Source organism: Escherichia sp. WS3063 (assembly GCF_046486595.1).
Lineage (GTDB): Bacteria > Pseudomonadota > Gammaproteobacteria > Enterobacterales > Enterobacteriaceae > Escherichia > Escherichia coli.
Genome location: NZ_JBJQKY010000018.1, coordinates 1 through 57,671 on the forward strand (window position 1 = coordinate 1; position 57,671 = coordinate 57,671).

The 57,671-nt window shown below is 51.2% G+C and carries 52 protein-coding genes (1 of these 52 running past the window's edge); 23 read left to right on the forward strand and 29 right to left on the reverse strand.

Translation table 11 applies throughout. From position 1 onward, the window contains the following. Positions 1-192: 192 nt before the first annotated feature. Complete coding sequence (locus tag ACJHYW_RS16785; protein ID WP_410233369.1) at positions 193-2,046, reverse strand: DUF3300 domain-containing protein; 1,854 nt, start codon at positions 2,044-2,046, stop codon at positions 193-195. Positions 2,047-2,400: 354 nt separating this feature from the next. Here ACJHYW_RS16785 and acnB point away from each other — a divergent pair, with 354 nt between their 5' ends. Continuing rightward, positions 2,401-4,998 (forward strand): bifunctional aconitate hydratase 2/2-methylisocitrate dehydratase, encoded by a 2,598-nt coding sequence (acnB, locus tag ACJHYW_RS16790; RefSeq protein ID WP_001355211.1) that lies wholly within the window; start codon positions 2,401-2,403, stop codon positions 4,996-4,998. A 175-nt stretch (positions 4,999-5,173) separates the two neighbouring features. Next, entirely contained in the window at positions 5,174-5,536 is a 363-nt protein-coding gene (gene yacL / locus ACJHYW_RS16795) for a protein YacL (RefSeq protein WP_000384306.1), read from the forward strand. Between the two features lie 37 nt (positions 5,537-5,573). Here the strand turns inward: yacL and speD are convergent, their stop codons facing one another. The 3 genes from speD to ACJHYW_RS16810 all read right to left on the reverse strand — a co-directional run bounded on the left by speD (position 5,574) and on the right by ACJHYW_RS16810 (position 7,703). Continuing rightward, positions 5,574-6,368 (reverse strand): adenosylmethionine decarboxylase, encoded by a 795-nt coding sequence (speD, locus tag ACJHYW_RS16800; protein WP_000734287.1) that lies wholly within the window; start codon positions 6,366-6,368, stop codon positions 5,574-5,576. A 15-nt stretch (positions 6,369-6,383) separates the two neighbouring features. Beyond that, on the reverse strand, positions 6,384-7,250 hold the full coding sequence (speE, locus tag ACJHYW_RS16805; protein ID WP_000818410.1) for a polyamine aminopropyltransferase: 867 nt from the start codon (positions 7,248-7,250) through the stop codon (positions 6,384-6,386). A 105-nt stretch (positions 7,251-7,355) separates the two neighbouring features. Further along, complete coding sequence (locus tag ACJHYW_RS16810) at positions 7,356-7,703, reverse strand: YacC family pilotin-like protein (RefSeq protein ID WP_001295568.1); 348 nt, start codon at positions 7,701-7,703, stop codon at positions 7,356-7,358. A gap of 165 nt (positions 7,704-7,868) precedes the next feature. Here ACJHYW_RS16810 and cueO point away from each other — a divergent pair, with 165 nt between their 5' ends. Continuing rightward, positions 7,869-9,419, forward strand: coding sequence for a multicopper oxidase CueO (cueO, locus tag ACJHYW_RS16815; RefSeq protein WP_001189634.1), 1,551 nt, complete (start codon positions 7,869-7,871; stop codon positions 9,417-9,419). 46 nt (positions 9,420-9,465) lie between these two features. On the opposite strand, the gene gcd is transcribed toward cueO, so the two are convergent. Beyond that, the gene (gene gcd, locus ACJHYW_RS16820; RefSeq protein WP_001306211.1) at positions 9,466-11,856 is read right to left on the reverse strand and encodes a quinoprotein glucose dehydrogenase; all 2,391 of its coding nucleotides are present in this window, start codon (positions 11,854-11,856) and stop codon (positions 9,466-9,468) included. 205 nt (positions 11,857-12,061) lie between these two features. Here gcd and hpt point away from each other — a divergent pair, with 205 nt between their 5' ends. Beyond that, the gene (gene hpt / locus ACJHYW_RS16825) at positions 12,062-12,598 is read left to right on the forward strand and encodes a hypoxanthine phosphoribosyltransferase (RefSeq protein ID WP_000683335.1); all 537 of its coding nucleotides are present in this window, start codon (positions 12,062-12,064) and stop codon (positions 12,596-12,598) included. A 40-nt stretch (positions 12,599-12,638) separates the two neighbouring features. Here hpt and can read toward each other — a convergent pair whose 3' ends face one another. Continuing rightward, positions 12,639-13,301 (reverse strand): carbonate dehydratase, encoded by a 663-nt coding sequence (gene can, locus ACJHYW_RS16830; protein WP_000651599.1) that lies wholly within the window; start codon positions 13,299-13,301, stop codon positions 12,639-12,641. A 108-nt stretch (positions 13,302-13,409) separates the two neighbouring features. Between can and ACJHYW_RS16835 the strand changes: the two genes are divergently transcribed. The 4 genes from ACJHYW_RS16835 (at position 13,410) to ACJHYW_RS16850 (ending at position 16,941) form a co-directional block, all read left to right on the forward strand. Next, positions 13,410-14,336: an ABC transporter ATP-binding protein gene (locus ACJHYW_RS16835; RefSeq protein WP_000150637.1), complete on the forward strand. Its 927-nt coding sequence runs from the start codon at positions 13,410-13,412 to the stop codon at positions 14,334-14,336. Then, positions 14,333-15,103 (forward strand): ABC transporter permease, encoded by a 771-nt coding sequence (locus ACJHYW_RS16840; protein WP_000972208.1) that lies wholly within the window; start codon positions 14,333-14,335, stop codon positions 15,101-15,103. The genes ACJHYW_RS16835 and ACJHYW_RS16840 overlap by 4 nt, the downstream gene beginning before the upstream one ends. A gap of 104 nt (positions 15,104-15,207) precedes the next feature. Next, positions 15,208-15,648, forward strand: a complete 441-nt coding sequence (locus ACJHYW_RS16845) for a PTS sugar transporter subunit IIA (protein ID WP_000901977.1) — start codon at positions 15,208-15,210, stop codon at positions 15,646-15,648. A gap of 63 nt (positions 15,649-15,711) precedes the next feature. Then, the gene (locus ACJHYW_RS16850) at positions 15,712-16,941 is read left to right on the forward strand and encodes a polysaccharide deacetylase family protein (RefSeq protein ID WP_000277897.1); all 1,230 of its coding nucleotides are present in this window, start codon (positions 15,712-15,714) and stop codon (positions 16,939-16,941) included. A gap of 3 nt (positions 16,942-16,944) precedes the next feature. On the opposite strand, the gene panD is transcribed toward ACJHYW_RS16850, so the two are convergent. After that, on the reverse strand, positions 16,945-17,325 hold the full coding sequence (gene panD / locus ACJHYW_RS16855; protein WP_000621517.1) for an aspartate 1-decarboxylase: 381 nt from the start codon (positions 17,323-17,325) through the stop codon (positions 16,945-16,947). A gap of 273 nt (positions 17,326-17,598) precedes the next feature. On the opposite strand from panD, the gene ACJHYW_RS16860 reads away from it, so the two are divergent. Next, complete coding sequence (locus tag ACJHYW_RS16860) at positions 17,599-18,531, forward strand: Rpn family recombination-promoting nuclease/putative transposase (protein WP_000339919.1); 933 nt, start codon at positions 17,599-17,601, stop codon at positions 18,529-18,531. A 68-nt stretch (positions 18,532-18,599) separates the two neighbouring features. Next, positions 18,600-18,815: a hypothetical protein gene (locus ACJHYW_RS16865; protein ID WP_000404120.1), complete on the forward strand. Its 216-nt coding sequence runs from the start codon at positions 18,600-18,602 to the stop codon at positions 18,813-18,815. An 81-nt stretch (positions 18,816-18,896) separates the two neighbouring features. Here ACJHYW_RS16865 and panC read toward each other — a convergent pair whose 3' ends face one another. From panC to thpR, 15 genes are all read right to left on the reverse strand, one after another. Then, the gene (gene panC / locus ACJHYW_RS16870) at positions 18,897-19,748 is read right to left on the reverse strand and encodes a pantoate--beta-alanine ligase (RefSeq protein WP_000905381.1); all 852 of its coding nucleotides are present in this window, start codon (positions 19,746-19,748) and stop codon (positions 18,897-18,899) included. 11 nt (positions 19,749-19,759) lie between these two features. Beyond that, on the reverse strand, positions 19,760-20,554 hold the full coding sequence (gene panB / locus ACJHYW_RS16875; RefSeq protein WP_000805461.1) for a 3-methyl-2-oxobutanoate hydroxymethyltransferase: 795 nt from the start codon (positions 20,552-20,554) through the stop codon (positions 19,760-19,762). 112 nt (positions 20,555-20,666) lie between these two features. Further along, complete coding sequence (locus ACJHYW_RS16880) at positions 20,667-21,956, reverse strand: fimbrial-like adhesin (RefSeq protein ID WP_223718407.1); 1,290 nt, start codon at positions 21,954-21,956, stop codon at positions 20,667-20,669. Positions 21,957-21,991: 35 nt separating this feature from the next. Further along, a complete protein-coding gene (locus ACJHYW_RS16885; RefSeq protein WP_000953150.1) occupies positions 21,992-22,588 on the reverse strand; it encodes a fimbrial-like protein in 597 nt (198 codons plus the stop codon). A gap of 26 nt (positions 22,589-22,614) precedes the next feature. Then, positions 22,615-23,220, reverse strand: coding sequence for a fimbrial-like protein YadL (yadL, locus tag ACJHYW_RS16890; protein WP_000837846.1), 606 nt, complete (start codon positions 23,218-23,220; stop codon positions 22,615-22,617). 14 nt (positions 23,221-23,234) lie between these two features. After that, the gene (locus tag ACJHYW_RS16895) at positions 23,235-23,804 is read right to left on the reverse strand and encodes a fimbrial protein (RefSeq protein ID WP_024175789.1); all 570 of its coding nucleotides are present in this window, start codon (positions 23,802-23,804) and stop codon (positions 23,235-23,237) included. 16 nt (positions 23,805-23,820) lie between these two features. Next, a complete protein-coding gene (locus tag ACJHYW_RS16900) occupies positions 23,821-26,409 on the reverse strand; it encodes an outer membrane usher protein (protein WP_369762127.1) in 2,589 nt (862 codons plus the stop codon). A gap of 46 nt (positions 26,410-26,455) precedes the next feature. Further along, positions 26,456-27,196, reverse strand: coding sequence for a fimbrial chaperone (locus tag ACJHYW_RS16905; protein WP_000479540.1), 741 nt, complete (start codon positions 27,194-27,196; stop codon positions 26,456-26,458). 97 nt (positions 27,197-27,293) lie between these two features. Next, complete coding sequence (locus ACJHYW_RS16910) at positions 27,294-27,878, reverse strand: fimbrial protein (protein WP_000038446.1); 585 nt, start codon at positions 27,876-27,878, stop codon at positions 27,294-27,296. A 370-nt stretch (positions 27,879-28,248) separates the two neighbouring features. Then, entirely contained in the window at positions 28,249-28,728 is a 480-nt protein-coding gene (folK, locus tag ACJHYW_RS16915; protein WP_000215148.1) for a 2-amino-4-hydroxy-6-hydroxymethyldihydropteridine diphosphokinase, read from the reverse strand. Then, complete coding sequence (gene pcnB, locus ACJHYW_RS16920; protein ID WP_010723084.1) at positions 28,725-30,122, reverse strand: polynucleotide adenylyltransferase PcnB; 1,398 nt, start codon at positions 30,120-30,122, stop codon at positions 28,725-28,727. The genes folK and pcnB overlap by 4 nt, the downstream gene beginning before the upstream one ends. A 59-nt stretch (positions 30,123-30,181) precedes the next feature. After that, the gene (gene gluQRS, locus ACJHYW_RS16925; RefSeq protein WP_032245983.1) at positions 30,182-31,078 is read right to left on the reverse strand and encodes a tRNA glutamyl-Q(34) synthetase GluQRS; all 897 of its coding nucleotides are present in this window, start codon (positions 31,076-31,078) and stop codon (positions 30,182-30,184) included. 66 nt (positions 31,079-31,144) lie between these two features. Next, the gene (gene dksA / locus ACJHYW_RS16930) at positions 31,145-31,600 is read right to left on the reverse strand and encodes an RNA polymerase-binding protein DksA (RefSeq protein WP_001155227.1); all 456 of its coding nucleotides are present in this window, start codon (positions 31,598-31,600) and stop codon (positions 31,145-31,147) included. A 177-nt stretch (positions 31,601-31,777) separates the two neighbouring features. Then, positions 31,778-32,482, reverse strand: a complete 705-nt coding sequence (gene sfsA, locus ACJHYW_RS16935) for a DNA/RNA nuclease SfsA (protein WP_000396038.1) — start codon at positions 32,480-32,482, stop codon at positions 31,778-31,780. 14 nt (positions 32,483-32,496) lie between these two features. Next, positions 32,497-33,027: an RNA 2',3'-cyclic phosphodiesterase gene (thpR, locus tag ACJHYW_RS16940; RefSeq protein WP_001294687.1), complete on the reverse strand. Its 531-nt coding sequence runs from the start codon at positions 33,025-33,027 to the stop codon at positions 32,497-32,499. Positions 33,028-33,100: 73 nt separating this feature from the next. Here thpR and hrpB point away from each other — a divergent pair, with 73 nt between their 5' ends. The 6 genes from hrpB (at position 33,101) to fhuB (ending at position 44,338) form a co-directional block, all read left to right on the forward strand. Further along, positions 33,101-35,530 carry an ATP-dependent helicase HrpB gene (gene hrpB / locus ACJHYW_RS16945; protein ID WP_001361646.1) on the forward strand — a complete coding sequence of 810 codons (2,430 nt, stop codon included), beginning with the start codon at positions 33,101-33,103 and terminating at the stop codon, positions 35,528-35,530. A gap of 93 nt (positions 35,531-35,623) precedes the next feature. Continuing rightward, positions 35,624-38,158 (forward strand): bifunctional glycosyl transferase/transpeptidase, encoded by a 2,535-nt coding sequence (gene mrcB / locus ACJHYW_RS16950; RefSeq protein WP_000918166.1) that lies wholly within the window; start codon positions 35,624-35,626, stop codon positions 38,156-38,158. Between the two features lie 219 nt (positions 38,159-38,377). Further along, positions 38,378-40,621 (forward strand): ferrichrome porin FhuA, encoded by a 2,244-nt coding sequence (fhuA, locus tag ACJHYW_RS16955; protein ID WP_000124394.1) that lies wholly within the window; start codon positions 38,378-38,380, stop codon positions 40,619-40,621. A 50-nt stretch (positions 40,622-40,671) separates the two neighbouring features. Next, complete coding sequence (gene fhuC / locus ACJHYW_RS16960; RefSeq protein WP_001158929.1) at positions 40,672-41,469, forward strand: Fe3+-hydroxamate ABC transporter ATP-binding protein FhuC; 798 nt, start codon at positions 40,672-40,674, stop codon at positions 41,467-41,469. Continuing rightward, positions 41,469-42,359: a Fe(3+)-hydroxamate ABC transporter substrate-binding protein FhuD gene (gene fhuD, locus ACJHYW_RS16965; RefSeq protein WP_001361647.1), complete on the forward strand. Its 891-nt coding sequence runs from the start codon at positions 41,469-41,471 to the stop codon at positions 42,357-42,359. Before fhuC ends, fhuD begins: the two co-directional genes overlap by 1 nt. Then, positions 42,356-44,338 carry a Fe(3+)-hydroxamate ABC transporter permease FhuB gene (gene fhuB, locus ACJHYW_RS16970; RefSeq protein WP_000044055.1) on the forward strand — a complete coding sequence of 661 codons (1,983 nt, stop codon included), beginning with the start codon at positions 42,356-42,358 and terminating at the stop codon, positions 44,336-44,338. Before fhuD ends, fhuB begins: the two co-directional genes overlap by 4 nt. A 34-nt stretch (positions 44,339-44,372) precedes the next feature. Here the strand turns inward: fhuB and hemL are convergent, their stop codons facing one another. Next, on the reverse strand, positions 44,373-45,653 hold the full coding sequence (gene hemL / locus ACJHYW_RS16975) for a glutamate-1-semialdehyde 2,1-aminomutase (protein ID WP_000045309.1): 1,281 nt from the start codon (positions 45,651-45,653) through the stop codon (positions 44,373-44,375). A 165-nt stretch (positions 45,654-45,818) separates the two neighbouring features. On the opposite strand from hemL, the gene yadX reads away from it, so the two are divergent. Genes yadX through erpA form a run of 4 tightly spaced genes read left to right on the forward strand, consistent with a single transcriptional unit; the run spans position 45,819 to position 47,725 of the window. Next, entirely contained in the window at positions 45,819-45,866 is a 48-nt protein-coding gene (gene yadX, locus ACJHYW_RS16980) for a protein YadX (RefSeq protein WP_211180485.1), read from the forward strand. Between the two features lie 11 nt (positions 45,867-45,877). Then, positions 45,878-47,299 carry a H(+)/Cl(-) exchange transporter ClcA gene (gene clcA / locus ACJHYW_RS16985; RefSeq protein WP_000845408.1) on the forward strand — a complete coding sequence of 474 codons (1,422 nt, stop codon included), beginning with the start codon at positions 45,878-45,880 and terminating at the stop codon, positions 47,297-47,299. A 23-nt stretch (positions 47,300-47,322) separates the two neighbouring features. Then, a complete protein-coding gene (yadW, locus tag ACJHYW_RS16990) occupies positions 47,323-47,388 on the forward strand; it encodes a small protein YadW (protein ID WP_120795373.1) in 66 nt (21 codons plus the stop codon). Continuing rightward, complete coding sequence (gene erpA, locus ACJHYW_RS16995) at positions 47,381-47,725, forward strand: iron-sulfur cluster insertion protein ErpA (protein ID WP_001295564.1); 345 nt, start codon at positions 47,381-47,383, stop codon at positions 47,723-47,725. Before yadW ends, erpA begins: the two co-directional genes overlap by 8 nt. A gap of 46 nt (positions 47,726-47,771) precedes the next feature. Here the strand turns inward: erpA and ACJHYW_RS17000 are convergent, their stop codons facing one another. From ACJHYW_RS17000 to mtnN, 3 genes are read right to left on the reverse strand one after another with little or no spacing between them, the layout of a single operon-like run. Then, complete coding sequence (locus ACJHYW_RS17000) at positions 47,772-48,395, reverse strand: TRIC cation channel family protein (protein WP_000964221.1); 624 nt, start codon at positions 48,393-48,395, stop codon at positions 47,772-47,774. 37 nt (positions 48,396-48,432) lie between these two features. Beyond that, on the reverse strand, positions 48,433-49,233 hold the full coding sequence (gene btuF / locus ACJHYW_RS17005) for a vitamin B12 ABC transporter substrate-binding protein BtuF (protein ID WP_001306218.1): 801 nt from the start codon (positions 49,231-49,233) through the stop codon (positions 48,433-48,435). Then, positions 49,226-49,924, reverse strand: coding sequence for a 5'-methylthioadenosine/S-adenosylhomocysteine nucleosidase (mtnN, locus tag ACJHYW_RS17010; RefSeq protein ID WP_000689844.1), 699 nt, complete (start codon positions 49,922-49,924; stop codon positions 49,226-49,228). Before mtnN ends, btuF begins: the two co-directional genes overlap by 8 nt. 83 nt (positions 49,925-50,007) lie before the next feature. Here mtnN and dgt point away from each other — a divergent pair, with 83 nt between their 5' ends. The 3 genes from dgt (at position 50,008) to cdaR (ending at position 54,391) form a co-directional block, all read left to right on the forward strand. Next, complete coding sequence (dgt, locus tag ACJHYW_RS17015) at positions 50,008-51,525, forward strand: dGTPase (RefSeq protein WP_000057070.1); 1,518 nt, start codon at positions 50,008-50,010, stop codon at positions 51,523-51,525. A 129-nt stretch (positions 51,526-51,654) separates the two neighbouring features. Continuing rightward, positions 51,655-53,079 (forward strand): serine endoprotease DegP, encoded by a 1,425-nt coding sequence (degP, locus tag ACJHYW_RS17020; protein ID WP_000753942.1) that lies wholly within the window; start codon positions 51,655-51,657, stop codon positions 53,077-53,079. 154 nt (positions 53,080-53,233) lie between these two features. Then, on the forward strand, positions 53,234-54,391 hold the full coding sequence (gene cdaR, locus ACJHYW_RS17025; RefSeq protein WP_000929439.1) for a DNA-binding transcriptional regulator CdaR: 1,158 nt from the start codon (positions 53,234-53,236) through the stop codon (positions 54,389-54,391). Between the two features lie 53 nt (positions 54,392-54,444). Here the strand turns inward: cdaR and ACJHYW_RS17030 are convergent, their stop codons facing one another. The 3 genes from ACJHYW_RS17030 to glnD form a co-directional block, all read right to left on the reverse strand. After that, a complete protein-coding gene (locus tag ACJHYW_RS17030) occupies positions 54,445-54,831 on the reverse strand; it encodes a DUF3461 family protein (protein WP_000272188.1) in 387 nt (128 codons plus the stop codon). 309 nt (positions 54,832-55,140) lie between these two features. Beyond that, positions 55,141-55,965: a 2,3,4,5-tetrahydropyridine-2,6-dicarboxylate N-succinyltransferase gene (dapD, locus tag ACJHYW_RS17035; protein WP_001186656.1), complete on the reverse strand. Its 825-nt coding sequence runs from the start codon at positions 55,963-55,965 to the stop codon at positions 55,141-55,143. Between the two features lie 30 nt (positions 55,966-55,995). Next, positions 55,996-57,671, reverse strand: partial view of a bifunctional uridylyltransferase/uridylyl-removing protein GlnD gene (glnD, locus tag ACJHYW_RS17040; protein WP_001094561.1) — the 3' portion only. It continues 997 nt past the right edge of the window; the window shows 1,676 of its 2,673 coding nt (coding positions 998-2,673); its start codon lies off the right edge, out of view — the gene reads right to left on this strand; the stop codon is at positions 55,996-55,998.

Below are 57,671 nucleotides of genomic sequence, written 5' to 3' on the forward strand. Positions count from 1 at the left end.
GCTGCATGAATCTACGCAACAGGTTGAAAACCTAAGGCCCGATACGGCATGCGGACTGCAGGCAGAGAAAACTGGCCGATTTTCTCTGCACAGGAGGGATAATACAAGGCCCGATAAGCTTGCGCATCGGGCGATTCGATGTTTGTCATCAGTCTTAAGCGGCTAACAACGCCGCTTTTTTACGTCTGCAATTTACCTTTCCAGTCTCCTTGCTCCACGCTCAGACAACCGTTCGCGTACCGCTGACCGTTGTTCATTATTCAATCGGGCAGTATGGTTACTGTCGTTTAGACGCTGCGGGCGGCTCTCCTGAACTTTCTCTCGAAAAACCTGACGCTGCTCAGGCGAGGCAGACTGGATACGCTGACGTGCTGCATCTCTTTGCTGTTGATTCTGCGGGTTTGTCTGCATTTTCTCGCGGGCCGCCTGGCGCTGCTCAGGTGATGCAGACTGAATACGCTCACGCGCTGCCTCTCTTCGCTGCTGGTTCTGCGGGTTAGTCTGCATTTTCTCGCGGACTGCCTGGCGCTGCTCAGGCGAGGCGGGCTGAATGCGCTCACGCGCTGCGTCTCTTCGCTGCTGGTTCTGCGGGTTAGTCTGCATTTTCTCGCGGACTGCCTGGCGCTGCTCAGGAGAGGCCGACTGATAACGCTGACGAGCAGCGTCCTTTTGTTGCTGGGTCAGTGGGTGGCGACGGCTGAACTCGCGGAAGTCGTCATAGCTCCCATTGTGTTCAGCTTCATTAAACCGCTGTGCCGCTGCCTGACGTTGGGTATCTCGTGTAATGACGGGGGCGGCGTGTGTTCGTTGCTGAAACTGACTTGCTGCCGCCTGACGCTGGCTGTCGCGTGTTGGAGCAGGTAACTGCGTGGCGCTCATGCCGCCGTTGACATCGGTTTGGTGAAACCGCTTTGCCATATCCTGATCATGATAGGGCACACCATTACGGTAGTTTGGATTGTGCCGCCATGCCATGTTCTTATCAGTAAGATGCTCACCGGTGATACGGTTGAAATTGTTTACGTCGATATTGATGTTGTCGCCGTTGTGTTGCCAGCCATTACCGTCACGATGACCGCCATCGTGGTGATGATAATCATCATCGTCATGATGATGATGGTCATGATCGTCGTCGTCCCAGTCGATGCTGCTGAATAGTGCGTATGTGGTAGCAACGCCCATGCTATAGCCGAATCCGCGCACAAAGCTGTCAACAAACGGTTCTCCGGCTGGTGGTGGCAGGTAAACCGGCGGATAAGCGGTATTGGCCCAACTACCGTAAACCACGTTTGGGTTGTAGTTCGGAATATAAACCACATCCGGATTGGCTGGCTCAATGGTTATTACGGTCGGTGCAGGTTCTGCGACGACGGGGCTGGACGTAGAAACGGTATTTGATTGTGTGGCAGGGGCGTTGGCGGGCTGATTTACCGGTACGACTTTTTTCGTTGTCGTGATGATCTTTTGTTCAGTTGATGACTTTAGCGAACCGGTTTGTTGCGCCAGTTGCCGCAATCGTTGTACCGAGTCCAACACGTCCTGCGGCTGCGCCAGAAAAGCATCGCCCAGGTTTTGCACCCATTGCGGGTTTTCGCCCATCAATGCCATCAATTGTGGAAAGGCCACCAGTGATTTGACGCTGGCGTCCCACGGCTGGCCAGATACCGCCTGAATAGCAGCATCGCCTTGTTTAAGTGGATTATCGTGCGACCATTGCACTGCTTGAGCAACGTTTGCCGGATAGGTTGATGCCATTAACACTTGTGAAAGCAGAGAGTCGGGGTACAGCGCGACGGGCGCGACCCATTGATCGATTTGTGCAGTGCTGAATGTAGATTTGACGACGGCAGGCGTTACGGGAGGCGCGGAAACCGTTGCAGGAAGCGTAACTGCGGAGATGTCAGGCGCAGTCTGTTGTGTCGATTGCGATTCCACAGGCGCTTCCACTGTGCGGCTTTTTATATATAGCCCGGCAGAGGCGGCACAAAGCCCGGCACTGCAAATTAGCGCCAGCACATGGGGTTTAAACGGCAAAGTCATTTTCATAATTCGGATCTCAAGGAAATCGCAATGGTCGGCGAACTGCCACCCGCAGGTGCTGTGATTCCGAGTATAAAGAGGCGGTAGTTTAAATTTTGACTAATCTTGGGATTCGTTGAGAAAGGTGATTATCACCATGCGAATTAACGAAGTTTTTACGGAGGGAAACAATCTCTAGACCATCCTTAACGATTCAGCCACTTTTTTATGTTGCTTTTTTGTAAACAGATTAACACATCGTCAAAATCCTGCTATTCTGCCCGTTGCGGTACTGGGCATTTACCCTACAAACTGCTGTCTCACAGGAGCGTGAAGAGAATCGCCTGCCGCACTATGACAATGAGAGCGAGGAGAACCGTCGTGCTAGAAGAATACCGTAAGCACGTAGCTGAGCGTGCCGCTGAGGGGATTGCGCCCAAACCCCTGGATGCAAACCAAATGGCCGCACTTGTAGAGCTGCTGAAAAACCCGCCCGCGGGCGAAGAAGAATTCCTGTTAGATCTGTTAACCAACCGTGTTCCCCCTGGCGTCGATGAAGCCGCCTATGTCAAAGCAGGCTTCCTGGCTGCTGTCGCGAAAGGCGAAGCCAAATCCCCACTGCTGACTCCGGAAAAAGCCATCGAACTGCTGGGCACCATGCAGGGTGGTTACAACATTCATCCGCTGATCGACGCGCTGGATGATGCCAAACTGGCACCGATCGCTGCCAAAGCACTTTCTCACACACTGCTGATGTTCGATAACTTCTATGACGTAGAAGAGAAAGCCAAAGCAGGCAACGAATATGCGAAGCAGGTAATGCAGTCCTGGGCGGATGCCGAATGGTTCCTGAATCGCCCGGCGCTGGCTGAAAAACTGACCGTTACCGTCTTCAAAGTCACTGGCGAAACCAACACCGATGACCTCTCTCCGGCACCAGATGCGTGGTCGCGCCCGGATATCCCACTGCACGCGCTGGCGATGCTGAAAAACGCCCGTGAAGGTATTGAGCCAGATCAGCCTGGTGTTGTTGGCCCGATCAAACAGATTGAAGCTCTGCAGCAGAAAGGTTTCCCGCTGGCGTACGTCGGTGACGTTGTGGGCACGGGGTCATCGCGTAAATCCGCCACTAACTCCGTTCTGTGGTTTATGGGTGAAGATATTCCTCATGTACCGAACAAACGCGGCGGTGGTTTGTGTCTCGGCGGTAAAATTGCACCCATCTTCTTTAACACGATGGAAGACGCGGGTGCACTGCCAATCGAAGTGGACGTCTCTAACCTGAACATGGGTGACGTAATTGACGTTTACCCGTACAAAGGTGAAGTGCGTAACCACGAAACCGGCGAACTGCTGGCGACCTTCGAACTGAAAACCGACGTGCTGATTGATGAAGTGCGTGCCGGTGGTCGTATTCCGCTGATTATCGGGCGTGGCCTGACCACCAAAGCGCGTGAAGCACTTGGTCTGCCGCACAGCGATGTGTTCCGTCAGGCGAAAGATGTCGCTGAGAGCGATCGCGGCTTCTCGCTGGCGCAGAAAATGGTCGGTCGTGCCTGCGGTGTGAAAGGCATTCGTCCGGGCGCGTACTGCGAACCGAAAATGACTTCTGTTGGTTCTCAGGACACCACTGGCCCGATGACCCGTGATGAACTGAAAGACCTGGCGTGCCTGGGCTTCTCGGCTGACCTGGTGATGCAGTCTTTCTGCCACACCGCGGCGTATCCGAAGCCAGTTGACGTGAACACGCACCACACGCTGCCGGACTTCATTATGAACCGTGGCGGTGTGTCGCTGCGTCCGGGTGACGGCGTAATCCACTCCTGGCTGAACCGTATGCTGCTGCCGGATACCGTCGGTACTGGCGGTGACTCCCATACCCGTTTCCCGATCGGTATCTCTTTCCCGGCGGGTTCTGGTCTGGTGGCATTTGCAGCCGCAACAGGCGTAATGCCGCTGGATATGCCGGAATCCGTTCTGGTGCGCTTCAAAGGCAAAATGCAGCCGGGCATCACCCTGCGCGACCTGGTTCACGCCATTCCGCTGTATGCAATCAAACAAGGTCTGCTGACCGTTGAGAAGAAAGGCAAGAAAAACATCTTCTCTGGTCGCATTCTGGAAATTGAAGGTCTGCCGGATCTGAAAGTTGAGCAGGCCTTTGAGCTGACCGATGCGTCCGCCGAGCGTTCTGCTGCCGGTTGTACCATCAAGCTGAACAAAGAACCGATCATCGAATACCTGAACTCTAACATCGTCCTGCTGAAGTGGATGATCGCGGAAGGTTACGGCGATCGTCGTACCCTGGAACGTCGTATTCAGGGCATGGAAAAATGGCTGGCGAATCCTGAGCTGCTGGAAGCCGATGCAGATGCGGAATACGCGGCAGTGATCGACATCGATCTGGCGGATATTAAAGAGCCAATCCTGTGTGCACCGAACGACCCGGACGACGCTCGTCCGCTGTCTGCGGTACAGGGCGAGAAGATCGACGAAGTGTTTATCGGTTCTTGCATGACTAACATCGGTCACTTCCGTGCTGCGGGTAAACTGCTGGATGCGCACAAAGGTCAACTGCCGACCCGCCTGTGGGTGGCACCGCCAACGCGTATGGACGCTGCGCAACTGACCGAAGAAGGCTACTACAGCGTCTTCGGTAAGAGTGGTGCGCGTATCGAGATCCCTGGCTGTTCCCTGTGTATGGGTAACCAGGCGCGTGTAGCAGACGGTGCGACGGTGGTTTCCACCTCTACCCGTAACTTCCCGAACCGTCTGGGGACTGGCGCGAATGTCTTCCTGGCTTCTGCTGAACTGGCTGCTGTTGCGGCGCTGATTGGCAAACTGCCGACGCCGGAAGAGTACCAGACCTACGTGGCGCAGGTGGATAAAACTGCCGTTGATACTTACCGTTATCTGAACTTCAACCAGCTTTCTCAGTACACCGAAAAAGCGGACGGGGTGATTTTCCAGACTGCGGTTTAATAAGTAAGCGCATGCGCTGCGCATAAACGACACAATGCCCGGTGAATGAGATTCCCGGGCATTTTTTTATTTCTAAACCATCGCCGTTCCGCTGTTTTTCTCCGGTAAGGCTGCGATAATTACATCAATGGCGCAATGCGATTTCGGCGCATTGCCGGGAGCAGAGGAACACACTATGGATTACGAATTTCTGCGCGATATTACCGGAGTGGTAAAGGTGCGTATGTCCATGGGGCATGAAGTGGTCGGGCACTGGTTTAATGAAGAGGTGAAAGAAAACCTGGCCTTGCTTGATGAAGTGGAACAAGCGGCGCACGCATTGAAAGGTAGCGAACGATCCTGGCAACGGGCAGGGCATGAATACACTCTGTGGATGGACGGTGAAGAGGTGATGGTTCGCGCCAATCAACTGGAATTCGCTGGCGATGAAATGGAAGAGGGGATGAACTACTACGATGAAGAGAGCTTGTCGCTGTGCGGCGTTGAGGATTTTCTTCAGGTGGTGGCGGCTTACCGTAATTTCGTGCAGCAGAAGTAAGTAAATCAGGCGGAGCCTCCGTGCTCCGCCTGAGACGTTAAACAGCGGGCATATTGCGCCCGTAATAAATCTCGCGCATTTCTTTCCACAGCGCAGCGGTAATTTCCTGGCGCTCGCTGTCGGTTAAGTCTTCCGGTTTTGTGTGGAACATGTAGTGCTTAAGGTCGAACTCTTTAAGCAACATCTTGGTATGGAAGATATTTTCCTGATAGACGTTCACATCCACCATGTCATACAGCGCCTTCATATCGTCAGACATAAAGTTCTGAATCGAATTAATCTCATGGTCGATAAAGTGCTTCATACCGTTAATGTCGCGGGTAAAACCGCGCACGCGATAATCAATGGTTACGATATCGGACTCAAGCTGGTGGATCAGGTAATTCAGCGCCTTCAGCGGGGAAATCACGCCGCAGGTGGAGACTTCAATATCGGCGCGGAAGGTACATAAACCGCCTTCAGGATGACTTTCCGGGTAGGTATGTACGCAAATATGACTTTTATCGAGATGGGCAACGACCGTTTCTGGCAGTGGGCCGGGGTGTTCTGTTTTGTCGATAAGTTTTGGGTCGACCGGTTCTTCACTCACCAGAATAGTGACGCTGGCACCTTGTGGTTCGTAATCCTGGCGGGCGATGTTAAGAATATTGGCCCCGATAATAGAACAGGTTTCTGACAGGATTTCGGTCAGACGGTTGGCATTATAGAGTTCATCGATATAAGCAATATAACCGTCGCGTTCTTCGGCTGTTTTGGCGTAGCAGATGTCGTAAATACAAAAACTCAGACTTTTGGTCAGGTTATTAAAGCCATGCAGTTTCAGTTTTTTCAATTTCTTATCTTCTCCTTAGGACGGCTGTGAAGCCAGTGCGTCTTGCAGATACTGAGGTAAGGCAAAAGCTGCCGTATGGATTGCCGGATTGTAATAACGGCATTTCAGGCCAGAAGCGAGAAAACGCGCCTGAATAATTTCGGTTGAGAGATGGCGTAAGGCATCGTTATCTGTCGCCCATGCAAAGGTCATGATGCCGCCGTAATAGGTCGGGATCGCCGCCAGATAAAAGCCAACGTCGCTGAAGTAATGGCTGAGTTTGCGATGGCTGTCGATGGCTTCTTCCTGCTGTAAAAAGCAGACGCCGTTTTGTGCGACGAAGATACCGCCAGGATTCAGGCAACGTTTGCAGCCTTCATAAAATGCTGAGGTGAAAAGGCTTTCGCCGGGACCGATAGGATCGGTGCAGTCGGAGATAATGACATCAAAGGTCTGGCTGGTTTGATTCACGAAATTGACGCCATCGTCGATCACCAGCTTAAAGCGCGGATCGTCGTAGCTACCGGCGTTATGGTTGGGCAGATACTGACGGCAGAACGATACGACACCCGCATCGATTTCCACCATCGTGATTGACTCAACGTTTTTATGTCGGGTCACTTCACGCAGCATGGCACCGTCGCCGCCGCCGATAATCAGCACATGTTTCGCGTGACCGTGGGCTAATAGCGGAACGTGGGTCATCATCTCATGATAGATAAACTCGTCGCGCTCGGTGGTTTGTACTACGCCATCCAGCGCCATTACGCGGCCAAATGCAGCGTTCTCAAAAATGATCAGATCCTGGTGATCGGTCTTTTCATGATACAGAACGTTATCTACCGCAAAGTACTGCCCAAACTGGTCGTGTAGCGTTTCATGCCACTGTTTTTTTTCGGCCATGGGTTGATACCTCCTTTGTTAACACCCGTAAAAAAAGGGCGCAACATAATAGCTAACATTGACCGCGGATGCACGGTCAATATTTCTACAAAAAGGTATCAGGGATTATTTGACGTAGGCAAGCAGGCTTAAGGAATCGCGGGCCAGGGCTTTGCACTTTTTAGCGACGGGAATGCCAATGCCGCTGAGATCGCGGTAGCTGTCTTCACCGAGGGCTTTCATGTCGAAGGTGTCGTAATTACTGAGATCCCACTGGTTTTGCTGGGCAAAAAAGACCAGTGCGCGACGAATTTGCCCGTTAGGTAAGTTCTGGTAACCACAATCGTTCTTCAGAAAAACAAAAACTGCCGTTAAATCGGCCATATCTTCGGCTTCAGACTCGCTGAGCGCGTAACTGTTTGCGCAGACGGCCATCAGGCTGCCGAATAACACTGTTCTGAAAAACGTCTTCATTGCTTCTACCAGGGGCTTAAAGAAGATAAACGTTAGCACACTGCGAGCGAGGCGACGACCATTATTGTCGATTAAATTGTGTCTGCGGCTTGACCTTCCCGTAAGGGGAAGGACTATGCTCAACGTTTGATTTTGTTTCGCCTGCTTAAGAATAAGGAAATAACTATGCAACGTCGTGATTTCTTAAAATATTCCGTCGCGCTGGGTGTGGCTTCGGCTTTGCCGCTGTGGAGCCGCGCAGTATTTGCGGCAGAACGCCCAACGTTACCGATCCCTGATTTGCTCACGACCGATGCCCGTAATCGCATTCAGTTAACTATTGGCGCAGGCCAGTCCACCTTTGGCGGGAAAACGGCGACCACCTGGGGCTATAACGGCAATCTGCTGGGGCCGGCGGTGAAATTACAGCGCGGCAAAGCGGTAACGGTTGATATCTATAACCAACTGACGGAAGAGACGACGTTGCACTGGCACGGGCTGGAAGTACCGGGTGAAGTCGACGGCGGCCCGCAGGGAATTATTCCGCCAGGTGGCAAGCGCTCGGTGACGTTGAACGTTGATCAACCTGCCGCTACCTGCTGGTTCCATCCACATCAACATGGCAAGACCGGGCGACAGGTGGCGATGGGGCTGGCTGGGCTGGTGGTAATTGAAGATGACGAGATCCTGAAATTAATGCTGCCAAAACAGTGGGGTATTGATGATGTCCCGGTGATTGTTCAGGATAAAAAATTTAACGCTGACGGGCAGATTGATTATCAACTGGATGTGATGACCGCCGCTGTGGGTTGGTTTGGCGATACGTTGCTGACCAACGGTGCAATCTACCCGCAACACGCTGCCCCGCGCGGCTGGCTGCGCCTGCGTTTACTCAATGGCTGTAACGCCCGCTCGCTCAATTTCGCCACCAGCGACAATCGCCCGCTTTATGTGATTGCCAGCGACGGTGGTCTGCTACCTGAACCGGTGAAGGTGAGCGAACTGCCGGTGCTGATGGGCGAGCGTTTTGAAGTGCTGGTGGAGGTTAACGACAACAAACCATTTGACCTGGTGACGCTGCCGGTCAGCCAGATGGGGATGGCGATTGCGCCGTTTGATAAGCCGCATCCGGTAATGCGGATTCAGCCGATTGCTATTAGTGCCTCCGGTGCTTTGCCAGATACGTTAAGTAGCCTGCCTGCGTTACCTTCGCTGGAAGGGCTGACGGTACGTAAGCTGCAACTCTCTATGGACCCGATGCTCGATATGATGGGGATGCAGATGCTGATGGAGAAATATGGCGATCAGGCGATGGCCGGGATGGATCACAGTCAGATGATGGGGCATATGGGGCATGGCAATATGAATCATATGAACCACGGCGGGAAGTTCGATTTCCACCATGCCAATAAAATCAACGGTCAGGCGTTTGATATGAATAAGCCGATGTTTGCGGCGGCGAAAGGGCAGTACGAACGTTGGGTTATCTCTGGCGTGGGCGACATGATGCTGCATCCGTTCCATATTCACGGCACGCAGTTCCGTATCTTGTCAGAAAATGGCAAACCGCCAGCGACTCATCGCGCAGGCTGGAAAGATACCGTTAAGGTAGAAGGTAATGTCAGCGAAGTGCTGGTGAAGTTTAATCACGATGCACCGAAAGAACATGCTTATATGGCGCACTGCCATCTGCTGGAGCATGAAGATACGGGGATGATGTTAGGGTTTACGGTATAAAAAGACCGTATTCAGAAATATGCCCGGATCTCTCCGGGCATTATGGTTACTTCACATCATCCGGTAGCGCATAAGCCACAATATAGTCGCCCATCTTCGTACCAAATGAACCGTGACCGCCTGCGGAGATCACCACATACTGCTTGCCATTCACTTCATAGGTCATTGGCGTAGCCTGACCACCCGCTGGTAAACGGCCCTGCCACAGTTTTTCACCGTTGCTCATGTTGTAAGCGCGCAGGTAGTTATCTGCCGTAGCGGCGATAAACAGTACGTTACCCGCTGTGGAGATTGGCCCGCCAAGCATCGGCATACCCATATTGAACGGCACCGGTACAGGCATCGGGAACGGCATACTGTCCTGCGGCGTACCAATACGTTTCTTCCACACCACTTCATTGGTTTTCAGATCCAGCGCCGAGATATAACCCCATGCTGGCTGTTTACATGGCAGACCAAACGGTGAGAGGAACGGGTTGAGCGTGACACCATACGGTACACCGTACTGTGGCTGAATGCCGGATTCCGTACCCGTGCCTTTGGCATCTTTCGGCTGTTCCATCGGGTTACCAGGACCGCGTGGGATCAGTTTCGAAACAAACGGCAGTGCCATTGGGTTGGCAATTGCCACTTCACGATTCGGATCAACGGAAATCCCGCCCCATTCGAACATCCCCAGGTTACCCGGGAAGACCAGCGTACCCTGTTCAGATGGCGGGGTGAAAATGCCTTCATAGCGCATCTGGTGGAACATCACGCGGCACACCAGCTGGTCAAACATGGTGGCTCCCCACATATCCGCACCGCTCAAATCTTTCGTCGGACGGAAGCTCAGTTCAGAAAACGGTTGAGTTGGGGTTACGTAATCGCCTTTGGCAGCACCTTGGGGAACCGGTTTTTCCGGTGCAGGAACCACCAGTTCGCCATTACGACGATCGAGCACAAAAATGTTGCCGGTTTTCGCCGGAGCATAAATGACTGGCACTTTCTGACCATTAACGGTGATGTCTGCCAGCGTCGGCTGTGCCGGAAGATCCATATCCCACAGGTCGTGGTGAACGGTCTGGTAGCTCCACGCCAGTTTCCCGGTAGTGGCATTCAGCGCCAGAATCGAGCTGGCATAACGTTCCTGTTCCGGTGTGCGGTTACCGCCCCAGATATCCGGCGTGGTCACGCCCATCGGCAGATAGACCAGATCCAGCTTCGCGTCATAGGCCGCTGGTGCCCACGAGTTTGGTGAGTTAAAGGTAAAGGTGTGTTCGTCAGACGGGATTGCGTTCGGATCTTTCGCGCCCGGATCAAAAGCCCACAACAGCTCCCCGGTGTTGACATCAAAACCACGGATCACGCCAGACGTTTCGCGGGTTGAGAAGTTGTCGGTGACTGAACCGGCCATCACGATGGTTTTATCGGTGATAATCGGCGGCGAAGTCGGCTCATACAGACCCGGTTTGGTGTCCGGCATATTGCTTTGCAGATTGAGCACGCCTTTATTGGCGAAGGTTTCGCACAGCTTGCCGTTTTCAGCGTTAATTGCAATCAGGCGACCATCATTGACCGGAAGAATGATACGACGCGGGCAATCCGCCATCACTTCTGGCGAGGCCGTTTCTGCTTTGGCTTCATGATAAGAGACACCACGGCAGGTTACATGCTGGAAAGACTCGTTGGTTTTCAGTTCAGGATCGTAATGCCATTTCTCTTTGCCGCTGGCAGCATCGAGCGCAAACAGGCGCTGGTGAGCGGTACACAGGTAAAGCGTATCGCCCACTTTAATCGGCGTCACTTCATTGGTGATTTCGCCCGGATCGTTCGGCTGCTTCACATCGCCTGTGCGGAACACCCAGGCTTCTTTCAGATTGTGAACGTTATCGGCGTTAATTTGTTTCAGAGGTGAAAAGCGTTGACCTTCCTGATTGCGACCATACGCAGGCCAGTCCTGATCGGCAACCGGTGAGATGGCTTCGGCAGGTGTGGCATCGGCGCTTAAGGTGCCGTTGATTTCCTGCGGATCGTTAAATCCCGCCCAGGTGAGGATTCCGCCACTAATCAGCAACGCCACCACCAGAGCGGCAACTGCGCCGCTGGCAGGAATGACCAGGCGACGCCAGACAAACGGCAGGATCAGCCAGATGCCGAAGAAGACCAGAATGTCGCTGCGCGGAGTCAGCGCCCAGAAGTCGAAACCAACTTCCCAGACGCCCCAAATCATGGTGCCGAGCAGCAGGGCTGCGTATAGCCAAAGCGCAGCGCGTTTACTGCGCCACAGCATCCAGGCGACGCCGAGCATCACAAGGCCAGCGATAGGGTAGTACCAGGAGCCGCCAATCGCGACCAGCCAGCCTCCGCCAATGAGTAGATACAGCCCGCAAAGCGCTGCAAAAAGGGCTGTTAGCGTGACGAGTAATCGTCGCGAGCCTGTATTGTTAATTGCCATAAAGAGACACCATTTCAATTCATTAATATTTTAGTAGCAATTAATTATAGGTTTTAACATGTGTGATCGTCATCACAATTCGAGCTTTATTAACAGATTCCGCGAATGAATAGTTTTACTGGTATACTGCGTGTCTTGCGCTTTGTTGCGGTGCCAAAACCTGCCCGTGCGAAGTGATTTGTTTTTAAATCATATGGTTAGAGATATGAAACATACTGTAGAAGTAATGATCCCCGAAGCGGAGATTAAAGCGCGTATCGCCGAACTGGGTCGTCAGATTACTGAGCGTTACAAAGACAGCGGCAGCGATATGGTGCTGGTGGGTCTGCTGCGTGGCTCATTTATGTTTATGGCGGACCTGTGCCGTGAAGTTCAGGTATCTCATGAAGTCGACTTTATGACCGCCTCCAGCTACGGTAGCGGCATGTCCACCACCCGTGATGTGAAAATCCTCAAAGATCTGGATGAAGATATCCGTGGCAAGGACGTGCTGATTGTTGAAGATATCATCGACTCGGGGAATACACTGTCGAAAGTGCGTGAGATCTTAAGCCTGCGCGAACCGAAGTCGCTGGCGATTTGTACGCTGCTGGATAAACCGTCCCGTCGTGAAGTGAACGTCCCGGTAGAATTTATCGGTTTCTCGATCCCGGATGAGTTTGTGGTGGGTTACGGCATTGATTACGCACAGCGTTACCGTCATCTGCCGTATATCGGCAAAGTAATTCTGCTGGACGAGTAAGTGTGAAGTTGCCGGATGTGTTGCATCCGGCATGGCATTTTTATTTGTGGTTGGCGTGTTTCAGCTTGAGGTTAGAAATCCCGTGACGGTAACGTTGCTCAAGGGTTTCTCGGTTGGTCGCTGTGACATCCAGATCACGCAGCAAGCCGTCGTGAATGCCGTAGGCCCAGCCGTGAATGGTGACTTTCTGCCCGCGTTTCCACGCTGATTGCATAATGGTGGAGTGGCCCAGGTTATACACCTGTTCCATGACGTTCAGTTCACACAAGGTATCCAGACGGCGCTCTTGCGGCATTTCGCCGAGCAATGAGCTATGTTTGAACCAGATATCGCGGATGTGCAGCAGCCAGTTGTTGATAAGCCCCAGTTCCGGGTTTTCAACTGCGGCTTGTACGCCGCCGCAACCGTAGTGGCCGCAGATAATAATGTGTTCAACTTCGAGAACATCCACTGCATACTGAACCACGGAAAGGCAGTTCAGGTCAGTGTGAATGACCAGGTTAGCAACATTACGGTGAACAAAGAGTTCGCCCGGCTCAAGACCGGTTAAACGTTCTGCAGGAACGCGACTGTCGGAACATCCAATCCATAGAAAGCGCGGTTTTTGCGCTTGTGCCAGTTTCTCAAAAAATCCGGGATCCTCTTCCACCAGCATTTTTGACCATAGTGCATTGTTGCTGATGAGTGTATCTATGTCTTTCATGGAGGTTAACGACCTGTAACCAAATAATTACGTTTGGCTAATATAGGGCAACTCCGGGACGATTTAAACCACAGATAAAGTGTAAGAACGTAAGGTAAGTAAAAATTTATGACCATTGCACTGGAACTTCAACAGCTTAAAAAAACCTATCCAGGCGGCGTTCAGGCGCTTCGTGGAATAGATTTGCAGGTCGAAGCGGGTGATTTTTATGCGCTTCTCGGGCCGAACGGGGCCGGGAAATCGACCACTATCGGTATTATCAGCTCTCTGGTAAATAAAACCTCCGGGCGGGTCAGCGTATTTGGTTACGATCTCGAGAAGGATGTCGTCAACGCTAAACGTCAGTTGGGACTGGTGCCGCAGGAATTTAACTTCAACCCGTTTGAAACCGTGCAGCAAATTGTGGTGAATCAGGCAGGGTACTACGGTGTGGAGCGCAAAGAAGCGTACATTCGCAGCGAAAAGTATCTTAAACAACTCGATCTATGGGGAAAACGCAACGAACGTGCGCGTATGTTATCTGGCGGGATGAAGCGCCGTTTAATGATTGCCCGTGCGTTAATGCATGAACCTAAACTACTGATTCTCGACGAACCGACCGCAGGCGTGGATATTGAACTTCGCCGCTCAATGTGGGGCTTTTTGAAGGATTTAAACGACAAAGGCACCACCATCATTCTCACCACACACTACCTGGAAGAAGCAGAAATGCTGTGCCGCAATATCGGCATTATTCAACACGGTGAGCTGGTGGAAAATACTTCGATGAAGGCGCTGCTGGCGAAGCTGAAATCAGAAACCTTTATTCTCGATCTCGCACCGAAAAGTCCGTTACCGAAGCTCGATGGCTATCAGTATCGACTGGTAGATACCGCCACGCTGGAAGTTGAAGTGCTGCGTGAGCAGGGGATCAACAGCGTATTCACGCAGTTAAGTGAGCAGGGCATTCAGGTATTAAGTATGCGTAACAAAGCTAACCGTCTGGAAGAGCTGTTTGTTTCACTGGTTAATGAAAAACAAGGAGATCGCGCATGATGCATCTTTACTGGGTGGCGCTAAAAAGCATCTGGGCGAAAGAGATCCATCGCTTTATGCGTATCTGGGTGCAGACGCTGGTGCCACCGGTCATCACCATGACCCTTTATTTTATTATCTTCGGTAACCTGATTGGTTCGCGCATCGGCGATATGCATGGCTTCAGCTATATGCAGTTCATCGTGCCGGGGCTGATCATGATGTCGGTAATCACCAATGCCTACGCCAACGTCGCTTCATCATTTTTTGGTGCCAAGTTCCAGCGTAATATTGAAGAGCTGCTGGTAGCGCCGGTTCCGACTCATGTCATTATTGCCGGATATGTCGGTGGTGGCGTGGCGCGTGGTCTGCTTGTTGGCATGCTGGTGACAGCAATTTCGCTGTTCTTTGTGCCGTTTCAGGTGCATTCGTGGGTATTCGTTGCCTTAACCCTGGTGCTCACTGCGGTGCTATTCTCCCTTGCGGGTTTGCTGAACGGCGTGTTTGCCAAAACGTTCGATGACATCAGCCTGGTGCCAACCTTTGTGTTAACGCCACTTACGTATTTGGGCGGGGTCTTTTACTCCCTGACTTTGCTGCCGCCGTTCTGGCAGGGACTGTCGCACCTGAACCCGATCGTTTATATGATCAGTGGTTTCCGCTACGGCTTCCTCGGTATCAATGATGTGCCGCTGGTCACTACCTTTGGCGTACTGGTGGTCTTTATTGTGGCGTTTTATTTGATTTGCTGGTCGCTGATCCAACGTGGGCGTGGTCTGCGTAGCTAAGGCTATTTCCTCTCCTCTGGATTCGGGGGAGAGGAGTTTTGACGACTATCACCCTTTATCAACCATGGTCAGGGTAGACTGATTTTCGGCTAAGGAGGAAGGCGATGCTAGGTTGGGTTATTACCTGTCACGATGATCGGGCGCAAGAGATACTGGATGCGCTGGAGAAAAAACACGGGGCGCTTCTTCAGTGCCGGGCCGTGAATTTCTGGCGCGGATTAAGTTCTAATATGCTCAGCCGTATGATGTGCGATGCTCTGCATGAAGCAGACTCTGGCGATGGGGTGATCTTTTTAACTGATATTGCCGGAGCGCCGCCGTACCGCGTGGCTTCGCTATTAAGCCACAAACACTCCCGCTGTGAAGTGATTTCTGGGGTAACGTTACCGTTAGTTGAACAGATGCTGGCCTACCGTGAAACATTATCCAGCGCTGAGTTTCGCGAGCGAATTGTCGAACTGGGTGCGCCGGAGGTCAGTAGTCTTTGGCACCAACAACAAAAAAATCCGCCTTTCGTCCTCAAACATAATTTGTATGAGTATTAACCCGCGATCCTGATGACGCTTTTGCTACAATAAAAGCGTTGTTTCACCCTCGGTTATTTTTTCATGTACAAACAAGCTGTTATTCTCCTGCTGATGCTGTTTACCGCAAGCGTCAGTGCCGCATTACCTGCCCGTTATATGCAAACCATCGAAAATGCCGCGGTCTGGGCGCAAATTGGCGACAAAATGGTGACGGTAGGGAATATTCGGGCCGGGCAAATCATTGCCGTGGAGCCCACTGCCGCAAGTTATTACGCATTTAATTTTGGCTTTGGTAAAGGGTTTATCGATAAAGGCCATCTCGAGCCGGTTCAGGGGCGACAAAAAGTTGAAGATGGTTTGGGTGACCTCAACAAGCCGCTGAGTAATCAGAACTTAATAACCTGGAAAGATACACCGGTTTATAACGCACCGAGTGTGGGCAGTGCGCCATTTGGAGTACTGGCGGACAATTTGCGCTACCCGATTTTGCATAAACTGAAAGACAGGTTAAATCAAACCTGGTATCAGATCCGTATTGGCGATCGACTGGCCTATATCAGCGCGCTGGATGCCCAACCCGATAATGGCCTGCCGGTGCTAACCTATCACCATATTTTGCGCGACGAAGAAAACACCCGTTTTCGCCATACTTCGACGACCACCTCGGTACGCGCTTTCAATAACCAGATGGCCTGGCTGCGCGACAGGGGATACGCGACACTGAGCATGGCGCAGTTGGAAGGTTACGTGAAGAATAAGATCAATCTCCCTGCGCGAGCGGTGGTAATTACCTTTGATGATGGCCTCAAGTCGGTGAGCCGCTATGCGTATCCTGTGTTGAAACAATATGGTATGAAGGCGACGGCGTTTATTGTTACCTCGCGCATCAAACGTCACCCGCAGAAATGGAACCCAAAATCGCTGCAATTTATGAGCGTTTCTGAACTTAACGAAATTCGCGATGTATTTGATTTCCAGTCACATACTCATTTTTTGCATCGGGTGGATGGTTATCGGCGGCCTATATTGCTGAGCCGTAGTGAGCACAATATTCTGTTTGATTTTGCACGTTCACGCCGCGCTCTGGCGCAATTTAATCCACATGTTTTGTATCTTTCTTATCCATTTGGCGGATTTAATGACAAAGCCGTGAAGGCAGCAAAAGAAGCCGGATTTCACCTGGCGGTGACGACCATGAAAGGCAAAGTAAAACCGGGGGATAATCCGTTGTTACTAAAACGACTTTATATCTTAAGAACGGATTCGCTGGAGACGATGTCGCGGCTGGTGAGTAACCAGCCGCAGGGATAACAATCAGGCAACCTGTACCGGAATCGCTTTCGCGGTACGTTTCATTTCGTTGTCGCCTTCAAAATAGGCGACGTTGGGTCGCCAGGTGCGAGCTTTTTCATCTGGCATGGTAACGAAGCTGGCGATGATGACAATATCGCCGACGCTGGCGCAGTGGGCCGCCGCACCGTTAACAGAAATAATTCTCGAACCGCGTTCTGCCGCGATGGCATAGGTGGAGAAACGCTTGCCGTTGGTCACATTCCAGATATCAATGGCTTCGTTTTCGAGAATACCAGCTGCGTCAAGAAAATCCTGGTCAATGGCGCAAGAACCTTCATAGTGCAGGTCCGCATGAGTCACTTTCACGCGGTGGAGTTTGCCCTGCAGCATCGTGCGAATCATAACTTCTACCTTTCTACCCTGTCGTTAACGAAGCAGGCGATGCCTGCTTTGAGGAAATTCTCACGCAGTATTGCCCGATTTTTGTTTAGTGTCTACTCATCTGACGGCATTTGCATCAGCAGTTTGCGTACCGTGCCGAAGCGAGTCATGTAACACCTGTAACCAATTGAAATTTCTCTGAACGCTGCTCGGCAAACACAAAAGAGGCGGCTGACGACGGCGCGCCTTGACTGGATACTGCCTTCACGTAAGACAGCACGGAAGGCAGGGAAGATGGATGCACCGAGTACCACACCGCATGATGCGGTATTTAAACAATTTTTAATGCATGCGGAAACGGCTCGCGACTTTCTGGATATTCATTTGCCAGCGGAGCTACGCGAACTGTGTGACCTCGACACGCTGCATCTTGAGTCGGGGAGTTTTATTGAGGAAAGCCTGAAAGGACACAGCACGGACGTACTCTATTCCGTACAAATGCAGGGCAATCCCGGTTATTTGCATGTGGTGATTGAACATCAAAGCAAGCCGGATAAGAAAATGACCTTTCGCATGATGCGCTATGCCATTGCCGCCATGCACCGGCATCTGGAGGCGGATCACGATAAGCTGCCGCTGGTGGTGCCGATTTTGTTTTATCAGGGCGAGGCCACGCCTTATCCACTCTCAATGTGCTGGTTTGATATGTTTTACTCGCCGGAGCTGGCGCGACGCGTCTATAACAGTCCTTTCCCGCTGGTGGATATCACTATCACACCGGATGACGAAATCATGCAACATCGGCGGATTGCGATTCTCGAACTGCTGCAAAAACATATTCGCCAACGCGACTTAATGTTATTGCTGGAGCAACTGGTCACGCTGATTGACGAAGGGTACACTAGCGGAAGTCAGTTAGTTGCCATGCAAAACTATATGCTGCAACGCGGTCATACTGAACAAGCGGATTTGTTTTATGGTGTGCTGAGAGACAGGGAAACGGGAGGGGAGTCTATGATGACGCTGGCGCAGTGGTTTGAAGAGAAGGGAAGACAGGAGGAAAGGCAGGAGGTAAGACAGGAGGTAAGACAGGAGGTAATACAAGAGGTTAGACAGGAAGTAAGACAGGAATTCGCCCTGCGTTTTCTGAGTAAAGGGATGTCTCGGGAAGACGTTGCAGAGATGGCAAATTTACCTCTTGCTGAGGTTGATAAGCTGATTAGCTAAGTTATCTGCATTATCAGTTATAGCCAGATAATTGTTATTGTTAACTGACCAGATAATTAAGGGAACATATGGAAATAAAGACACGGAGAGAAACCAGGCAGACGTTGGCGCAGTGGTTTGAAGAGAAGGGATTTCAGAAGGGATTTCAGAAGGGATATAAAGAGGGACTCCAGAAGGTAAGACTGGCCCAGCGTCTTCTGAGTAAAGGAATGTCTCGGGAAGACGTTGCAGAGGTGACAGCTTTATCTCTTGCAGAGATTGATAAGCTAATTAACTCTAACTAAGTTGTCTACGATATGAATAATTGCTTACAGATGACGTGGCAATGAATAACTGGCGCCATCAGCCGTAGCGCCAGTTAAGTATTACGCCAGTTCGACCATTTTGTTGTCGATCAGGCGGGCATCGCCAAGCCAGGCGGCTACCAGAATCACTGCACGTTTGCTGTTTTCAGAGACTTCCAGCAATGTGTCGGCATCGCGAATCTGAATATCATCGGAACGGAAACCTTTTTCATTCAGTTCTTGCCCGGCAATAGCAATAATTTCATCGAGATCCCGTTCGCCAGCCTGCAATTTGTCGGCAATTGAACTTAAGACCTTGTACAGACCCGGCGCAATTTTACGTTGTTCCGCCGTCAGATAGCCGTTACGGGAACTGAGCGCCAGACCGTCTTTCGCGCGCATAATCGGCACTCCGACAATCTCAATATCAAAGCCCATGTCGGCAACCATTTTGCGGATCAGCGCCAGTTGCTGAAAATCCTTTTCACCGAAGCAGGCGATGTCCGGCTGGACCAGGTTGAACAGTTTGCTGACAATAGTCGAAACGCCGCGAAAATGTCCCGGACGGCTGGCACCTTCCAGCATGGTGGAAAGACCGGGAACATCAACATAGGTGTGGGTTTCTGTACCGTTCGGGTAGATCTCTTTTACCGAAGGCGCAAAAACTAAATCCACTTTACGTTTGTTCAGCTTTTCGCAGTCCTCTTGCAAGGTCCGTGGATAACGTGCCAGATCTTCCGGGCGGTCAAACTGCATTGGGTTAACGAAAATACTGACGACGACCACATCGGCGCGGGCTTTGGCTTCGTCGACCAGCTTCATATGGCCATCGTGCAGGTTACCCATGGTTGGCACCAGCGCCACGCGCTTACCTTCCATACGCAGGCGGCGGATTTGCTGACGCAGCAGCGGCAGGGTTTCGATAATTAACACAACGTCACTCCTTAATGGAAACTGTGTTCTTCGCCCGGGTAAACGCCGGACTCCACTTCAGCCATATACTGCCGCACAGCCGCGCGGATGTCGCCCGTTTCGGCGAGGAAATTTTTGGCGAATTTAGGAATATGACCGCCGGTAATGCCGAACGCGTCGTGCATCACGAGGATTTGCCCGTCAGTGACGTTGCCTGCGCCAATACCGATAACCGGGATCGCCAGTGCTTCGGTAATGCGTTTTGCCAGCTCAACCGGCACGCACTCCAGTACCAGCAGCTGTGCCCCAGCAGCTTCTAATGCCAATGCATCGCTGAGCAGTTGATCTCCCGCTTCATCGCCGCGCCCCTGGACTTTGTAGCCACCGAAAATATTTACTGACTGGGGGGTTAGGCCTAAATGACCACAAACTGGAACGGCACGTTCGGTCAGCATTTGTACGGTTTCTACCAGCCACTCACCGCCTTCAATTTTGACCATGTTGGCTCCGGCACGCATTACCGTTGCGGCGTTTTCAAAGGCTTGTTCCGGCGTGGCATACGCCATAAATGGCAGGTCAGCCAGCAGAAGGCAGTTTGGCGCGCCGCGACGCACAGCGGCGGTGTGATAGGCGATATCGGCAACGGTAACCGGTAGCGTGGAGTCATGCCCCTGAACCGTCATCCCTAACGAATCGCCTACCAGCATGACGTTAAGTCCTTCTTCGGCAAACAGTTTCGCGAAGCTGTAGTCGTAAGCGGTGATGGTCGCGAAACGTTTTTTGTCCTGCTTACATTTCTGAAGTGAAGCAATGGTGGTTGGTTTCATAACGAATCCTGATAAATGATGTTGTGCTGTCTCGCATTTTATCAGTCACATTGGTGGGGGCAATGATTTCTCTGTTGTGGCACCGCCATTACCAGACGGCACCACAATGTTATCAGGGATAGGTAACCTGGAAAGTACTGGTGGCTTTAAATTCGCCGGGTTCAATAGCAATATTCCCGTCTTGTTTTAATGTAGCCTGGAAATGAAGTGGATACGTTATACCGTCATCTTCCGGGTAAATCGCATCTGAATCGTTATTCTGCGTCTGGCCCGTATTATCTTTATAAACAGAAGTTGAATCATTAGGTTTCAGTATCATGAGGGCACTTTTACTGTTTGCTAATCCTTCAATCAATACCCCAACGCCTTTTGCTGCGCCATTTCCTGTGAGAGTGTTACCAAGGAGTTGCCTGTTTTCAGTACCAACCTTTGTTGAAACTAATTTTGTCTCGATATTAGTCACACGAACGCAGTTTTGAAGTGAAATATCAAAAGGAACCGGTGTGGCACCGTTTCTTATTTGTGCTTCACTATACTCGCCCATTTTTACCGTAGAACCAGTAACAGATGTTCCACTTAACATAGCTGTAAAACAAGTGGGATTACTTAATTTAATATTTAGTAGGTCAAAATCAACTCGAAGAAAATAGCTGTGTTCGTTAATGCCGATACCAGCACCATAAGCTTTAAATGAATATAAATAGTTTGATGAGCGCGATAATGAAACTTGTTGAGTTACTGTTGGATCAAAGTTGGTATCTGTATAAAATTCGATGGTAAGATTTTGATAAATACCGCCTACAGCCCAATATTTGCTGGATGTGTTGGCATTGTTACAACTTTGGTATAATATGCTTTCGCTTGGATTGTACCATGAAAAATATTGTTCTGCAGAATCACCAATATATATTCCTGGTGAACTAACGTTAGTTACAGTACCGTAAGCTGACCACATATTTGAAATTAATATTGTATAATACAAACCGGGAACAGATGTATTGAATAGTTTATGGTTACCATATCTTTTTCCAGAGTCAACCATTGCATTTTCGATACGCATTGCCCCGCCACTGGTGTTATTGCTTCTGTTACAATAAAGAAAGCCTCCGCCAGAAGCAGTATCTAACTGACTCCAATGTAATTTCACCCCTGTTGGACCCAGTTGTGTTGGTTTATAAAATACTAAATTATTTGTACTGGTACCATACCTGAACACGACTGTCACATCTCCATTTGGCCCGGTTTCTCTCCATTTTTGATCTGACGGACCAACGCCGTAGTTATTCCCAACAACATATCCTACGAAATCATCAGTGCCAGCACTCGCGGTATAACAACTCAAGCACAGAATTAAAAAAAGAAAATATCTGAAGAATGTCTTCATTTTCACTCCACCATCCACTGCTGTAATAGTCGCAGTAATTTGTTTTTGGTATGTTACTCGTAGTAAATATCAATTAATACATGGCTTATGATTTGGCCGGGCATGACATTTAATACAGGGTTGATTTTTTGCATCCGTGTATAGAATTTCCAGGATGAATTGTTTAAATCAGCAGTCATCACCGGATAAATTGAACGAGAACTGCCCGCTGGGGTAAGAACATTAAATATATTAGCCGGGTCCTGAGTGGAAAATATTACTACACCTACGTTTTGAGCGCCGGCGACATTTTCATTTGCAAAAATTTGCTGAGAGCCTGTCGCCATCACGCCATTAAGCGGTTTAAAGTTAATATGTAACTGATTTAACACATTTCCAGAACCCTGGATGGCGCAGTCAGTCACAGTGATAGTGAACTCTCTCCCACCCGGATAATCATCTTCAGGTGCGACGTTACCAGAAAAATAATCCACACCAACCACACCAAGGTCGATATTACCAAGGTTACTGAGGCCACTTTTACATGTACTGTTCTTGATATTGGCAACCATATCCACATCCAGCCCTGCATATACAGGACTGAATGTGGCAAACAATAATGCCAGGAACAGACTTGTTTTTATCTTAATTTTTAGTTGAGAGGAAAGCATAATCGGTCCCTGACTTTAATGGCCTGTTAGTTATAGGTGATAGAAAATGTTGCAGGTGCGGAAAACGGACCGGCAGTGATGTCGGTTTTGCTTTTATTTTTCTCTACCACCAGGCGTGCACTCATAGGATGATATACTGACGTAGTTCCTGTTGCAGTGGAGATATTCACTTCCTGAGCGACTGGTGTTACGCAGCTAAATTGAGTCTTGTCGTCTGTACCAGGTGTCGTGGTATTCCATACTTCAACCGCAACAGCATTTGCTTTATCAGCAGCGGCGGAGCCGTTTGCAAAACCAGGCCCATCGTTGGCTGCTCCTTCACAAGTTGCGCGTTTAGTTAATTTTACGAGTGCTTTTTTATTAGGAATACCAGCACAATCCTTAAACTGTAACTTAAATATTTTAATTTTTGTTTTGGCATCAATTTCAGGAATGTAAGCATCCCCAAATGCAATAACAGAAATAGGCTGATCATTGTCATCCACCAGGCTGGCGGTACAGGTTCCCGTCTCTACGGTTGCTTTAACATTCAGCTTAACGCTATCGGTAGCTGCAAACAATTGGCTGGTGAATAGGGATGCCGCAAAAAAAACACCAGCGGGTAGTCCATAACATAATGTTTTAGATTTCATTATTATCATCCCTGTTATTCATAAATGAAATTGAAAGTTGCCTGGGCGCGGAAATCGCCAGGAACACCACTGCCAGCCGTGGTTTCGCGCAGTGCAACGGTCAGTTCAAGAGTTTTGTCTGTATCACTAATTTCCCATGGAATAAAACTCGGCGCACTGTTTGGGATTAAGAATGTCGAATCATCTTCACCAAGTGCTTTTATACCCATACCAATATAATTAGTTGTTGATGTAGTGTCAGAAGAGAGTGGAACAATTAATGCGGGAGTAGTTCCGGAAGCATTCCCACTGAGCCTGGTATTGATTTTGCTGACGCCTGTGGTACAACCGCTGGCAACCAGATTAAAATTCGCCTGTGCTTGAGTCGTTTTATTTGCAATTTTGTCCAGACCAATAGTTCCTGGGAAAGTTAATGTGTAGGTGTCACTCCCATCAGGGGTGACATTGTCGCCTGATAACGTAATGTTACAAGTTGATGCTTTTACGGTTGCTGTAAAATCAACATTAATGTCTGTTGCAAGTACAGAGGATGATAAAAATAATCCAGTCAGTATTGCCAATTTATGCAGTGTTATTCTCATTATGTGAAATTCCCTGTTGTTACTGAATCTGACAACTAATTCCATTCAGAATAATAGTTTGCGCTATTTTTTCTGGTGCTGCGCTCTGCTGGTAATGAGCAAGGCAAGTGACAGGTTTACCGTCGTCAAGCCAGTTGATACGTATGTTACCTTGTTGTTCTATACCTCGAACAAAGGCCTGACCACCTTGCCCTACATTGCCAATAATATTTCCGTTCTCGTCATAAATATCTGCGGCAAACGGAATGTTTTTACCGTCAGTTCGCTTGATGTTCATAATCGCTGATTGTCCCTGAACTGTTTCAAAACCAGCAAAGACAACAGACCCTTGGCGGGGGACAGTAATAGCACTGGTACTTTTCAATTCAACGTCATTTTCCAGACCGTTAATATCGAGTGCAATTCGGTTTTCATGATAAGGGGAGAGCGCGTTAGTAACACCATATCCCCAACGATCTATCGTACTATTACCATAGTTAATACGCGCCCCTTTAGCTCCTGGCGCTTGTACAACGGCCAGAGTGTCTGAGTCGCTAAAGCTGTCATTACTGAAGGTCAGGCCGCCGCTATGTAAAACAAATCCGCCGTCGGTATTAAATGAGATTTGACGGCTATTATCACTGCTTGCGGAAACTGAACTGGAAAGAGTTCCCCAGGGAGATTCATAGCTTGCATATCCGCCGATATAGCCCAAATCATCACTGGATTTCATCATCGAATAGCCTGTATTGACGCTATAACTGATATGGTTTTCGGTGCTATAACCACTACTGCTGATACTGAGTTGATTGCTGCCGTTGAAATCACTATTTAACTGAGTATCAATGCTCTGAAAACCAGAGTCGCGATGTTCTGAACCCAGTAACTTTTCGATAGGAATGCTAAAGCTTAGATAGATGCTGTCTTCATTACCGCCGTCCTGGCTCCAGGACCGTTGGGCACTAATGCTGTAGCTTCCCCACGATGCGCTGTTACTATAACCAATGGAGTAGTTGGTATTATTTTGTCCGTCCGCCCAATAGTCAGACCAACTTCCGGCAAGATAGAATGAGCCATAGTCTTTCTTTTCAAACTTGAGGGGTTGGTTAATACTAACCGTAACCTGATTTTTCATGCGTGAATAGTTACGCATATTTTTAGGTTCCAGGTCCTGTTCCGGATGTTTTACTTCATCGATCAATGTCAGTGCATCGTTAAGCCCCAGATAATTCTGGGTTGAATAACGGTAAGCGGCGATATTGAGCGAGGTTCTGGTATCTTCAAATAACTTATTCCAGGAGATGCGATAGCTTTGCCCGCGGTAGGTTTTATCGTCCGGAATTTGCACATCCGAGTGGGTTACATCGACTGAAAACGCACCGTACGCGGTATTCAGGCCAAGGCCCAACAGCCCGGCAGTATAGTTATTATCGGTAATTTGAATACCGGTATAACCTGTAAGATAGTTGTTCAGACCATAGTAGTAGCTGGCCTGGAACAAATTTGGCTCATTTTGAATATCGTCTTTTAATACCTGACCAGCACTGATGTCCCATCTTCCAACACCAGGGCGTTGCATCTGAATTACCGAAGAAAATGGCTGGGAAAAAGTTCGTTTTATGCCATCAGATTCTTCGATTGTGATAATGAGATCGCTGCCGTAGCCTGATGGGCTTAAATCATCAATAACAAATGCTCCCGGCGGTACAGTAGTTTCATATATTTTATACCCGCCCTGGGTAATGGTGACTTTTGCGTTGGTGTTAGCGACACCATGAATAATAGGCGCAAAACTAGCTAACGCAGGCGGTAGCATTCGGCTGTCGCTGTATAAACGAATACCGCGAATACTGACAGCATCAAAGGTTTCCCCAGTTGTGTATGACTCACCCACTATTAACTGTGAACGCAAAGAGGCCAGGTCGCGCTGCAAATAGCGATTCTGAAAATCGTAATCACTGCCTACATTGGTCATCCAGTTGTAGTTGCCGGTTGCGCGAAGCCGCCATGCCCCCAGATTTATACCGCCGTTAAATGCGGCGTAAACACTGTCGTTTTTTCTGTCCGGAATTTCGCTGTGATATGCGTTGACGTTGTAGGCTAGCATTGCGGCGTTAATACCGTTTTCCCACAGTGAAGAGTCAACATAGTTTTGGTAATTCTTCATTACCCAGGCTTGAGGAACATTGATGTCCAGTCGTTGATCGTTGACGTCATAATGAACCGAGGCCTGAGGAATGATATTTGCTAAATCAAGACAATCTCCGAGTTCGCCTTCGCGCTGTAGAAGGATGGAATTCTCGGCATTTATATCTGGTTTATTAATGTGAAACTGCAATAAATTCTTCAGGGTGATACAAGCCTGCGCATTCTTCTTACCTTCGAGGGTAATAAAGGAAATGCTTTGGTTGATAACCGGTTGATCATTGATATAAACACTGACGTCATACACGCCGGGCAAGGTAGGGTTACCTTCGGTATACCGACTAAGGTCGATGTTAGAAGCATCTTGCCCCATCAAAAAGGTATTATCATATTCAACGTGTTCAGCGCTTATGGCACAGGGGCTTAATAGCAATGCGCAAAACGAGGCTATATATGTAAGTTTGTTATTATGCGTTTTTATGATTTTTCGGGACACGTTGTGCTTCCTGCTGCGTTTATTCCTGATTTAGTTACAGGCTGGCATTGCCTTCAATTGCACCACCAAAGTCATTTATGGCGAAGAAATGCACTTTGGCAGAACTTGCTTTACCACTCATGCCTTTTATGTAGAAGGTTTCTTCACTCAGCGGGGCTACCATTTTTACATCCAGGGGGTAGGTTTTGCCATTGGCGACTAAATCACCACTACTGAATGAGACGTGATACGGTGTCGGATTTGCGACGCGCAATGCAGTTTTTCCAGCAGAGGTTGCCCATGACCATTTCAGTGCTGCGGGTGCATCTGATGGCAGTCCGTTTAAACCTTCCGGGCGATAAAATAATTTGATACGCGTACGGAATGCCAATTGCAGAAGACTCTGGTTGGCGACTTTATCTGCGTCAGGTTTGGGTGGAACCTCGAGTACGTTAAACCAGAAAACACTTTCTCGGTCTTTTGGCAGCGGTGAGGAAGCCGTGTACATCAATTTAATAGTTTGACCACGTTTGGCATCAATTCGCGAAACAGGAGGGGTGGCGGTAAATGGGACAGTAATACTCCCTGGTTCAGCACTATCGTCGCCAGTATCCAGCCAGCTCTGAACGAGTAACGGATTATTCCCCTTATTTTCCAGCCGAACATTAACGCTTTTTTCATTACTTTTATAAATTACGCGAGTTCCTGAAATTACGATATCTGCTATTGCCGATGCGCTTAAGCTCATACAAGTGGCGAAGCATACAGCTGCAGTATGTTTAGCGTTTAAAAACATAAACCATTCCCGACAGAGTTAATTAAAATAGGGAGTAACATTCCACTATTAAGAAAGTTACTCCCATAGATATTCAGTTTATGAATCTAACGAAGGATTACTGGTAAGTAATGGTATATGCAGTGTTGGTTTTAACATAACCAGCAGTTGGTGCCTGGCTTGCTTCAGCACGGACATAGGATGCTTTAAAATCATAGGTTGCAGATTTAGTCGTAGCGTCCAGCGTTTTTGTGTAAATATCGCCTGGGTTGTTAATTTGAACCTGTTTGATAGTGGAACCATCAATATTGTGCAGGGCAATATTTACGCCGTCAGAAGGCGTGTTAATAGACATATCGTTGTTCAGAGTCCCTTTGCTGTTGCCAAAGAACACGGAACCGAAGGTCATTTTTGCGGTGCTACCAGGATTCGGGTTTGCATTGCTGCAGTCAACGGTGATGCTGAAAGGTTTAGCTTTAGCACCTACGGTGTCATTCAACACGCCAGCACTGATTTCAGCAACAGTTGCAGTTTGCAGAAGCACCAGACCATCTTTGTTGCCACCGTCTACGCGAGTTTCACAGGTATTATCAACAACCAGACCGCTGATATTTAACTGACCACCGTCCAGACCAGCAGAAGCAGTACCTGCAACCATTGCCAGCATAAGACCAGACAGCGCAAAACCTAATTTTTTAGACATAAAAATCCTTGAATAAAATTCCATTAGTCAGACTACATATTTGAAGAGTAACTATTCATGACACAAATAGGAGAAACAAATGTTAGATATTAATGAGCAATGATGTTTGTTACCAAAATTTACAACCATTGTTCATTAGGTTGCCTATTGTGCACTTTAGAAGCTTTTGAACAAATTAAATTTACTTAATTCAATATTAAGTAAATTTAAGTTCACAAGTGCAATTAGTTAGGGTATGGCGATGGGATTGATATTTCTCAGCGGGAATTTATATTATGTTTCTATAAAAAATTTTTAAACTAAAATCGTTATTAAGGAAAGAGAGTCGGTGTGATTTTCAGAAAATATTTATATTCGTAATATAAATAAATTACCATTTGCTTAATTTTTCAAATGCTCTTGTATGTAAGATTTGACGCAACGTCTCCCCATCAGGAAACACTAACTCCGGCGCAATTTCAAACAGTGGCCACAGCATAAAGCCACGATTTTTCATATCGTAGTGCGGAACGGTCAGACGTTCGGTATTTATTACTTCATTACCAAACAGCATGATGTCGAGATCCAGCGTGCGCGGTCCCCAGCGTTCCGCTTTACGGACGCGACCTTGCTGCAATTCGATACGCTGTGTGTGATTGAGTAGCTCTTCAGGGGCAAGAGTGGTTTCCAGCGCGACGGCTGCATTTAAGTAATCGGGTTGATCTTGCGGCCCCAGCGGTGGGGTGCGGTAAAACGAAGAAACAGCAAGAATGCGGCTTTCTGGAATATCGCCTAATGCTTTCAGGGCAGCATTGACCTGCTCCAGCGGAGAGGCCAGATTGCTGCCTATGGCAATATACGCCACTGTCATGCGGTACCCTCACGACGCGGTGCGCGTTTGCGTGGACGACGAGTACGACGACGCGGTGACGGTTCTTCATCCAGTTCGTTAAGCATCCCTTTTTGGTCTGGCGGCGCGGAAACCTGGAACTCACCCCACCATTTCACCAGACGTTGCAGTTCAGCGTTACGCTCAACTTCGGCTCGTAAGGCCAACAGGTCGTATGCCGCACGGAACTTAGGATGCTCCAGCAGTTTCCATGCGCGTTTTCCCTGACGACGGGACATACGCAACTGCAACTGCCAGATATCGCGAGTTAGCGTAGTCAGACGTTTCGGGATCGCCAGTGAACGGCAGGCTTCGTCCAGCACGTCGTTCATCGCCAGTGCGAAAGCGTCGTGATAGGTCAGGCCGCTCTCCTGAGCAATTTTCTGTGCCGTCTCCAGCAGTGGATACCAGAACATGGCGGCAAACAGGAACGCCGGGTTCACGCGCATATCGTTATGGATACGCGTATCGGTATTCTTCAGCACCTGTTCAATGATCCGCTCCATCGGGCTGTCGCCATTTTCCGTGAAGTAGCGGGTAATGGTCGGGAACAGCGGCTGGAACAGATGATATTCACACAGCAGCTTATAAGTTTCGTAACCGTAGCCCGCTTGCAACAGTTTCAGCGATTCTTCAAACAGACGTGCCGGTGGGATATCGTTCAGTAAGGTTGCCAGGCGTGGGATCGGCTCGGCGGTTTCCGGGCTGATGCGCATGCCCAATTTGGCGGCAAAACGAACCGCGCGAAGCATCCGTACCGGATCTTCACGGTAGCGCGTTTCCGGGTTACCAATCAGACGGATAACGCCGTCTTTCAGATCCTTCATGCCGCCAACGTAATCACGGACGGTAAAATCTGCCACGCTGTAATACAGGCTGTTGATAGTGAAATCGCGGCGCTGGGCGTCTTCTTCGATGGAGCCGAAAATGTTATCGCGCAGCAACATGCCGTTTTGCCCGCGTTGGGAGGTCGTGCGGTCGCTGACGTTACCTTCGTGATGTCCACGGAAGGTCGCAACTTCGATAATCTCCGGACCAAACATCACATGAGCCAGACGGAAACGGCGACCCACCAGGCGGCAGTTACGGAACAGTTTACGTACCTGTTCAGGCGTGGCGTTAGTGGTTACGTCAAAATCTTTCGGCTTTTTGCCAAGTAACAGGTCGCGCACGCCGCCGCCAACCAGCCAGGCTTCGTATCCCGCTTTATTGAGCCTGTACATTACCTTCAGGGCATTTTCACTGATATCTTTGCGGGAAATAGCATGCTGCTCACGCGGGATCACCGTCACCTGTGGACGGGCGACTGCCTGTTCAGCCTCGCTTTCCTCGCGGCTTAGCACCTTGCGGCAAAAATTAGCGACTCGGGTAAAAATAGTACACCTCGGTAGTGTCAAACATCATTCAGGACAAAAAAATAGCGGCTAATCATAGCTCAGCATGACGCATTTGAGAATGTTGAATTTACAATTGCTGACTCAGGCACGGCAGTCAGCGTCCAGTTTTTGACGGCTGACTGAAGGATTTGCTCGACGCTGAAATCCTGCCAGTGTGCTTCTGCCTGTTGACCCAGAAATTGAAGTGCCGCGATTAACACCGGGCGTGGATCGCCTTTCGGCAACGCAGGCGCATGATTCTGCTTGGAAAGTTTAGCGCCTTGTGGATTAAGCGCCAGCGGTAAATGAATGTAATCTGGCACTTTCCAGCCAAAAAGCTGGTACAGCGAGATTTGCCGCACTGTTGGTTCGATCAAATCTGCCCCGCGGACAATTTCGCTCACGCCCTGGAAGTGATCATCCACCACCACCGCCAGGTTATAGGCAAACAAACCATCACGGCGATGAATAATAAAATCTTCCCGTGCCAGTTTTTCGTCGGCGTGAATAATGCCTCGCAGCAGGTCAGTAAACTGGGTGACCGGATGCTGCTGGCGGATACGTACTGCGGCGTTGTCTGGTCCATGATGTAATTCCCGGCAATGACCGTCGTAAATACCGCCAATGCTTTGAATACGCGCACGCGTGCAGGTGCAGTAATAACTTAGTCCTTGCTCATATAACCAGGCGAGTGCTTCGCGATAGGCGTGGTGACGTTGCGATTGCCAGAGAACGTCGCCGTCCCAGTGCAGGCCGTAATGTTCCAGCTGGCGCAGGATAGTCTCTGCGGCACCGGGAACTTCACGAGGCGGGTCGATATCTTCAATGCGTACCAGCCAGCGACCTTGCCGGGCGCGAGCCTGTAAATAGCTGCCAAGCGCGGCAATCAGAGAGCCAAAATGAAGCTCGCCGGAAGGAGAGGGGGCGAAGCGACCAATATAGTGTGTGTCTGTCATCTCTTTGAACAAAAAATAAGGCGGGAGCATTTCCCGCCTGTGGTAAACGTGATGGAACGGCTGTAATTAGCCAGCCATCTGTTTTTCGCGAATTTCAGCCAGCGTTTTGCAGTCGATGCACAGATCGGCTGTCGGGCGCGCTTCCAGACGGCGAATACCAATTTCAACACCGCAGGATTCGCAGTAGCCGAAATCTTCGTCTTCCACTTTTTTCAGCGTCTTCTCGATCTTTTTGATCAGCTTACGCTCGCGATCGCGGTTACGCAGTTCGAGGCTGAACTCTTCTTCCTGGGCTGCACGGTCTACCGGGTCCGGGAAGTTGGCTGCTTCATCCTGCATATGTGTAACGGTGCGATCGACTTCATCCCTGAGTTGATTACGCCATGCTTCCAGAATACGACGGAAGTGCGCCAGCTGGGCTTCATTCATATACTCTTCGCCCGGCTTCTCCTGATATGGCTCCACCCCAGCGATGGCGAGAATACTCAGGGACGATGTTTTACGGTTTTGCCCTTCTTGCATGTTGCTTCTCCTTAACACGCACTATCGATCCCCATGTTCGGGGGAAAAATGAGGCCGCTATAAATAGCAGATGCTTTTCCGGATAGCAATTATCTAAACGTAACACTTGACAACTGTGTGAGGAAAAGCGTATTTGCGCACGCGACCAGAATGTAAATTAACCAGTTACTTACTCTACTACAATGTAACCGGTAGTGATTTTTTAAGAGCCATGCCTTCGGCAGAAAGTTCCGCTTTGTAAGCCAGAATTTCTACCCCCCTCTGTTGAGCTTCTGACAATAGTTGCGCGTATTTCTCATCGATGTGGCGCGCGGGTGAAAACCGTGTAATGGCTGAATGCAGCACGGCGAAAAAGATAACCGCACGCTGGCCTTCAGCCGCTACGCTCATCAACTCCCGAAGGTGTTTCTGACCTCGTTCAGTGACCGCATCGGGAAAATATCCCTGTTCGTTCTCCGCTAACGTAACCGATTTCACTTCAATATAGCAGTCTGGACGCGAATCCGCCTGCAACATAAAGTCAATACGGCTGCGTTCTGCGCCGTATTTTACTTCGCTTTTCAGCGAGCTATAGCCTGACAGTTCTGAAATTGATTCATTAAGGATAGCCTCTTTCGTCAGCCTGTTAGCCCAAAGTGTATTGACGCAAATAAATGCGCCGCTCTGGCTTTGAGTTAATTCCCAGGTGTGTGGGTATTTCCGTTTGGTGTTGTCTGAAGTTGAATACCAGACGGTATCGCCAGGCGTTGCACAACCGGTCATCGCACCCGTATTCGGGCAGTGTAGCGTTAATTCGCGACCATCGGGTGTGATCACATCGGCTAAAAAACGTTTGTAACGCTGAATTAGCGTCGCGCGCTGTAGAGGGGGAGAAAATTCCATTGCAACAATCCTTGTTATTGCGTTAGCGCCCAGCGTTTTAGCGGCGTGTAGCGTGTGCGTCCACGGGCAAACGAGGAGGCGTAAAGGGTGAACTCCGTCACCGTATACGACCAGTTAAAACCTGGCGGCGGGATTGTCACCGCCTCGCTGGCGTCGCGCAATAAGGTAATATGTGGATGAAACGGACGATTGCTTTGAAAACAACCGCTGCGGGCAGCCTGTGAGCGGAGCATATTCGCCAGCTGGATTAAGCCGCGTGGCGGCTGACGCATCCCTAACCATACCACACGCGAACGCAGCCACTGACCGGCGTCATCAAGCGTGAGTGTGAAACCGGGCTGACGAATCCGTCCGGCTAAAAGTGAAAGCGCCTTCTCTTTCTCCGCGCTCACTTCGCCTAAAAATGCCAGAGTCAGATGCAAATTATCGGCGGCGACCGGACGTCCCGCGTCAGGTGGGAAGTGTGTGGCGCGCCAGTGGATAATCTGTTCGCGGATTTCTGCAGGTAAGTCGATAGCAAAGAACAGACGTTGCGGTTCAGACATGTGAGGCACTCGGTTATGAATTACCGCGATGCTACAATGTGGCGCGAAGAATGTTAACCCTCTGGAGCGTTTTGTGTCGTCGTTGCCCGTTGCTGCCGTCTTACCTGAGTTACTTGCTGCCCTCGATGGTGCATCGCAGGTGTTATTAAGTGCGCCGACCGGGGCCGGGAAATCAACCTGGCTGCCGCTGCAACTGCTGGCGCATCCAGGCATTAACGGGAAAATTATCCTGCTGGAGCCGCGTCGTCTGGCGGCGCGTAACGTTGCGCAACGGCTGGCGGAGCTGCTTAACGAAAAGCCAGGCGATACCGTTGGCTACCGGATGCGTGCGCAAAACTGCGTCGGGCCGAATACCCGCCTGGAAGTGGTTACCGAAGGCGTGCTGACGCGCATGATCCAGCGTGACCCGGAACTGAGCGATGTTGGATTGGTGATCCTCGATGAGTTTCATGAGCGCAGTTTGCAGGCGGATTTGGCGTTGGCGCTGTTACTCGATGTGCAACAAGGTCTGCGTGATGACCTTAAACTGCTGATTATGTCGGCTACGCTGGACAATGACCGCTTGCAGCAGATGCTGCCAGAAGCGCCCGTCGTCATCTCAGAAGGGCGCTCGTTTCCGGTTGAACGCCGATATTTACCGCTGCCCGCTCATCAGCGTTTTGATGAAGCCGTGGCGGTTGCCACCGCCGAATTGCTGCATCAGGAAAGCGGCTCATTACTGTTATTTTTACCGGGTGTCGGAGAAATTCAGCGCGTTCAGGAACAACTGGCTTCGCGCATCGGTAGTGATGTGTTGCTCTGCCCGCTGTATGGCGCGTTGTCGCTGAACGATCAGCGAAAAGCGATCCTTCCGGCACCAGAAGGGATGCGCAAAGTGGTGCTGGCAACCAATATTGCTGAAACCAGTTTAACCATCGAAGGTATTCGTCTGGTGGTGGATTGTGCTCAGGAACGTGTGGCGCGCTTTGATCCGCGCACGGGGCTAACGCGGCTGATTACCCAACGCATTAGCCAGGCATCAATGACGCAACGCGCCGGGCGTGCCGGACGTCTGGAGCCGGGGATCTGTTTACATTTAATCGCCAAAGAACAAGCAGAACGCGCCTCCGCGCAAAGTGAACCAGAAATATTACAAAGCGATCTCTCCGGTTTGCTGATGGAATTACTGCAATGGGGATGCAGCGATCCGACGCAGATGAGCTGGCTGGATCAACCGCCAGCCGTGAATTTACAGGCCGCGAAACGCCTGTTACGGATGCTGGGGGCGATGGACGGTGAACGGCTAAGCACGAAAGGGCAGAAAATGGCGACGCTGGGTAACGATCCGCGTTTAGCGGCAATGCTGGTGAGCGCAAAGAGCGACGACGAAGCTGCTACCGCGGCAAAAATTGCCGCCATTCTCGAAGAGCCGCCACGGATGGGCAATAGTGACCTGGGCGTGGCGTTTTCGCGCAATCAACCCGCCTGGCAGCAACGTAGTCAGCAACTGTTAAAACGCTTAAACGTACGCGGCGGTGAGGCAGACAGTTCGCTTATCGCGCCGCTACTTGCCAGAGCGTATGCCGATCGCATTGCTCGTCGCCGTGGGCAAGATGAACGCTATCAACTGGCGAACGGCATGGGGGCGATGCTCGATGCCGACGATGCGCTAAGCCGCCACGAATGGTTGATCGCACCGTTATTATTGCAGGGCAGCGCCTCGCCGGATGCGCGGATTTTACTGGCGCTACCGGTCGATATTGATGAGTTAGTACAACGCTGCCCGCAGCTGGTACAGCAATCGGACACCGTGGAGTGGGATGACGCGCAAGGTACGCTGAAAGCCTGGCGTCGGCTGCAAATCGGTCAGTTGACGGTAAAAGTGCAACCGCTGGCGAAACCCTCGGAAGACGAGTTGCATCAGGCGATGCTTAACGGCATTCGTGATAAAGGTTTAAGCGTGCTCAACTGGACGGCGGAAGCGGAACAGCTACGCTTGCGTTTGTTATGCGCCGCAAAGTGGTTGCCGGAATATGACTGGCCAGCGGTTGATGATGAGAGTTTGTTGGCGACGCTGGAAACGTGGCTACTGCCGCATATGACAGGCGTACATTCGCTACGCGGCTTGAAATCACTCGATATTTATCAGGCACTGCGTGGATTACTTGATTGGGTAATGCAGCAACGTCTGGATAGTGAATTGCCTGCGCATTACACTGTGCCGACGGGAAGCCGGATCGCCATTCGTTATCATGAAGATAACCCGCCCGCGCTGGCGGTGAGAATGCAGGAGATGTTTGGCGAGGCCACCAATCCGACGATCGCCCAGGGGCGCGTGCCGCTGGTGCTGGAGTTACTTTCCCCTGCCCAAAGGCCGCTGCAAATCACGCGTGATTTGAGCGCCTTCTGGAAAGGAGCGTACCGTGAGGTGCAAAAAGAGATGAAAGGGCGTTATCCCAAACATGTCTGGCCGGACGACCCGGCAAACACCGCACCAACGCGACGAACGAAAAAGTATTCGTGAAGATCAAAGTAAATTTGAGAGATATCTTCTTCTGTCTTGCAACAGAAGAACAGAAAATCGGGCTTTTGCGCCTGAATATTGCGGAGAAAAAGCATGGCCGGGAATGACCGCGAGCCAATTGGACGCAAAGGGAAACCGACGCGTCCGGTCAAACAAAAGGTAAGCCGTCGTCGTTACGAAGATGACGATGATTACGACGATTATGATGACTATGAGGATGAAGAACCGATGCCGCGCAAAGGTAAGGGCAAAGGCAAAGGGCGTAAGCCTCGTGGCAAACGCGGCTGGCTATGGCTGCTGCTAAAACTGGCTATCGTTTTTGCCGTGCTGATCGCCATTTACGGCGTTTATCTCGATCAAAAAATTCGCAGCCGTATTGATGGCAAGGTCTGGCAACTGCCCGCGGCAGTTTATGGCCGGATGGTCAACCTTGAGCCAGACATGACCATCAGCAAGAACGAGATGGTGAAGCTGCTGGAGGCGACCCAGTATCGTCAGGTGTCGAAAATGACCCGTCCTGGCGAATTTACCGTGCAGGCCAACAGCATTGAGATGATCCGCCGTCCGTTTGATTTCCCGGACAGTAAAGAAGGGCAGGTGCGTGCACGTCTGACCTTTGATGGCGATCATCTGGCGACGATCGTCAATATGGAGAACAACCGTCAGTTCGGTTTCTTCCGTCTTGATCCGCGCCTGATCACTATGATCTCTTCACCAAACGGTGAGCAACGTCTGTTTGTGCCGCGCAGTGGTTTCCCGGATTTGCTGGTGGATACTTTGCTGGCGACAGAAGACCGTCATTTTTACGAGCATGATGGGATCAGTCTCTACTCAATCGGACGTGCGGTGCTGGCAAACCTGACTGCTGGACGCACGGTGCAGGGGGCGAGTACGCTGACTCAGCAACTGGTGAAAAACCTGTTCCTCTCCAGTGAGCGTTCTTACTGGCGTAAAGCGAACGAAGCTTACATGGCGCTGATCATGGACGCGCGTTACAGCAAAGACCGTATTCTTGAGCTGTATATGAACGAGGTGTATCTCGGTCAGAGCGGCGACAACGAAATCCGCGGCTTCCCGCTGGCGAGCTTGTATTACTTTGGTCGCCCGGTAGAAGAGCTAAGCCTCGATCAGCAGGCGCTGTTAGTCGGTATGGTGAAAGGGGCGTCCATCTACAACCCGTGGCGTAACCCGAAACTGGCGCTGGAGCGACGTAATCTGGTGCTGCGTCTGCTGCAACAGCAACAGATTATTGATCAAGAACTCTATGACATGTTGAGTGCACGTCCGCTGGGTGTTCAGCCGCGCGGTGGGGTGATCTCTCCTCAGCCAGCCTTTATGCAGCTGGTGCGTCAGGAGTTGCAGGCAAAACTGGGCGATAAGGTAAAAGATCTCTCCGGCGTGAAGATCTTCACTACCTTTGACTCGGTGGCCCAGGACGCGGCAGAAAAAGCCGCCGTGGAAGGCATTCCGGCACTGAAGAAACAGCGTAAGTTGAGCGATCTTGAAACCGCGATTGTGGTCGTCGACCGCTTTAGTGGTGAAGTTCGTGCGATGGTTGGAGGTTCTGAGCCGCAGTTTGCGGGCTACAACCGTGCGATGCAGGCGCGTCGTTCGATTGGTTCCCTTGCAAAACCAGCGACTTATCTGACTGCCTTAAGCCAGCCGAAAATCTATCGCCTGAACACGTGGATTGCCGATGCGCCCATCGCGCTGCGTCAGCCGAATGGCCAGGTCTGGTCACCGCAGAACGATGACCGTCGTTATAGCGAAAGTGGCAGAGTGATGCTGGTGGATGCGTTGACCCGTTCGATGAACGTGCCGACGGTGAATCTGGGGATGGCGCTGGGGCTGCCTGCGGTTACGGAGACCTGGATTAAACTGGGCGTACCGAAAGATCAGCTGCATCCGGTTCCGGCAATGCTGCTGGGGGCGTTGAACTTAACGCCAATCGAAGTGGCGCAGGCTTTCCAGACCATCGCCAGCGGCGGTAACCGTGCACCACTTTCTGCGCTGCGTTCGGTAATCGCGGAAGATGGCAAGGTGCTGTATCAGAGTTTCCCGCAGGCAGAACGCGCTGTTCCGGCGCAGGCGGCATATCTGACACTATGGACCATGCAGCAGGTGGTACAACGTGGTACGGGGCGTCAGCTTGGGGCGAAATACCCGAACCTGCATCTGGCAGGGAAAACAGGGACTACCAACAATAACGTAGATACCTGGTTTGCGGGCATTGACGGCAGCACGGTGACCATCACCTGGGTAGGCCGTGATAACAACCAACCGACCAAACTGTATGGAGCCAGCGGGGCAATGTCGATTTATCAGCGTTATCTGGCTAACCAGACGCCAACACCGCTGAATCTTGTTCCGCCAGAAGATATTGCAGATATGGGCGTGGACTACGACGGCAACTTTGTTTGCAGCGGTGGTATGCGTGTCTTGCCGGTCTGGACCAGCGATCCGCAATCGCTGTGCCAGCAGAGTGAGATGCAGCAGCAACCGTCAGGCAATCCGTTTGATCAGTCTTCTCAGCCGCAGCAACAGCCGCAACAGCAACCTGCTCAGCAAGAGCAGAAAGACAGCGACGGTGTAGCCGGTTGGATCAAGGATATGTTTGGGAGTAATTAACGCCTAAGCGTGACATACCGGATGGCGAGTAGCCATCCGGTAAAATAACATCCCACCCAAAGTATTAACCCTTTCTTTTCATCTGGTTGTTTATTAACCCTTCAGGAACGCTCAGATTGCGTACCGCTTGCGAACCCGCCAGCGTTTCGAATATTATCTTATCTTTATAATAATCATTCTCGTTTACGTTATCATTCACTTTACATCAGAGATATACCAATGGCGCGTTCCAAAACTGCTCAGCCAAAACACTCACTGCGTAAAATCGCAGTTGTAGTAGCCACAGCGGTTAGCGGCATGTCTGTTTATGCACAGGCAGCGGTTGAACCGAAAGAAGACACTATCACCGTTACCGCTGCACCTGCGCCGCAAGAAAGCGCATGGGGGCCGGCTGCAACTATTGCGGCGCGACAGTCAGCTACCGGCACTAAAACCGATACGCCGATTCAAAAAGTGCCACAGTCTATTTCTGTTGTGACCGCCGAAGAGATGGCGCTGCATCAGCCGAAGTCGGTAAAAGAAGCTCTTAGCTACACTCCTGGCGTTGCCGTGGGAACTCGTGGCGCATCCAACACTTACGATTACCTGATCATCCGCGGATTCGCCGCTGACGGCCAAAGCCAGAACAACTATCTGAATGGCCTGAAGATGCAGGGCAACTTCTATAACGATGCAGTTATCGATCCGTATATGCTGGAGCGCGCTGAAATCATGCGTGGTCCGGTATCCGTGCTGTACGGGAAAAGCAGCCCTGGCGGCCTGTTGAACATGGTCAGCAAGCGCCCGACTACAGAACCGCTGAAAGAAATTCAGTTTAAAGCCGGTACTGACAGCCTGTTCCAGACTGGTTTTGACTTCAGTGATGCGCTGGATGATGACGGCGTTTACTCTTATCGTCTGACTGGTATTGCGCGTTCAGCCAATGCTCAGCAGAAGGGGGCAGAAGAGCAGCGTTATGCTATTGCTCCAGCGTTCACCTGGCGCCCGGATGATAAAACCAATTTCACTTTCCTTTCTTACTTCCAGAACGAACCGGAAACCGGTTATTACGGCTGGTTGCCGAAAGAGGGAACCGTTGAGCCGCTGCCGAACGGTAAGCGTCTGCCGACAGACTTTAATGAAGGGGCGAAGAACAACACCTATTCTCGTAATGAGAAGATGGTGGGCTACAGCTTCGATCACGAATTTAACGACACCTTTACTGTGCGTCAGAACCTGCGCTTTGCTGAAAACAAAACCTCGCAAAACAGCGTTTATGGTTACGGCGTCTGCTCCGATCCGGCGAATGCTTACAGCAAACAGTGTGCAGCATTAGCGCCAGCGGATAAAGGCCATTATCTGGCACGTAAATACGTCGTTGATGATGAGAAGCTGCAAAACTTCTCCGTTGATACCCAGTTGCAGAGCAAGTTTGCCACTGGCGATATCGACCACACTCTGCTGACCGGTGTCGACTTTATGCGTATGCGTAATGACATCAACGCCTGGTTTGGTTACGACGACTCTGTGCCACTGCTCGATCTGTACAATCCGGTGAATACCGATTTCGACTTCAATGCGAAAGACCCGGATAACTCCGGTCCGTACCGCATTCTGAATAAGCAGAAGCAAACGGGCGTTTATGTTCAGGATCAGGCGCAGTGGGATAAAGTGCTGGTCACCCTGGGCGGTCGTTACGACTGGGCAGATCAAGAATCTCTTAACCGCGTAGCGGGAACGACCGATAAACGTGATGACAAACAGTTTACCTGGCGTGGTGGTGTTAACTACCTGTTTGATAATGGTGTAACACCATACTTCAGCTATAGCGAATCGTTTGAACCTTCTTCGCAAGTTGGGAAGGATGGTAATATTTTCGCACCGTCTAAAGGTAAGCAGTATGAAGTCGGCGTGAAATATGTACCGGAAGATCGTCCAATTGTAGTTACTGGTGCCGTGTATAATCTCACTAAAACCAACAACCTGATGGCGGACCCTGAGGGTTCCTTCTTCTCGGTTGAAGGTGGCGAGATCCGCGCTCGTGGCGTAGAAATTGAAGCGAAAGCGGCGCTGTCGGCGAGTGTTAACGTAGTCGGTTCTTATACTTACACCGATGCGGAATACACTACCGATACTACCTATAAAGGCAATACGCCTGCACAGGTGCCAAAACACATGGCTTCGCTGTGGGCTGACTATACCTTCTTTGACGGTCCGCTTTCAGGTCTGACGCTGGGCACCGGTGGTCGTTATACTGGCTCCAGTTATGGTGATCCGGCTAACTCCTTTAAAGTGGGAAGTTATACGGTCGTGGATGCGTTAGTGCGTTATGATCTGGCGCGAGTCGGCATGGCTGGCTCCAACGTGGCGCTGCATGTCAACAACCTGTTCGATCGTGAATACGTCGCCAGCTGCTTTAACACCTATGGCTGCTTCTGGGGCGCAGAACGTCAGGTCGTTGCAACCGCAACCTTCCGTTTCTAATTTCTCTTTTGGGGCACGGATTTCCGTGCCCGTTTCACAAGTTGGCTGTTATGCAGGAATACACGAATCATTCCGATACCACTTTTGCACTGCGTAATATCTCCTTTCGTGTGCCCGGGCGCACGCTTTTGCATCCGCTGTCGTTAACCTTTCCTGCCGGGAAAGTGACCGGTCTGATTGGTCACAACGGTTCTGGTAAATCCACTCTGCTCAAAATGCTTGGCCGTCATCAGCCGCCGTCGGAAGGGGAGATTCTTCTTGATGCCCAGCCGCTGGAAAGCTGGAGTAGCAAAGCGTTTGCCCGCAAAGTGGCTTATTTGCCGCAGCAGCTTCCTCCGGCAGAAGGGATGACGGTGCGTGAACTGGTGGCGATTGGTCGTTACCCGTGGCATGGCGCACTAGGGCGCTTTGGTGCGGCAGATCGCGAAAAGGTCGAGGAAGCTATCTCGCTGGTTGGCTTAAAACCGCTGGCGCATCGGCTGGTCGATAGTCTCTCTGGCGGCGAACGTCAGCGGGCGTGGATCGCCATGCTGGTGGCGCAGGATAGCCGTTGTCTGTTGCTCGACGAACCGACCTCGGCGCTGGATATCGCCCACCAGGTTGATGTGCTGGCGCTGGTGCATCGTTTAAGTCAGGAGCGTGGCCTGACGGTCATTGCCGTGCTGCACGATATCAATATGGCTGCGCGTTACTGTGATTATCTGGTCGCCCTGCGCGGCGGTGAAATGATTGCTCAGGGAACGCCTGCGGAAATTATGCGCGGCGAAACCCTTGAAATGATTTATGGCATCCCGATGGGTATTTTGCCGCATCCGGCGGGTGCTGCACCTGTGAGTTTTGTTTATTGATGAGCGGCTTACCTCTTATTTCGCGCCGTCGACTGTTAACGGCGATGGCGCTTTCTCCGTTGTTATGGCAGATGAATACCGCCCACGCGGCGGCTATTGATCCCAATCGTATTGTGGCGCTGGAGTGGTTGCCGGTGGAATTACTGCTGGCGCTCGGCATCGTGCCTTACGGCGTGGCGGATACCATCAACTATCGCCTGTGGGTCAGCGAACCACCATTGCCGGACTCAGTGATCGACGTCGGTTTGCGCACAGAACCTAACCTTGAACTGCTGACCGAAATGAAACCATCGTTTATGGTCTGGTCGGCAGGATATGGCCCTTCACCAGAAATGCTGGCACGCATTGCGCCGGGTCGCGGATTTAACTTCAGTGACGGCAAACAGCCGCTGGCGATGGCGCGTAAATCACTGACGGAAATGGCAGATTTACTTAACCTGCAAAGCGCAGCAGAAACGCATTTAGCGCACTATGAAGACTTTATCCGCAGCATGAAACCCCGCTTTGTGAAGCGTGGTGCACGCCCGTTATTGCTGACGACACTTATCGATCCGCGCCATATGTTGGTCTTCGGTCCAAACAGCCTGTTCCAGGAAATTCTTGATGAGTACGGCATCCCAAATGCCTGGCAAGGGGAAACCAACTTCTGGGGCAGTACCGCTGTCAGTATCGATCGTCTGGCAGCGTATAAAGACGTTGATGTGCTCTGTTTTGATCACGACAACAGCAAAGACATGGACACCCTAATGGCGACGCCGCTGTGGCAGGCTATGCCGTTTGTCCGCGCCGGACGCTTTCAGCGCGTACCTGCAGTCTGGTTTTATGGTGCGACGCTCTCGGCAATGCACTTTGTGCGTATTCTGGATAACGCCATTGGAGGTAAAGCGTGAGTAAACGAATTGCGCTTTTTCCGGCGTTATTGCTGGCGCTGTTAGTGATTGTCGCTACGGCGCTCACGTGGATGAACTTCTCGCAGGCGCTGCCGCGCAGCCAGTGGGCGCAGGCCGCCTGGTCGCCGGATATTGACGTCATCGAGCAGATGATTTTTCACTACAGCTTGTTGCCGCGTCTGGCGATTTCGCTGCTGGTGGGCGCGGGCCTGGGGCTGGTGGGCGTGCTGTTTCAGCAAGTGCTGCGTAACCCGCTGGCGGAACCGACGACGTTGGGCGTTGCAACAGGCGCGCAACTGGGGATTACCGTCACCACGCTCTGGGCGATCCCAGGTGCTATGGCGAGCCAGTTTGCTGCGCTGGCAGGGGCTTGTGTTGTTGGCTTAATCGTCTTTGGCGTCGCGTGGGGGAAACGGCTTTCGCCGGTAACGCTGATCCTCGCGGGGCTGGTAGTGAGCCTTTATTGCGGCGCAATCAATCAGTTACTGGTTATCTTCCATCATGACCAACTGCAAAGCATGTTCCTGTGGAGCACCGGAACGCTGACGCAAACCGACTGGGGCGGCGTTGAGCGTTTATGGCCGCAGCTGCTGGGCGGCGTGATGCTGACGTTATTGCTACTTCGCCCGTTAACTCTGATGGGGCTTGATGATGGCGTGGCGCGCAATCTCGGGCTGGCCTTGTCGCTCGCGCGTCTGGCGGCGTTGTCGCTGGCGATTGTCATCAGTGCGCTGCTGGTGAACGCGGTGGGGATTATCGGCTTTATCGGGTTGTTCGCGCCACTGCTGGCGAAAATGCTGGGGGCGCGGCGTTTGTTGCCACGGTTGATGCTGGCATCGCTGATTGGTGCGTTAATTCTGTGGCTTTCTGATCAAATCATCCTCTGGCTGACTCGCGTGTGGATGGAAGTTTCCACCGGTTCGGTGACGGCGTTGATCGGTGCGCCGCTGTTACTGTGGCTGCTGCCGCGTTTACGTAGCATTAGCGCGCCGGATATGAAGGTCAACGATCGTGTCGCGGCTGAACGCCAACACGTGCTGGCGTTTGCCCTCGCGGGCGGCGTGCTGCTGTTGATGGCTGTGGTGGTGGCGCTGTCGTTTGGTCGTGATGCGCACGGCTGGACGTGGGCGAGCGGGGCGTTGCTCGAGGATTTGATGCCCTGGCGCTGGCCGCGAATTATGGCGGCGCTGTTTGCGGGCGTCATGCTGGCGGTGGCGGGCTGTATTATTCAGCGGCTGACCGGAAACCCGATGGCAAGCCCGGAAGTGCTGGGGATTAGCTCCGGCGCGGCGTTTGGCGTGGTGTTAATGCTGTTTCTGGTGCCGGGTAATGCCTTTGGCTGGCTGTTACCCGCAGGCAGTCTCGGGGCGGCGGTGACGCTGTTGATCATTATGATCGCCGCCGGACGCGGTGGATTTTCCCCACACCGCATGTTACTGGCGGGGATGGCGTTAAGTACCGCGTTCACCATGCTTTTGATGATGTTGCAGGCAAGTGGTGACCCGCGAATGGCGCAAGTTCTGACCTGGATTTCCGGTTCGACCTACAACGCGACCGAGGCGCAGGTCTGGCGTACTGGAATTGTGATGGTGATTTTGCTGGCGATTACCCCGCTGTGCCGCCGCTGGCTGACCATTTTACCGCTGGGCGGTGATACCGCACGAGCCGTGGGGATGGCGCTGACGCCGACGCGAATTGCGCTGCTGCTGTTAGCGGCTTGCCTGACGGCGACCGCGACAATGACCATTGGACCGTTGAGTTTTGTTGGTTTAATGGCACCGCATATTGCGCGGATGATGGGCTTTCGACGGACGATGCCACACATCGTAATTTCGGCGCTGGTGGGTGGTTTACTGCTGGTGTTCGCTGACTGGTGTGGGCGGATGGTGCTGTTTCCATTCCAGATCCCGGCGGGGCTGCTGTCGACCTTTATCGGCGCGCCATATTTTATCTATTTGTTGAGAAAGCAGAGCCGTTAATAGGATGCCTCGCCCGGTGGGCGAGGCAAAATCATCACAACTTCGCAAACACCCGACGTGCAGCATCGATGGTGTTATTGATATCTTCCATGCTGTGCGCCACAGACATAAAGCCCGCTTCAAACGCTGACGGTGCCAGATAAACACCTTCGTCCAGCATCATATGGAAGAAACGCTTAAAGCGTTCCACGTCACAGGCCATCACATCCTGATAGCACGTCACGGACTCGGCGTCGGTAAAGAAAATACCGAACATGCCGCCAACGTGGTTTACCACCAGCGGAATTCCGGCTTCTTCTGCCGCTTCCCGCAGACCTTCTGCCAGACGTGTTGTCAGCTCATCCAGCGTCTCGTGAACGCCCGGCTGTGCGACTTCATTCAGACAGGCGAAACCAGCAGCCATCGCAATCGGGTTACCGGAAAGCGTACCCGCCTGATAGACCGGACCGGTCGGGGCCAGCGCATCCATTACATCACGACGACCACCGAATGCGCCTACCGGCATTCCACCGCCGATGATTTTGCCGAGGCAGGTTAAATCTGGCACTACGCCGTAATAATCCTGTGCGCCAGCTAGCGCTACGCGGAAACCGGTCATCACTTCATCGATGATCAGCAACGCGCCAAATTCGTCGCACAGCGCACGCAGACCTGGCAGGAACTCTGGCAGCGGCGGAACACAGTTCATATTGCCTGCCACCGGCTCGACGATAATACAGGCAATCTCTTGCGGGTATTGCTCAAACGCGGCGCGTACAGAGGCCAGATCGTTATAAGTACAGGTTAAGGTATGTTTGGCGAAATCTGCCGGAACGCCCGGCGAATTTGGCTGGCCTAACGTGAGTGCGCCAGAACCGGCTTTCACCAGCAGGCAGTCAGCGTGACCGTGGTAACAACCTTCAAATTTAATAATTTTGTCGCGACCGGTAAAACCACGGGCCAGGCGGATGGCGCTCATCGTCGCTTCAGTGCCGGAGTTCACCATGCGCACCATATCCATGGTCGGGACCAGTTCGGTCACCAGTTGCGCCATTTTCACTTCCATTTCGGTTGGTGCACCAAAGCTTAAACCACGCTCGGCGGCTTCAATCACGGCATTGCGGATCGCCGGATGGTTATGGCCCAGCACCATCGGCCCCCAGGAACCGACATAATCGATATAGGCTTTGCCATCAACATCGTACAGATAAGCGCCGTCCGCTTTTTCGATAAACAGTGGAGTGCCGCCCACGCCAGTAAAGGCGCGAACAGGGGAGTTCACGCCGCCAGGGATCAGCTCGCGCGCTGCGCTGTAAAGATTTTCAGACTTACTCATGGAGGGTTCCTGATTCGTAGAAAAAGTGAATGGCTGCTATTCTATGTTATTCATAACAAGTTAAATACTCGTCAAACATCAGGCTGCTTGTACTGGTGCAATCCTGATTTCTTAGAGTATAAAAGTTTTGTGCATTTGAAACATTACGCTTTGCAAAGGATTTTCATGGAACGTGCGAGTAAAATGCCGTCATCTTATTTGTATGACCAATAAGTGATCATTGGATGAAAACTGATACTCCCTCTTTAGAAACACCGCAGGCCGCGCGCCTGCGACGCAGACAACTGATTCGCCAACTTCTTGAGCGCGATAAAACCCCGTTAGCCATTTTGTTTATGGCGGCAGTCGTCGGCACGCTTGTCGGGCTGGCTGCGGTTGCTTTTGACAAAGGTGTCGCCTGGTTGCAGAACCAACGTATGGGGGCACTGGTACATACTGCTGATAATTATCCGCTACTGTTAACCGTCGCTTTTCTCTGTTCGGCGGTGCTGGCGATGTTCGGCTACTTTTTGGTGCGCAAATACGCGCCGGAAGCAGGTGGTTCGGGGATCCCGGAAATTGAAGGGGCGCTGGAAGATCAACGTCCCGTTCGCTGGTGGCGTGTGTTGCCGGTGAAATTCTTTGGCGGGCTGGGAACACTTGGCGGAGGCATGGTGTTGGGGCGCGAAGGGCCAACCGTGCAGATAGGCGGCAATATCGGGCGGATGGTACTCGATGTTTTCCGCCTGAAAGGTGACGAAGCTCGTCATACGCTACTGGCAACCGGTGCTGCTGCGGGGCTGGCTGCGGCCTTTAACGCGCCGCTGGCGGGTATTTTGTTTATTATCGAAGAGATGCGTCCGCAGTTTCGCTATACGTTAATTTCGATTAAAGCGGTATTTATTGGCGTCATTATGTCGACCATTATGTACCGGATTTTTAATCATGAAGTTGCGTTGATTGACGTCGGTAAACTTTCTGATGCGCCGCTTAATACGCTGTGGCTTTATCTGATCCTCGGTATTATTTTTGGCATTTTCGGCCCTATTTTTAATAAATGGGTGCTGGGGATGCAGGATTTGCTGCACCGTGTGCACGGCGGCAATATTACCAAATGGGTACTGATGGGCGGTGCGATTGGCGGTCTGTGTGGATTGCTGGGGTTTGTGGCACCAGCAACGTCGGGCGGCGGTTTTAACCTGATTCCTATCGCTACCGCGGGGAATTTCAGCATGGGAATGCTGGTGTTTATCTTCGTCGCGCGGGTCATTACCACCTTACTTTGCTTCTCTTCCGGCGCGCCGGGCGGTATTTTTGCCCCGATGCTGGCGCTGGGTACTGTGCTGGGAACCGCTTTCGGAATGGTTGCCGTTGAGTTGTTTCCGCAATATCACCTTGAGGCGGGGACGTTTGCTATTGCCGGAATGGGGGCGTTACTGGCGGCATCTATTCGTGCGCCGTTAACGGGGATTATTCTGGTTCTGGAGATGACCGATAACTACCAGCTCATTTTGCCAATGATTATTACCGGTCTTGGCGCAACACTATTAGCGCAATTTACCGGCGGGAAACCGCTATACTCGGCGATTCTTGCGCGCACGCTGGCGAAACAGGAAGCTGAGCAACTGGCGCGAAGCAAGGCCGCATCAGCCAGCGAGAATACTTGAACGAAATACCAGGGTATTAGATAATGGCGATTATTATTGGGTTAGAATTTGCCCAATTGCCGATGTCGTTTGGAGCAAAATATGAGTGATGACGTAGCACTGCCGCTGGAGTTTACCGACGCAGCAGCCAACAAAGTTAAAAGCCTGATCGCTGACGAAGATAACCCGAATCTGAAATTACGCGTGTATATCACCGGTGGCGGTTGCAGCGGCTTCCAGTATGGTTTCACCTTTGATGATCAGGTGAACGAAGGCGATATGACCATCGAAAAACAGGGCGTTGGCCTGGTGGTTGATCCGATGAGCCTGCAATATCTGGTCGGCGGTTCCGTTGACTATACCGAAGGTCTGGAAGGTTCTCGTTTCATCGTGACCAACCCGAACGCGAAAAGCACCTGCGGTTGCGGTTCTTCCTTTAGTATCTAATCTGCTGTTCATGTGCCGGATAAACTATCCGGCACATCTTCTCTCTTCAACGACCATTCTCATCCAGCGCAAACGTCGGTAGCTTAAGATGCCAACGAATAGCCGCCAGCCGAATCAATAGCGTCACGACCATGCCCATCATACTGGCTGTTTCCAGTGGTACGGAAAATGTGTAATAAGCCGTAGCGTGGACAATACCGCCGATAATACAGGCAGTTGCGTAGATTTCTGTACGTAAAATCATGGGGATTTCGCGGGCCAGTACATCACGAATGATCCCGCCGCCAACGCCAGTAATGACGCCCATACAAACCGCGATTAACGGACCGGCTTCCGCATTAAAGGCTTTATTCACGCCAATGCCGACAAATACCGCCAGACCAACGGCGTCCAGCACCGGCAACATCCATTTTGGTAAGCGTCTTGGCTGGCGCACCAGCACGATGGTCAGCATGCTGGTGACCATTGCAACGACCAGATCGGTGGGATCTTTCACCCAAAATACCGGGCCGTGATCCAGCGCCATGTCGCGAATTGTTCCGCCGCCTACTGCGGTAACCACGCCCAGTACCAGAACACCAAAAGGGTCCATACGCAATTTTCCGGCTAACAAAACGCCAGAGATAGCAAATACCGCTGTGCCGACTATATCCAGCCAATAGACGAGCATTGTTCAATCCCCACTGAGCACCTGAAAAGGTCAGGCACTAATCTACCTGTGAAAGCGCATTACAGAGCTGTTGTGCAGCGAGGATAATACGTGGGCTTGCACGTTCAAACCAGTCACTCGTGAGAGGAATAACGGGAATTTTGAGCTGTTCACCCCAGTATTGTTTGATTTTAGGAATTTGGTCCGGTCCGCCTGTAATGACAATCGCCTGTGGCGCGCGTGCTAACACCTGTTCGCGGCTAACTTGCGGCCAGGGAACCCGGCTATCTTTAAAGATGTTTTCTCCGCCACAAACTTCGAGTACCTGGTTCTGAATCGACTCTTTTCCACTGGTAAATGGCGGATTAATGCCGAATTGCAGAAAAACACGTTTTTTAGGTTTATCAGCATATTGCGCTTTCAATTGCGCGTACTGGTCCAGCAGGGATTGCGCGGCTTGTTCGGCCTTGTCTGGTTGCGGACTCCAGGGGGCCAGTTGACGTAACGCATTGGCAATTTGTTCAATGCTTGTCGCATCGACCCACATCACTTTTATTCCCAGAGAAGCCAGCTGGTCAACCTGCCGCTCGGCATTACCTCCACGCCAGGCAATCACCAGATCGGGTTTCAGCGCGACAATGCGTTCCAGATTCATCCCCTGCCAGGTGGAAACCTGCTCAATCTTTTGCGCTTGTGGAGGATAGTCGGAATAGCTGCTGACCCCAACCGGCGTGATCCCGGCGGCAAAGGCAAGTTCAGTGTTGGCGGGAGAAAGCGTGATGACGCGCGGCGCGGCATTGAGCCACAGCGGCGCGAGAAAAGACAGGGCGACCAGCGCCCTGAACAGTGACTTAGCCATGTGCCAGTTTCTGCACCAGTGACTCAACCATCAGGCTGGACTGTTTAGCGGCAACAGCCAGGAACTCATCGAAGCTAAGATGAGACTGTTGATCGGCCACGTCGGAAATGGCGCGTACTACGACAAACGGGACGTTGAAATTGTGGCAGACATGGGCGATTGCCGTCGCTTCCATCTCTACAGCAATGGCCTGTGGGAAGTTGTGGCGGATTTTCGCCAGACCAACAGAACCGTTGATGAAAGCGTCGCCGCTAACAATCAGGCCACGTACAGCGTTAAGATTCAGTTCGGCAATGCAGGCCTCAGCGGCAGCGATCAGTTTATCGTCAGCTTTAAAGCCTGCCGGGCAGCCTGGTAACTGGCCGTATTCATAACCAAATGCCGTGACATCCGCGTCGTGATAACGAGCTTCGTCCGAGACAACGATATCGCCCACTTTCAGCGTTGGTGCCAGGCCACCGGCAGAACCGGTGTTAATAATCACATCTGGCTTGCAGTGTTCCAACAGCAGAGTGGCACCCAGCGCCGCAGCGACTTTACCGATGCCCGATTTCAGAAGCGCAACCTCGGTTCCATTCAGTTGGCCGGTATAGATTTCGCAACCGCCCAGACTGATAGTTTGACGGTTTTCGATTTTGTCACGCAGCAGCGTAACTTCTTCTTCCATTGCACCAATGATGCCGATTTTCATAGATTTACTCGCGATAAGCCCGATTTGAAGGCATAGTTTACCATGCGCTTACGGGGAAGCGTATTTCTCACGCGGGAGAGGACATGGCACAGATTGATTTCCGAAAAAAAATAAACTGGCATCGTCGTTACCGTTCACCACAGGGCGTTAAAACCGAACATGAGATCCTGCGGATCTTCGAGAGCGATCGCGGGCGTATCATCAACTCTCCGGCAATTCGTCGTCTGCAACAAAAGACCCAGGTTTTTCCACTGGAGCGCAATGCCGCCGTGCGCACGCGTCTTACCCACTCGATGGAAGTCCAGCAGGTGGGGCGTTATATCGCTAAAGAGATTTTAAGCCGCCTGAAAGAGCTTAAATTACTGGAGGCGTATGGTCTCGATGAACTGACCGGGCCCTTTGAAAGCATTGTTGAGATGTCATGCCTGATGCACGATATCGGCAATCCGCCGTTTGGTCATTTTGGCGAAGCGGCGATAAATGACTGGTTTCGCCAGCGTTTGCACCCGGAAGATGCCGAAAGCCAGCCTCTGACTGACGATCGCTGCAGCGTGGCAGCACTACGTTTACGGGACGGGGAAGAACCGCTTAACGAGCTGCGGCGCAAAATACGTCAGGACTTATGTCATTTTGAAGGTAACGCACAGGGTATTCGTTTGGTGCATACATTGATGCGGATGAATCTCACCTGGGCACAGGTTGGCGGTATTTTAAAATATACCCGTCCGGCGTGGTGGCGTGGCGAAACGCCTGAGACACATCACTATTTAATGAAAAAGCCGGGTTATTATCTTTCTGAGGAAGCCTATATTGCCCGGTTGCGTAAAGAACTTAATTTGGCGCTTTACAGTCGTTTTCCATTAACGTGGATTATGGAAGCTGCCGACGACATCTCCTATTGTGTGGCAGATCTTGAAGATGCGGTAGAGAAAAGAATATTTACCGTTGAGCAGCTTTATCATCATTTGCACGAAGCGTGGGGCCAGCATGAGAAAGGTTCGCTCTTTTCGCTGGTGGTTGAAAATGCCTGGGAAAAATCACGCTCAAATAGTTTAAGCCGCAGTACGGAAGATCAGTTTTTTATGTATTTAAGGGTAAACACTCTAAATAAACTGGTACCCTACGCGGCACAACGATTTATTGATAATCTGCCTGCGATTTTCGCCGGAACGTTTAATCATGCATTATTGGAAGATGCCAGCGAATGCAGCGATCTTCTTAAGCTTTATAAAAATGTCGCTGTAAAACATGTGTTTAGCCATCCAGATGTCGAGCAGCTTGAATTGCAGGGCTATCGGGTCATTAGCGGATTATTAGAGATTTATCGCCCTTTATTAAGCCTGTCGTTATCAGACTTTACTGAACTGGTAGAAAAAGAACGGGTGAGACGTTTCCCTATTGAATCGCGCTTATTCCACAAACTCTCGACGCGCCATCGACTAGCCTATGTCGAGGCTGTCAGTAAATTACCGTCAGATTCTCCTGAGTTTCCGCTATGGGAATATTATTACCGTTGCCGCCTGCTGCAGGATTATATCAGCGGTATGACCGACCTCTATGCGTGGGATGAATACCGACGTCTGATGGCCGTAGAACAATAACCAGGCTTTTGTAAAGACGAACAATAAATTTTTACCTTTTGCAGAAACTTTAGTTCGGAACTTCGCGCTATAAAACGAATCTGAAGAACACAGCAATTTTGCGTTATCTGTTAATCGAGACTGAAATACATGAAAAAAACCACATTAGCACTGAGTGCACTGGCTCTGAGTTTAGGTTTGGCGTTATCTCCGCTCTCTGCAACGGCGGCTGAGACTTCTTCAGCAACGACAGCCCAGCAGATGCCAAGCCTTGCACCGATGCTCGAAAAGGTGATGCCTTCAGTGGTCAGCATTAACGTAGAAGGTAGCACAACCGTTAATACGCCGCGTATGCCGCGTAATTTCCAGCAGTTCTTCGGTGATGATTCTCCGTTCTGCCAGGAAGGTTCTCCGTTCCAGAGTTCTCCGTTCTGCCAGGGTGGCCAGGGCGGTAATGGTGGCGGCCAGCAACAGAAATTCATGGCGCTGGGTTCCGGCGTCATCATTGATGCCGATAAAGGCTATGTCGTCACCAACAACCACGTTGTTGATAACGCGACGGTGATTAAAGTCCAACTGAGCGATGGTCGTAAGTTCGACGCGAAGATGGTTGGCAAAGATCCGCGCTCTGATATCGCGCTGATCCAGATCCAGAACCCGAAAAACCTGACCGCAATTAAGATGGCGGATTCTGATGCGCTGCGCGTGGGTGATTACACCGTAGCAATTGGTAACCCGTTCGGCCTGGGCGAGACAGTAACTTCCGGGATTGTCTCTGCGCTGGGACGTAGCGGCCTGAACGCTGAAAACTACGAAAACTTCATCCAGACCGATGCAGCGATCAACCGGGGTAACTCAGGTGGTGCGTTGGTTAACCTGAACGGCGAACTGATTGGTATCAACACCGCGATTCTCGCACCGGACGGCGGAAACATCGGTATCGGTTTTGCTATCCCGAGCAACATGGTGAAAAACCTGACCTCGCAGATGGTGGAATACGGCCAGGTGAAACGTGGTGAGTTGGGTATTATGGGCACTGAGCTGAACTCCGATCTGGCGAAAGCGATGAAAGTTGACGCCCAGCGCGGTGCTTTCGTAAGCCAGGTTCTGCCGAATTCTTCCGCCGCGAAAGCGGGTATTAAAGCGGGTGATGTGATCACCTCACTGAACGGTAAGCCAATCAGCAGCTTTGCCGCACTGCGTGCTCAGGTGGGCACTATGCCGGTAGGTAGCAAACTGACCCTGGGCTTACTGCGCGACGGGAAGCAGGTTAACGTGAACCTGGAACTTCAGCAGAGCAGCCAGAATCAGGTTGATTCCAGCACCATCTTCAACGGCATTGAAGGCGCTGAGATGAGCAACAAAGGCAAAGATCAGGGCGTGGTGGTGAACAACGTGAAAACGGGCACTCCGGCTGCGCAGATCGGCCTGAAGAAAGGTGATGTGATTATTGGCGCGAACCAGCAGGCAGTGAAAAACATCGCTGAACTGCGTAAAGTTCTCGACAGCAAACCGTCTGTGCTGGCACTGAACATTCAGCGCGGCGACAGCACCATCTACCTGTTAATGCAGTAATCTCCCTCAACCCCTTCCTGAAAACGGGAAGGGGTTCTCCTTACAATCTGTGAACTTCACCACAACTCCATACATCTTCATCATCCTTTGGGCATTTGCACAATGCCGTACGTTACGTACTTCCTTATGCTAAGCCGTGCATAATGGAGGACTTATGGCTGGCTGGCATCTTGATACCAAAATGGCGCAGGATATCGTGGCACGTACCATGCGCATCATCGATACCAATATCAACGTAATGGATGCCCGCGGGCGAATTATCGGCAGCGGCGATCGTGAGCGTATTGGTGAATTGCACGAAGGAGCATTGCTGGTACTTTCACAAGGACGAGTCGTCGATATCGATGACGCGGTGGCACGTCATCTGCACGGTGTGCGGCAGGGGATTAATCTACCGTTACGGCTGGAAGGTGAAATTGTCGGCGTAATTGGCCTGACAGGTGAACCAGAGAATCTGCGTAAATATGGCGAACTGGTCTGCATGACGGCTGAAATGATGCTGGAACAGTCGCGGTTGATGCACCTGTTGGCGCAGGATAGCCGTTTGCGGGAAGAACTGGTGATGAACCTGATTCAGGCTGAGGAGAATACTCCCGCACTTACTGAATGGGCGCAACGGCTGGGGATCGATCTCAATCAACCGCGAGTGGTGGCTATTGTTGAGGTCGACAGCGGTCAGCTTGGCGTGGACAGCGCAATGGCGGAGTTACAGCAACTGCAAAACGCGCTGACTACGCCCGAGCGTAATAATCTGGTGGCAATTGTTTCGCTGACCGAAATGGTGGTGTTGAAACCGGCGTTGAACTCTTTTGGGCGCTGGGATGCAGAAGATCATCGTAAGCGAGTTGAACAACTCATTACCCGCATGAAAGAGTACGGCCAGCTGCGTTTTCGCGTTTCGCTGGGCAACTATTTTACCGGTCCTGGCAGTATTGCCCGATCCTATCGTACGGCGAAAACGACGATGGTGGTGGGTAAACAGCGGATGCCAGAAAGTCGCTGCTATTTTTATCAGGATCTGATGTTGCCTGTGTTACTCGACAGTTTGCGTGGCGACTGGCAGGCCAACGAACTGGCGCGACCGCTGGCGCGGCTGAAAGCGATGGATAATAACGGCTTGCTGCGACGTACGCTGGCGGCGTGGTTTCGCCATAACGTGCAGCCGCTGGCAACGTCAAAGGCGCTGTTTATTCATCGTAATACTCTGGAATATCGGCTTAATCGTATATCGGAACTGACCGGGCTTGATTTGGGCAATTTTGATGACAGGTTGCTGCTGTATGTGGCGTTACAACTGGATGAAGAGCGGTAGGTCGATGACAAAATTACAGCCGGGTGAGACTTTACCCGGCCCACAGAATGACATTATTTACGCGTCAGTTTTTCCAGATCGGCTTCAATCTCGCTGATCTTATTGGTTACTACTGACTCCAGGTGACGTAAGTCGTCGAGGATCTTACGCTTAAGATCAACTTCGCTGCGGTCACGCTGGCAGATTTGATCAAGCTCATCAATGATATACCGTAGATTCGGGCTGATTTCCTGGACTTCTTTATAACCCTGACCCACACCATCAGCGACGACCGTTTTACGCTGACGCGGATATTTAAACTTCACGCTCTTGGCGAAAAACTCGCCTTTGTCTTTCTGGAAATAGATTTTCAGAATATCGTTGTTGGCTTCCTGCCGGAGGCTGTAACGATCAATTTCTTCAGGATTGGTAATACCCAGACTTTTCAGATTGTCGTACATAGCGTTACCTCAAAATGAGTCAGTAAATTGTGCTTATTTTAGCATTTGGCCTGGCCCGCCCGGCTCGACTGTGATCGCAGAAAGCCTTTTTCTTCCAGACTTCTATCATGGCGTAAAAATCAAAAAATTACCTGCTTTATTGTGGCGATATTCCATGGGATGGATTAGCACATTTATCTTCATTTTGCGAATTACATGACAGTCCGAAACAAGATGAAAAAGTATTTAAAAAAGGGGGAAAATGAGTAGGACGAATTATTCTGAGCCAGAAAGCAATCGGGCAGCGTCGCGCTGCCCGTGTACATACTTTTAGTCGATGGTACGCAGCAGTTCGTTAATACCAACTTTACCGCGAGTTTTCGCGTCAACTTTCTTAACGATAACTGCACAGTAGAGACTGTATTTGCCATCTTTCGACGGCAGATTACCTGAAACAACCACAGACCCTGCCGGAACGCGACCGTAGTGGATTTCGCCGGTTTCACGGTCATAAATACGGGTGCTCTGACCAATGTATACGCCCATAGAGATGACGGAACCTTCTTCGACAATCACCCCTTCAACCACTTCAGAGCGTGCGCCGATGAAGCAGTTATCTTCAATAATGGTCGGGTTAGCCTGCAGCGGCTCCAGCACGCCGCCGATACCCACGCCACCGGAAAGGTGGACGTTTTTACCAATCTGCGCACAGGAACCGACGGTCGCCCAGGTATCAACCATGGTGCCTTCATCAACATATGCGCCGATGTTGACGTAAGACGGCATCAGCACGGTGTTACGGGCAATGAACGCGCCCTGACGCACTGCCGCTGGTGGCACGACGCGGAAGCCTTCTTTCTGGAAACGTGCTTCATCGTAGTTAGCGAATTTCATCGGCACTTTGTCGAAGTAGCGGCTTTCTGCCCCTTCGATCACCTGATTATCATTAATACGGAAAGAGAGCAGCACCGCTTTTTTCAACCACTGATGCGTCACCCACTGACCGTCAATTTTTTCCGCTACACGCAGTGCGCCGGAATCCAGCAGGGCGATCACCTGATTTACCGCTTCGCGGGTAACGGTGTCTGCATTGGCTGGCGTGATCTCGGCACGGCGTTCAAAAGCGGTTTCAATAATGTTCTGTAACTGCTGCATTGTTAAACTCTTTTCATATCAGTAAACACATCACCCTTTATCGTTTGGATTGAGGGCCTCTGTCAACCGCTGATGCACTTCCTGCTGCAACTCGTTATTAAGCGCACGCCGGTCAGCGGTGGCAATTATGAATAAATCTTCTACTCGCTCGCCAATGGTTGTAATTCGGGCACCATGAAGCGAAATTCCCAGATCGGCAAAAATTTTCCCGACTCGTGCCAGCAGTCCTGGTTGGTCGAGAGCGATAAGCTCAAGGAACGATTTGCGGTCGGTATGGGTCGGCAAAAACGTTACTTCGGTTTCAACAGTAAAATGGCGCAATTTGGCAGGTTGGCGACGGGGCTGCGGTGGCTGCCAGCTACTTTGTGTCAGCACCTGCTCCAGACCAAACCGAATAACCTCATGACGATCTGCGGATAGCGGGCTACCATCGGGTTCCAGCACTATAAAGGTATCCATCGCCATACCGTCGCGAGTGGTGAAAATTTGTGCGTCGTGAACACTTAAATTGCGGCGGTCTAATTCGGCACAGACGGCGGCAAACAGATAGGGGCGGTCCGGGCTCCAGATAAAAATCTCGGTGCCTCCACGCGTAGCCTGCGGACTAAGCAATACCAGCGGTTTGCTTAAATCATGCTGTAATAAATGGCGCGCATGCCAGGCCAGTTGATTTGGGCTATGGCGGACAAAATAGTTAGCACGACAGCGTGACCAAATTTGGTGCAGCGCCTCTTCGTCGATGTTATCCATGCGCAGCAGTGCCAGCGCCTGGAGTTGGTGATGGCGAACCCGTTCGCGCATATCCGGCGTGTTTTGCATTCCGCGTCGTAGCTGTTTTTCGGTGGCAAAATAGAGTTCGCGCAACAGACTTTGCTTCCAGCTATTCCACAGCGTTTCGTTGGTGGCGCAAATGTCAGCCACTGTCAGGCATACCAGATAGCGCAGACGATTTTCCGTTTGAACTTCTTCGGCAAACTGCTTGATGACTTCAGGGTCCTGAATATCGCGGCGCTGTGCTGTCACCGACATCAGCAAGTGCTGGCGAACCAGCCAGGCGACCAGCTGTGTTTCGCGTGAGTTCAGCCCGTGGAGTTCGGCAAAATGCACTACATCCTGAGCACCGAGAATGGAGTGGTCGCCGCCGCGTCCTTTGGCGATATCGTGAAACAGCGCGGCGATGAAAATCAGCTCAGTTGACGGCAGGCGCGGCCAGACGTCCACACACAACGGATGGCGCTGGCGCGTTTCTTCACTGGCAAAACTCTCCAGTTTCAACATCACGCGGATAGTATGTTCATCCACCGTGTAGGCGTGGAACAGATCAAACTGCATCTGCCCGACGATATGCGACCATTGCGGCATATACGCGCCGAGCACGCTATGGCGATGCATTGGCAATAGCCCGCGCCGCACCGCTCCGGGGTGACGCAGAATGCTCAAAAACAGTTTTCGCGCTTCCGGAATATTACACAGAGGTTGTTGCAGATGGCGACGGGCGTGGCGTAACTGGCGTAGCGTGGTGGAGTAAATGCCGGTGATCGCACTGTTGCGCACCATGGTGTAGAACATACGCAAGATGGCTTCTGGCTGGCGCATAAATAGTGTTTCATCACGCAGGTCGATCAGCGTTCCGCGTAGCTGAAACTCATCGTCGATTGGACGTGGTTTTTCGTCGGCGGGAAGGGCGAGGATGGCTTCATCGAACA

What these genes read in the sequence shown, in the direction of transcription:
- dksA (WP_001155227.1), bottom strand. Translation starts at nt 31,600, where the DNA reads ATGCAAGAAGGGCAAAACCGTAAAACATCGTCCCTGAGTATTCTCGCC.
- ACJHYW_RS16860 (WP_000339919.1), top strand. Translation starts at nt 17,599, where the DNA reads ATGGATGCACCGAGTACCACACCGCATGATGCGGTATTTAAACAATTT.
- clcA (WP_000845408.1), top strand. Translation starts at nt 45,878, where the DNA reads ATGAAAACTGATACTCCCTCTTTAGAAACACCGCAGGCCGCGCGCCTG.
- cdaR (WP_000929439.1), top strand. Translation starts at nt 53,234, where the DNA reads ATGGCTGGCTGGCATCTTGATACCAAAATGGCGCAGGATATCGTGGCA.
- gluQRS (WP_032245983.1), bottom strand. Translation starts at nt 31,078, where the DNA reads ATGACAGACACACACTATATTGGTCGCTTCGCCCCCTCTCCTTCCGGC.
- hpt (WP_000683335.1), top strand. Translation starts at nt 12,062, where the DNA reads ATGAAACATACTGTAGAAGTAATGATCCCCGAAGCGGAGATTAAAGCG.
- ACJHYW_RS16910 (WP_000038446.1), bottom strand. Translation starts at nt 27,878, where the DNA reads ATGTCTAAAAAATTAGGTTTTGCGCTGTCTGGTCTTATGCTGGCAATG.
- hemL (WP_000045309.1), bottom strand. Translation starts at nt 45,653, where the DNA reads ATGAGTAAGTCTGAAAATCTTTACAGCGCAGCGCGCGAGCTGATCCCT.
- sfsA (WP_000396038.1), bottom strand. Translation starts at nt 32,482, where the DNA reads ATGGAATTTTCTCCCCCTCTACAGCGCGCGACGCTAATTCAGCGTTAC.
- dgt (WP_000057070.1), top strand. Translation starts at nt 50,008, where the DNA reads ATGGCACAGATTGATTTCCGAAAAAAAATAAACTGGCATCGTCGTTAC.
- ACJHYW_RS16845 (WP_000901977.1), top strand. Translation starts at nt 15,208, where the DNA reads ATGCTAGGTTGGGTTATTACCTGTCACGATGATCGGGCGCAAGAGATA.
- fhuA (WP_000124394.1), top strand. Translation starts at nt 38,378, where the DNA reads ATGGCGCGTTCCAAAACTGCTCAGCCAAAACACTCACTGCGTAAAATC.
- ACJHYW_RS16785 (WP_410233369.1), bottom strand. Translation starts at nt 2,046, where the DNA reads ATGAAAATGACTTTGCCGTTTAAACCCCATGTGCTGGCGCTAATTTGC.
- ACJHYW_RS16810 (WP_001295568.1), bottom strand. Translation starts at nt 7,703, where the DNA reads ATGAAGACGTTTTTCAGAACAGTGTTATTCGGCAGCCTGATGGCCGTC.
- ACJHYW_RS16885 (WP_000953150.1), bottom strand. Translation starts at nt 22,588, where the DNA reads ATGCTTTCCTCTCAACTAAAAATTAAGATAAAAACAAGTCTGTTCCTG.
- mtnN (WP_000689844.1), bottom strand. Translation starts at nt 49,924, where the DNA reads ATGAAAATCGGCATCATTGGTGCAATGGAAGAAGAAGTTACGCTGCTG.
- ACJHYW_RS17030 (WP_000272188.1), bottom strand. Translation starts at nt 54,831, where the DNA reads ATGTACGACAATCTGAAAAGTCTGGGTATTACCAATCCTGAAGAAATT.
- fhuD (WP_001361647.1), top strand. Translation starts at nt 41,469, where the DNA reads ATGAGCGGCTTACCTCTTATTTCGCGCCGTCGACTGTTAACGGCGATG.
- yadL (WP_000837846.1), bottom strand. Translation starts at nt 23,220, where the DNA reads ATGAAATCTAAAACATTATGTTATGGACTACCCGCTGGTGTTTTTTTT.
- thpR (WP_001294687.1), bottom strand. Translation starts at nt 33,027, where the DNA reads ATGTCTGAACCGCAACGTCTGTTCTTTGCTATCGACTTACCTGCAGAA.
- degP (WP_000753942.1), top strand. Translation starts at nt 51,655, where the DNA reads ATGAAAAAAACCACATTAGCACTGAGTGCACTGGCTCTGAGTTTAGGT.
- speE (WP_000818410.1), bottom strand. Translation starts at nt 7,250, where the DNA reads ATGGCCGAAAAAAAACAGTGGCATGAAACGCTACACGACCAGTTTGGG.
- panB (WP_000805461.1), bottom strand. Translation starts at nt 20,554, where the DNA reads ATGAAACCAACCACCATTGCTTCACTTCAGAAATGTAAGCAGGACAAA.
- erpA (WP_001295564.1), top strand. Translation starts at nt 47,381, where the DNA reads ATGAGTGATGACGTAGCACTGCCGCTGGAGTTTACCGACGCAGCAGCC.
- ACJHYW_RS16835 (WP_000150637.1), top strand. Translation starts at nt 13,410, where the DNA reads ATGACCATTGCACTGGAACTTCAACAGCTTAAAAAAACCTATCCAGGC.
- ACJHYW_RS17000 (WP_000964221.1), bottom strand. Translation starts at nt 48,395, where the DNA reads ATGCTCGTCTATTGGCTGGATATAGTCGGCACAGCGGTATTTGCTATC.
- ACJHYW_RS16905 (WP_000479540.1), bottom strand. Translation starts at nt 27,196, where the DNA reads ATGTTTTTAAACGCTAAACATACTGCAGCTGTATGCTTCGCCACTTGT.
- btuF (WP_001306218.1), bottom strand. Translation starts at nt 49,233, where the DNA reads ATGGCTAAGTCACTGTTCAGGGCGCTGGTCGCCCTGTCTTTTCTCGCG.
- ACJHYW_RS16840 (WP_000972208.1), top strand. Translation starts at nt 14,333, where the DNA reads ATGATGCATCTTTACTGGGTGGCGCTAAAAAGCATCTGGGCGAAAGAG.
- panD (WP_000621517.1), bottom strand. Translation starts at nt 17,325, where the DNA reads ATGATTCGCACGATGCTGCAGGGCAAACTCCACCGCGTGAAAGTGACT.
- ACJHYW_RS16865 (WP_000404120.1), top strand. Translation starts at nt 18,600, where the DNA reads ATGGAAATAAAGACACGGAGAGAAACCAGGCAGACGTTGGCGCAGTGG.
- yacL (WP_000384306.1), top strand. Translation starts at nt 5,174, where the DNA reads ATGGATTACGAATTTCTGCGCGATATTACCGGAGTGGTAAAGGTGCGT.
- dapD (WP_001186656.1), bottom strand. Translation starts at nt 55,965, where the DNA reads ATGCAGCAGTTACAGAACATTATTGAAACCGCTTTTGAACGCCGTGCC.
- mrcB (WP_000918166.1), top strand. Translation starts at nt 35,624, where the DNA reads ATGGCCGGGAATGACCGCGAGCCAATTGGACGCAAAGGGAAACCGACG.
- ACJHYW_RS16850 (WP_000277897.1), top strand. Translation starts at nt 15,712, where the DNA reads ATGTACAAACAAGCTGTTATTCTCCTGCTGATGCTGTTTACCGCAAGC.
- gcd (WP_001306211.1), bottom strand. Translation starts at nt 11,856, where the DNA reads ATGGCAATTAACAATACAGGCTCGCGACGATTACTCGTCACGCTAACA.
- folK (WP_000215148.1), bottom strand. Translation starts at nt 28,728, where the DNA reads ATGACAGTGGCGTATATTGCCATAGGCAGCAATCTGGCCTCTCCGCTG.
- fhuC (WP_001158929.1), top strand. Translation starts at nt 40,672, where the DNA reads ATGCAGGAATACACGAATCATTCCGATACCACTTTTGCACTGCGTAAT.
- cueO (WP_001189634.1), top strand. Translation starts at nt 7,869, where the DNA reads ATGCAACGTCGTGATTTCTTAAAATATTCCGTCGCGCTGGGTGTGGCT.
- can (WP_000651599.1), bottom strand. Translation starts at nt 13,301, where the DNA reads ATGAAAGACATAGATACACTCATCAGCAACAATGCACTATGGTCAAAA.